This window comes from Undibacterium sp. GW821-FHT11B02 (assembly GCF_058808955.1).
The window spans coordinates 1-57,671 of the sequence record NZ_JBXASD010000001.1; the positions used below are offsets into that span (position 1 = coordinate 1).

Genomic DNA, 57,671 nt, shown 5'->3' on the forward strand with positions numbered 1-57,671 from the left:
ATGACATATTATCGGGTCGCCAAACACACGGCACCGAAGTGAGAGCAATTTTAGTTTCCGCACATTTACTTAAAGGTGACGCAACTTTCGGATGGGTGGCAGATTTACTTGATAACAAACTTAAGGTAGCAAATTTCTTCGCGATAGAACAAGGATTAAATTACAGCACGCAACAGGATTCAATTACTAAAACGATGGCGATGGCCGCAGCGATTACACCTACTTCTACTGCTGGCGCAATTGCAATATTGGGAAAGGTTGATTGGCCATTTATGGAAGTTATTAATCCGACCTTCCCAACAATCACATTCAATACTGCTACACCATCCTACTATTTTGTTTTGACAAACGCTGGTGACGGTACGAGTATCAACCTCACAAGTGCAACGGTCGAGAGTGGCAAGACTGCGAGTTTTACTGTGACACTTGGTACAGGTTATGAAAAGCTCCAGGCGAGCGGTTGCGGTGGAGTACTGGTGGGAAATATATTCACGACGGGCGCGGTGACGGGAAACTGCACAGTACAATCTTCGGCGACAAAACGAGTCGGGGGGGCGAGCTACACTATTGAAACGTTTGCAGGTTCTGGAGCACTCAACCTAGGTGATGGCGGGCCTGCAACAAATGCCATGCTCGTTGCACCTCAGCAAGTCATGGTTTCTTCTTCGGGTGACGTATACATTGCTGATACAAATAATAATCGTATTACAGTAGTCGACTCAGCTGGAATTATTAAAACCTTTGCGGGCCATGCATCAGCGGAAAATCAACCGCTGGGCGATGGGGGCTCGGCAATGGACGCCGTTGTGCGTTTTCCACGCTCACTCTATGAGACGCCCGATGGTTTGTATATTGGCGATCACAGCTACACAATCCGGTTAGTGGACAAGAAAGGCACAATCAGTCACGCCGCAATTGACAATCGGGCCGACTTCATCTTGCCATGGTCCATAGCAGTGGATGCGCAAAAGCGGATCTATATTGCCGACATTTCCCATCATCGAGTGCTTCGCGTCGACACAAATGGCGCGATGACCGTCATTGCAGGTACAGGTACTGCGGGAAATGCTGGTGATGGCGGCTTGGCTACAGAAGCAACGCTAAACTCGCCGAGTCAGATCAAATTCGATGGACAGGGGCACTTGCTTATTGGCTCATCACAGGCGCCGTTGCGACAGATTGATCTCGCTACAGGAGTTATTTCCAAACGCCTGGAGCAACGTATGGGCTATTTCGATATTGATGCAACGGGTGCATTCGTGTATTCGGGTCAGTATAAAATTATGCGCGTTAATCAGTCGTCAGGGGTCGAGGTTGTTGTTGCAGGTACGGGGACTCCAGGGTTCTCCGGTGACGGCGGCAAAGCGACTGCTGCACAGTTCGGCGTACTACAAGGTGTGTCAATTGATGCGTTTGGAAATATTTTTGTCGCTGACACAGGGAATAACCGAATACGCAAAATCTCATCTTCGGGGGCGGTGACAACATTTGCCGGTAGTGGAGCATCACCAGCGAGTTTGGATGGAGTTACGGATACACAGGGCCTCGGTTTTGATAACCAGGGTAACTTGCTGTTCACCGATTTTTCGTACAATTACTTGCGGCGGGTGAGCGGTCGTCGCTCAATAGTTGTTGCGGGAACTGGTGTAGAAGACAGTAGTGGGGATGGTGCACCTGCACTAACTGCATCATTTGCGCACCCCTCAATGATTGGGTTTGACAAATCAGGGCAGCTATTCTTCCTCGATTTGAACTGGGGTACGGGTTCGGTGCGCATGATTAAGCCAGGCCCTGACGGCACAATTAGTGGTAACGCAAACGAGACCATCATGACCGTTGCAGGCAAAAATGTCTCGCGCGATTTTGCGGACAATGGCTCAGCCGATGGCGGTTCCGCACGCAACGCGGTCTTTACGGCTACGCGCGACTTCCTCATCGACTCAAAAGGTAATCTCATCATCGCGGACTGGCTCGGCAACCGGATCCGGAAAGTTATTCCAGGTGCCGATGGTATCTTCAATGGTGGGTCTGATGAAATCGTCACAACCATTGCGGGTGACGGGACTGCTGGACAAAGTGGTGATGGTGGGCCAGCGACACATGCAAGTGTCGAGGGACCAAACCGAATTGCTATCGATGCGAACGACAATATCTACGCCTTTGTCGGAGTAAATACCAACAAGGTGGCGATTCGCAGAATTGATGCAAAAACGGGTATCATTACTACAATCACAACAAACGTCGTTGTCGCTGACATGCTTATCACCCCTACAGGTGATCTCATCTATACGAACAACACACAGGTGATGAAGATCGATCTGACGAGCAACCAGAGCACGGTCATTGCAGGCACGGGTGCACTCGGGTTCTCAGGTGATGGTGGCGATGCTGCTTTTGCAACATTTCGCGGGGCATCCTATCTTGCGGTTGATGCAGCGGGAAACATCTACGTTGCTGATAACGGTAACTTTCGCATTCGTCGGCTTGTAAAAGCGCACTAGTCTGCTTTTATCATGCGCAAAGGTAAGCGTGCAGGGAAGCAAATGCTTGACTTATAAGCAATATTCTAACACGTAAAATTGTTCAGGAGGAAGGCTTGAGAGTAGCTTGGCAGGCAGCCATTGAATTAAGTGGCAGGTATCGCCCCAAAACGGAGCTATACTAGCTTGTGAACTCTCCGCCCCCGAAGCAATCATTGAATGTCCGGAAACTGATGAGTTTTCTGGACGCCTCAGGCTGGACGAAGGCTGCCTTCCGAGCGCACCCCGCAATAAACTACATTTACGTCAGTTTGGACTTGATCCGTTTTCACGGACAGTCGGAATGATGCGCCACCGATTCTGGCTTTCGGGTCATGCACTAGCAGAATGCACAGCCACACTCCATCCTCACGACTCTGGATCCAACCCAAATACGCGAAGCTCCTGATCGCAGCGACAGGCTTTGGCGAGCCGTGCAGCCCAGGCGACGGCATCCCCTCTTGTAGGAAGCTCAAGTACAGTGAATCCACCATTGAGCGGAGGTGCCCACGGGTAGCCGCCTTCAGCGACTGCGCCATTGGCTGATACCAGAACGGGCGGCACTGTTTCATCAATACCACCGGCAAAAACATAGACGCCAGCTTCCTTCGCCTCGCGTATCACGGCATGGGCGTCTCGCCCGACCGTCTCCATCTCACTGTCGGGTACTTTCATTGCAGCGCTGGGGAATGAAATGAGATACTTTGCCATGATCTGCTTTCTCCAAAAATTGGGGGCCTGGTGATCATGGCAATGTAACTGACTACAACAAATAAAGTTGGTCGCGGATGGAATTACTAAGTCTTTGATTTACAAGAGGGCACGAATACAATTAAAGTTGGTCGGCGAGACTGCCAGGAACGAGCCAATTCTCACTCAATGATTAAAGTTGGTCGTGCAGTACTTGCCGACGGCTACGTGCTGCAGATTTAATTAGGGGACGCAACAGCTTAGAAAATCATTGGGCAGGTGTTTTATTGTCGAGTCCTACAGGGAAACCGAATCAGCGGCACAATGCTACGGATTATGTAGAAGTAATACGGGCGAACACCGCTCTCTCGGCTTACCAACGGCAATACCAAAATTCACCCGTAGGCCGACTTGAGGCTTGACTTCTGCGCCGAAGAAATCGGAAGAATGGAAGAATGCTGTACGACCTTCATCCATTAGGATGAACCCTGCCTTAGCCTTTGCACCGTTCGGGTAAGTCATAGGATAGGTATCTATAACTCCGGTCTGTCTTGGTGTCGCTGAATAACAGAGAGCTTCGCATCTTTGTACGACCTCATCTGCCTCTAGCCGAAGTGCTGGATCAATTTGCAAGCAACTCTGCACTAACGCCCATAACTCTTGCTCAAGCAGTGCAGTTTCCTGATGTTTGCCAAACCATTCCGGTGCGCTCAATTCAACTTTGCCAGAGATTTGTGCCTGCGCCATTTTCATGATGGCTCCTCTACCTCCACCGAACGGTGGCTTTCCGAGCAGCAGGTGGCAGGCGATTGCGCCGAGTGCCCAGATGTCTGCAGGCTGACCGGAGCTTGACCAATCAACCCAGCATTCTGGAGCCAAGTAAGGAACAGCTCCGAGAAGTGTGCTCGACGAAGTCAGGGTGTTCTCATCTTGCTCGAATTTTTCAATCTCAACTTCCAGTTCCATCTCGGCGAGCTTTGCAATGCCAAAGTCGGTCAGCTTGATGATGTCCATATGGCCATCGGCAGACGTCATGATGTTACTCGGTTTGAGATCACGGTGGCAAATGCCAACACTGTGCGCAGCATGGAGCCCCTTAGCGATGTTATGGACGACCCAAGCTGAGAGCGACGGATCGAGAAAGATGAAGTCGCTCGCGAGCCGCCTGCCAAGGTCTTTACCTTCGATGAACTCCTCAACTAAGCAACGGTTAGCATCTTCCTCGACGTAGTCAAGAGTCGCTGCCACATTTGGGTGTACAACGCGGGCCCCCATTTGCGCACCTCTACTAAAGCGCTTATCCACAATTCCATCGCGTGGTGTCTTGAGCGCAACAATCCGATCCAGCGCAAGGTCAGAACACCGATAAACTTCTTGCATGCCACCTTCAAGGTGGAAAGCGTCAATTCTGTACCGTCCAGCAATGATCTCACCAGCTTTGAATTTCATAATACAACCTCCGGATGCGCCGAGAAAAATGTTACCCATTGCCTACCTGATCGTAGCACGGCGTCACCAAATCCAAGGACACATGCATCGTGTAGCACATGTCCTGGTTCGGCCGGTATATTATTGATACTAACCGAACCGTCAACGTCAGTGATCGAGAATCGGAGGCCGTCATAGGTCACGTTTAGCCTGCCCAGTGTCCCAATCTTCAACGAAACAAATGTATGTTGCGCGGAAAGCTCATAGACTTTTTCCGTACCTTGCAAAAAGAGACCGCGATGCTTGTTTCGAATAAGGTGCCTAGCCAAGAGCGAGCTGATCTGGTTTGCCAAAGGCCGATTCTTTGGCTCTGGATCAAGACATCCATCGAGAATGTCGATAACTTCTTTGTGAAGGCCGTCAGCATGCTTGTCAGCGGTTGGCAGCACGTTGCCGATGGACGGGACTCGACTAGATGTCTGCGGTGGTCTTTCCAACAATTGCGACGGAAACGTGGGGTGGGCAAGCGCCCATGCACAAACTCCAAAAGCGTAGATATCCATCTCAGGAGTAATCGTTGCACCAGGTACATACAGTTCCGGTGCCGCGTAAGTCAGCGTACCCTTGTTTTGCTTTGTCTTGTACCCACCGTCCGGTGACGATATGCCAAAATCGAACAGCTTGACGATGCCAGCAGAAGACTCTTTGAAGTTATCGAGTTTCAAATCGCGGTGAACGATTCCAACAGCATGCAGGTCGCGAAGAGCGCATGCAAGCTGGTATAGAATTTTGATATAAAGCAGCGGGTTGCTGTTGGCCTCTTTATGAAATTCTGAGAAGTCCCTGCCACGGAGACGCTCTATGACGACGCCGGTGATTTCACTATTATCATCTGTAATGACGTCATATACCTCGACGACATGGCGAGATCGAGCCTTGCAAAGGCCTCTAACTTCGTTTTGAAGTTGTTCGTTGTTTCCTGAGTCCTGCATCACCTTCAACAGGACAACTCTGCGGAGGAACGTATCTTCGAGTGGAATGACAGTTCCAAATCCCCCAGACAGAACACTCTTTGTTACGGCTTTGTATCTCTGCGGTAATTTCAAGCTGACTCCCTTTTATAGGTTACTAGCTCTTCTTGGGCTCTTCATCGATCATCACTTCAATCTTCGGTCTCGCGCGACTAACATCGACTGTCTCAAATTCTAGCTGCGATCCTTCTACAGGGTCCCGATGTTCCTTCCGCTTTGATTTTATCTTTTGCTTATCCGACTTTACAATCGATGGGACTCGCTTGGCTTCGCTGAGAAAATTGCTCGTAAGAATCTTAATCTTATTGGAGGCCAACCATAATTCAATTTCCATTTGCTGCCTGTCAGGTGATGCCCTCACCTGCCGCTCGCTGCATAAACGCCCCACATCGTCGAGAGCTATTATCGAGGAGTTATCCACACCACCTACCCAATTTGCAAGCGTAATGGCCCTTCGAACTGCATCGGTTGATGTGGTCGCATTTGCTACTAAGGTTTCAAAGTCTTTTGCAGCACGCCACAACCCGTCAGAACCCAGCACAGCACCAAAACGAAAGTGTTCCTTTGCGTATACTTGAACTCGCAATTCGTCGGCCATTCTTCCACTCTCACCTATAGCCTGAGAGAGTCTACCCTGTAGCCTACGCGCCTTAATAAGGGCTGCGCCGTTATCCGGCAAATACTTTAGTTCGTTCTCTATCGTATCGTCAATCGTAACCTGGAGCAATTTTTTCGAACTGGGATCCCAACTGTATGCACGGCTATCGCCAACATTGGCGCAAACAAAATATCCGCTCGCCGTGGTAAGGAGCATCACCAGAGTCGTCGAGCCACGCCCTTGAAGCTCCTTTCGCACAAGGTCATCTGCACGCTTAACTAGAGAAACGACCAACTTATCCAATGAAGAACGCCCCTGCTGCTGGGCGAGGTCGGCGATGATACTAGCGATCGCAAGAGCCGCAGCTTGATCTCCGGACTCTGACCCACCGACACCATCACAGATGAGAGCGACCGTGTACGTTTCTGTGTTGGGTGCCGCTATGCGCGCAACTGCCATACGATCTTCATTCCGCTCTCGTTTGAACCCAACGTGTGTGGCCATGGCGAGCCCAAGCTCGTCTACAGTCACCTGCGAGCCTTGCGACCCGACGACCTCATCTAAGATTGTGGCTAGGAGCAAAGGACCTCCTGAAGAATGGTTGTAATAGTTTTGAATCATCATATACATATGTTACCTTGAACGGCTAGTCCATGGGAAATCCCTCAATTAACTCACGCGTCTGCCATTAGCCAGTCAAGTCACCAGTATCACTCAGGTGCAAATATGGCCAATTGTAACTTGGGGAAATCCTCCTCGTAGCTGGACTCAAAATCAGCAACTAGTCGCCAATGATAGTCCTATTGCCTTGTCAAGTTCGTCAGTTGAAAACTCCGCCAATCGTCCACAAGGAAATACCGGTTTCTATGATGCAGCAAATAAAGTTGGCCGAAAGCTACTCAACTCATTTGGACGGATTCGTCTCTCCCGGAACGGTTGACGCGCATCACTAACCAAGCCTCTCAATACGCGCGCATGGCTGAACTCGAGCGCCGCTAGCAGCGGTTTGCGGGCCTTCATCCACTGCCATGGCTCGCGCACCGGTAGCCCGACAGGCCTCCACCATCACTTCCGCAAATCTATTGACGAAAGCCGACGAAATGAGCGATAGTAAGAAGACAATTGGTCTCGTCAACTCAGGGTGCGCCGCGGCATTTGGAGGTTCTCATGGAATCAGGTAACGATGGTTTATACGCAATTGCCAAAATAGCGCCGGAAAGTAAGCGTGCGGATATTGTGTTTGTGCATGGACTCGGGGGCAGTTCCCATGACACATGGAGGTATGGAGAGGAGGGGGAGGATTCTCACTTCTTCTGGCCAGAAGAACTGGCGAAGGATTTGAAAGACTGCGCAGTTTGGTCGCTAGGATATCCGGCTGGTTTTAATAGGCTTGGGAAGCCTGGAATGATCATCGAGAAGCGAGCAGGAAATCTGAGTCAGAAGTTGGCTAACGCCGGACTGGGGTCGCGACCGATTATCTTCATCTGTCACAGCATGGGCGGCCTAGTTGTAAAGTCGCTCGTCGCCGATAGCGGATCCAATGCTGATGAGGACAGAAAGAGTATTGCTTCAATGATCGGCGGAATCGTCTTTTGTGGCACTCCTCATCGCGGCTCTACTTTTGCTGATGCGGCCTCGGTTCTCGGGACCATGTTCCTCGGGTCCCAAGCACATTTGGACGAGATGCGGTCGAATGCCGAGCCGCTGGATTTGATGCACGAGCGATTTGTTGAATGGCAGCGACAGACGTCAATTCCGATTGAAAGTTACGCCGAAAATGTTGGACTCTTCCGTCAAGGACTCATAGGAAGAGCGATCCCCCTCGGGTTGGTTGTTCCGCGCGCCTCGGCAAATACCGGAATCGCTGGACACTCCCTTAAGAATGTTGATGCGGACCATTTGTCGCTCGTAAAGCCTTCCAATAGAAAATCAGACGTCTACGCCGGTACGCTTCGATTTATTCAGAAGATACTCCCGAGCGAACCGCAACAAGCGATCCCGCCCGAGAAACAGAAAACTTCTTTGGAAAATATCCCAGTGAGACTTGTTTACTCGAAAGCGTTGGTGTATCCATCCATCAAATTGTCTATTATCAACGAAGGAAAATCAAATCTTCACATCACGTCTATTCGCTCTATAGTTGCGGCCAAAGTCGCTGATAATCACACGGGCATCGATCATTTAACTGGTACCAGAACTCAACTCGAAGTAGACGTCGACCGGGCGACTGAATGGGCTCACGTTGACTTGCTCGACGAGCGGACATTCTCCCTTCAGCCTGGTGAGATTGAATCAATCTCCTTAAATTTTAAGCTAAGCAATACAACGACGCTCATTGATCTAGACATCGAATATATCGGGCCTGGCAAAGACGAAGCATCCGTATACTCTCCACCCCATCTTATTCTCGCACATTCCCCAACTAATGATGCTCCCGGATGCTTCGAGCTGGTCAGTAGGCGGGAAGGCATTCGCATTTTGCGGGAAGATCTAGAATTCCGTCCATGGCGAGCAATGCCTTATAGCGATTGCGAAAGCTGGCGATACACTTTAATTCGCGGCGCAGGCTGCTTTCTCGTTGATGACGCGCATGGTGCCTGGGAAGCACTTAGACCACTACTTGCACGCAGATCAATTGCGGGACCTTTGTGGGCATCCATAGCGGAGGCGACGCTCAGGAGAAAGATGCCGGATCCGATCTTAGACTCGCTGCGAAACCTTGTGTCAGACGTGACCGAGATAGCCAAGCTCGGAATATCTGATACTGAAGCATATGCCACTACCATTGTTGGTGCACTTCGTCGATCAACGTAATTTTGGTGCTCTCCATGTCTGATATCACCCTTGCTTTGACATCGCTTGACAGACTTCTTCAGTGTTTCAGTGTGCCCGATTTCGACTCTGCATTGTTGCAATTGGAGCCGAGCAAGCGCGAGGCGGTGAAAAGGGAGAAGGAGTTTTCGCATATAATGGAGATGGTTTCGATTGAGCAATTGAGGAAGGACTACTTCTGCGAAATAATTCAAAGTTACGCAGAGGGATGTGCCGAGTATTTCTACGCGCACATTCTGGTTCATTCCGGGTACGAGTTGACATATCACGAACTACTCTCCGCAGTTTGTGAAGGAAGTCATCCTAGCCTTTATGATGAAGTTAAGATCCTCGAATACTGGAATTCTTGGTGGAAAGCTTCAGGTCGACGTGAAAAATGGCGCAATCTGGATTGGAGATCTAGTTCAGAAAATCTACGTTCCGGCTACGAAGCGCTGACGACACTCGACCTTAAGCATTGGGAGAGGTATGTCGATCATCCTCATTCAATAGTTCGGCAATGTATGGCGCGCAGAGACAATATCGAAGAGGAAGCTCAGTTTCAGCTTGCGGACGACGCCGAACCAGCTGTTCGCTTTAGCCTTGCTCGAAATCAGAATACGGCTCGCGAGGTGCTCATAGAGCTGGCGAACGATCTAAATTCAATCGTCCGTCGCTGGGTAGCTTGCAACCCCAACACCCCCACCTCTGCACTAGAGCGACTGAAAGAAGATCCGGTGGAAGGAGTTAGGCGTTTCCTGGAACTTCGGAGAAGGTAAGCTGTAATTGGGCTGAATTCCAACAATACGGCAACCTGGCATTTGCTAAGCGGCACTCCGACTGCTTTTAAATTGTCTACATGTATCTGTTCGGATAAATACTGTAGTGAGAAACTGGCGATTTTGGAAAACTGCTGGACGCTGAGACTACCTGACGTTAGCAAGTAGGTTGCCTTCACGTTACCCGTCAACAGCAGACAAATAAAGTTGGTCGATATGAACTGTTTCGCCACTTTCAAGTTCAGAATCAACTAATTGATTCAATGTATTGCCTGTGTTAAGTCATGCAAAGCATGTCATAGTCTTATGCAAACTTCAGAGGCTTTGGAGGCAACAAAGGTCTATGCCAAGCCATCTGCCACCGTGATGAGCGGCCCAATAAAAAAGAGAGCTAGGAAATCAGCTCTCTTTTTTTCAGAATTTCGAATTTCTGCTCTTTGCCCTATTCAGCGACCAATGACTGTTCTACGAACGAAGCTCGTAACTTTTCTTTATCAGCGATAGGAAGTTGAGAATATGGGATACCTGAGGCCTCCAAACGAGGTTTAACCGTGCTCTTTTTTTTCTGAGTATCGGTTTGAACAGCTTCAATTTTCCCATTAATTTTTCGGAAAATTATCATTTCAACCTCCTACTTTCAACTTAATGAATTCATTTAACATCAAAATTTGTGCGACGGCAAGGGTTTCTGTTGAATCATCGAATTCCTGTTTAAATTTACTATAATCCAAATCGTGGAAGGCAACACGAACGATACCCCAAGGATCCCCAATACGTTCGACACTACGAATTGGCAAAACTATCACGGCGTGCTCACCGTCTAAGAAGTTATCGGGTCCGTCCATTTCTTGATTTGGTGTCCGAATCATTAAGGATGATACCCCCCATAGCGCTCTAGTATAGACACTTTGTAAGTTGTCTGCGCGAATGGTTACCCCTGGCTGCTCAATCGATGCAAGTTCATTGACTTGAGTCAACCCTTTTCGCAGCAATTCTGTGCGCAGCCTTGACCGATGAGGCACGAAAAGGGAGACAGAACATTTTGCTCGTATGGCTTCAGGAAGACCGTGACTAAACGCATTAACTAATTCGTTGCCGTGCAAATCTGCAGTTCTGCAAAATGTCTCTGAAGCACTATCAAACGGCGATTCATCCCGCAACTTCCATTTAATACCATAAACGGTTCCTACAGATGGGAAGGGAACGCTGAGCATAAATTGCCCCATCCCCAAGTCTTCAACGGAAAGTTCACTTTCGTGCAACTCTGGTGTCTGCTCTCCTTGTTTCTCCAATTCATTGGATTTCTTATCGGCAATAACAAATATCTCGCCAGAGGCTGGTAGAAAATCCTTCGGCAATGACAAAAAAATTGTCACTTTCGCCAAAGGTTGAGTGACTGTCACTGCTGTAAACTCATACCCCTGACTTCGGTATTTTCCACGCTGAGTCTTAGCTATCTTCGTTAAATCATTAACAGTGAGCAGTCCCCCTGAATTCCAAATTGTGTTTATTAGAACTCTTGAATACGGTAAATCGGAACTCGTACCTAAGTCTGCCGATAGGATGTAAGTATGATCCTCGTTATTAGATGACGGCTGGTACTGCTCTTTCAATTCTCGTTTACCGGAATCTTGCCGTTCTAGAATGATTCCCCCTGAAATAGGTTGACCTGTACTATTTGAAATAGTGTTTTGAAATTCTTTGCCGCGAATAACCCAATTAGTTCTTATTTCACGTATGAAAATATCACGTGAGGAAGTGAACTCCACATGTTTTGTAATCGTACTTGTTGGTGCTTGTACCGTATTGCGCGCGCGATTAAGAGTCAATCGCCTAAGTTCCGCGTCGCTGTACAATTTGAGTGGCTGTCCAGCACTCCATGCCGTAGCAATATTTTTATACTCAGTTAACCATATCGTACGGTCTGCCTTCAGCTCAAATATATTAAATGAGGCTTTCGACGGTTCGCATGGCAAAAGAGTCTGAGCTCCAGTTCCCGACCCGGCACCGACTATAGTAATTTCGTTTTGGAGCCCTTTTACAGTTCTATAACGCGCCGAAAATTGATAGTGCTCATGTCCGTGAAGTACCAAATTCACGTTGCCTTCAGCTAAATTCTCCAGAACGCTACCGGCGTTTAGCATCACTGTTGGATTGAAAAGCCCTGTTACACTTTGACTTTGTTTTTCAAGCTCCGCGATTGGCAACAGATGATGATGTAGTAAGAGCAAGAGCAAATCCACACCTTCAACCTTTACCCCTTCTCGAAGGTCATCGAAAGCAGCAAGCTCCATATAACCCTGTGCGGAGTATTTGGCATTTTGGCTGGAGTCAAGTCCTAACAGGCCGAGAGTCCATCGATTGTCCCCCGTCCCAAGCGGCAAAATTTTTGCCTCTCGGAGCGAAAGCATTTCTTCTCTAAATACACTGTCAAACCACGACGGTGAACTATAACTGCGTGAAAAAAAATTCCAAACTTTGGAGAGCTTTTTACCCACAGCATTGCCTTTCGGATGCCTGTCATGATTACCAGGGCAAACAAAATACTTGATTTTAATATCGTCAATGCGATTTTTTGCTTCTTCGTAATCACTTTTCTTAGGTGAGTCTACAATATCGCCAGTGATAAATATTACATCAGGACTCAACTCATTGAGTTTTTTGGCCAATGATTCCCATACAGATTTTTGATTTTCATTTCCAAAATGAAGGTCGCTAATGTGTGCGATTCTTATAGTAGACAAGTGCCCCCCTTAATTATTTTTTATTTAAGTACATGTTATGCAACTGATCTTTGTCAACTCTTTCGGCCGGATATTCGTGGCTTTCCCATGAGGTTGCCTGAGCATTCTTTGTAAACTTGAACGATGCAATTTAATCAATTAAATTACAAATGCAGCATTAAATATGGCGCAATGAAATTATCTTTTTTGCATTCAAAATGTTCGTTGACATTTAGCACCAAACCAAGGTAATTGTCAATAATATAAGACGAAATAATATTGTGTTATGAAATTTGAATATTTCATGGAGTCTCTTACTGTTTTCTACGGGTGGTTCAGAGTGAACGCCTACCGCCGCGCCGCGCCTCACCCATTCTGCCTCGTCGCACCGTCAATTCAACGTTAAAATCTCTAATAAAATCATATAAACGCAATAAAAATGAGAATCTGCTATCTAACAGGCAATGAACTGAAAATAAAAGAAAATGACGTTCAACATGACGACACCGAGTCTCTAGAACACGTAATCCCAAACGCATTAGGTGGAAAGCTGAAGTCCCGGGACATTCTTTCGCACAAGGCTAACGGAGACCTAAATGAATTGATTGACAAGAATTTCGTCAAAATATTCGAAAGCTTTACCTTACGACTAGGTTTTGACAAAGACAGAAAAACAACGCCTAGTATGCATGCTTTTCACAATGACTATCATATGGATGTAGTTTTCAAACATGACCGATATTTCCCAAAACGCCCCCATTTTGATCCCAAAGAAAACATTATCTACGCCGCCTCGGTAAAAATTGGTGAAAATTACAAAAATCTTCTATTAAAAAATGGAATCCTCATCGACTCTGATGACGTCAAGATTCTTGATGACATGGCGGGCAATATTCATCTCAATTTTGATCTAAACAATAAAATATTTAAATTGGGAATCGCAAAAATCGCTGCTGGATTCGCATCAGTTAATAAAGTCCCACGCAAATACCTGAAGTCAGTTATCGACATTAACGCTGGTTCCTTTCTTGAAGAAATTATCGTTGCTCCTTCCTATCCCTTATGCCGGAAAGAAATGGAATTCGAATTGAATGCGCACAAAAGCAATCACTACCCAATCCATGGTCTTGTACTATCTGGCTCAAAAAAAGAACGGCTTTTATATTGCCATGTGGAACTATTCAGTGCTTTTCAGTGGTACGTGCTTCTAGATAACGAATACGATGGCGACAACATTCACCATACATATGTACACCGAATAAGTGATGGATCTGAAATTGATTTTCCACAATACTTCAACAGCGTCCTCCCCGAAGAACGTAGTAATGCTCTTGCATCAACATACAAATGTATCTCTTCTGATCAAATGACTACAAGTCAATTAGCATACTTAGATCCAAAATACTTTCAATTTTTTAAAACATATAATCACTTTAAGTTTCAATCGATAGCATCTTTTGCGGAATATATATTCTTGAGGAGGAAAGTCGCATTGAAAACCCCAGATTCAGTAGAGGTTCAATGATGTCAAAAACTGAGAAGGTGCCATCATACTAAGCAGGTTACGATTCAAGAATTACCCCCTTAAATGTAGCTGGATTTGTATAAAAGAGCATCGCACTCTATCGACGACTTCAACAAATTTATGAGAATGGTATTCGATGCTAGATCACCAATGATTAGGCTGTAGCTAAATGTAGTTGGCGAAGCACGATTGCCATATGATTGAAACTAGTCAGGAAACAACGAAATTTATGAAGGCTCCCATAAGTCGGCAGCACTCGTATCCCATCGATTACGCAAAGCTTCAATATCGGGTTGCATACTGGCTACCATCGGAAGTCTCATTGGATGCCCGTGAAGCTCAGCGTAACTAGACTCACGCAAACTTGGCGCTAAAACGACATTGAGGGTTTTGGGACATATTTCCAACAGTCCCAGATCGAACAGAGTGTGGATGTCAGCGCGCAACAAGATGCCGTTCTTCACATGCTGAGTAGATGAGCCCATGTAGCCAATGATGTGCGCCGCTTCCAATGCATCTTCGACGTTACAGCCGGTGATGGCACAACGCCCACCGTACGCGCTCAAGAGGTCACGCCGGAACTTATCCTGGCCGCGCCGTTGAACTATTTCACGTAAAAGTCTGATTCGATCGTCCGATAAATTATTTGGCTCAAAATACCCATTCTCTCTCAAGGTTTTGGTGATTTCTTCGACGTACTTATCTTGCTGCGCAGCTTTGATAAATAAATTGTTCGGACCTAGATAAGAGGCGATGAACGCGAGCGTTTTGCTCACAAAATTAGCGCCTTTTGGGCTATCTGCGTACCAAATCGGGGATATGCCGGGGAATCCTGATGTCATTGACGGTACGATATTGCTCCGTTCATCAACTGGAAGCAATACACAGCAGTGGGCTGGTGCGCTAATCCAGTAGCCGGATATATTGTTGTCTTCATGTTCGGGAGATTGATTACCAAAATTCTGGTAGCGCCGATGGACTGTAGCTTCGCGATACCAACCTATAATTTTTCTGCCTTCTCCATCAGGGGCCGTGGCTGTCCAGACAATCGTCACCCCCTCGATCATCTCCTGCTCTTTCAACGCACCAAGTCGTCGGAAGTTAATCTCGCCTTCCTGATACTTTCCCTTCTTTGCCTTTCCAACCTGAACGTATCCATACAAGCGGTTATCGACAACCACGAAATTGCAGATTTCGTGACCTGTCTTTTGTTCCTGCACGTAACGACCTCCCCCAAGGAGTTGGTCATCTTCAGTTTTCCCTTGATAGTTCTTCATCCAACCAATGTGACAAAACAATGTAGTCATTTTGATGTCTCATATCTGAGAAATAGGGATTATGATATTTAGTTCACGGACGTTGATGTCTATCAGCAATTTCAGTGCACGCTTCTTGGGTAAACAAGTCAGTGCAATGAATCATCGAGTACTCTTCAAGCTGATGTACAAAAATCCTAGCGTTATCACTAGGATTTCGCGCAGCAAGAAACATATCTCCATCGCCATCAGAAATGAAGCCGAGATCAGTCCTCTCGACTACCTCATCCAATAAGCCGGAACTACGATACCGTACCGATTCAAGATATACAACTCCATCGGAGTGAGTAATTTTAATCGAGTGAAAATCAGGTTTAAGGTAGCGCGGGTATTTCTTCTTTAGATCGGAGAGAATTTCAACCCCACAATTTGCACCGATACGTGGAATGAGGAAACCAATGGACTCTTCCATCAGTCCTCGAATTGCTTCACGAATTGGGATTTGAAAAAACTCCCGATTGGGTTGGTAACGGTAATCATCAAACCGTTTATGTAGGCGCTTCTCAACAAACGCACTGTCCGTCACAAGTTCATCATAGACGACTATGAAATCATCCGGTACCGCTGTTCCGCGTAAGTCCCTTGCACGATCTACTGGCGTACGTTCAGTTAATCCGATCTTCACCAACCCACGCATTGCCGGGTTGATCATAATATAGACAAACCCTGCACTCATAGCTGCGACTCCTTGAAGGCAAGGTACGTAGCCAGCGTACTCCGAACGTGCACAAAATTAAATGAAACGAATGATGAAAAAAATTTACACATGGCGCTCCTGCGAAATTAATAACACATTAATAATGCATGCAAAAACTGGAAAACAGAACGGAAAAACTATACGCTAAGAAGCACAAGGCAATGACAAAAAAATTTGAACTCCCACCAAAATTCGTATAACCGGAAATAAACAAGGCCAAACTTATTGTTACAGGAAAACGCCGAGTCGAAACCCCTTGGGCTCCCAGTTTGAACATCACTTCCAAAATCACGAGAATACTCAATGCCTGCCCCACGTATGAAGCTTGACTTCATAAATTTTAAGTTGAACGATTTTCATGAAACTCCAGAGAAAGAACCCTTAGTTCTTTCTCTGGAGTTAAGGTACGCATCTACAGATATGCTCTATCAGAAAGTTCTCTTCGCGAATCTGAAATGATTAGCGTTAAAACTGGCACTATTAATCTAACAGCGCCAATATCGGATAGAAAAAATTTGCAAATTTCGGATTGAAGCGAATTTTGAAACGGTCCGGTTGCTGCCGAGCATCGGCGTGGAACAGGATAGGGCCATTGAATTTGAATTTGCTTACAGTAAGTTCGCTGTTAGTGAGGCGCCAAAGTACCCTTGCAATCGCATCGTATTGAACAGGTATCCCCCAATCCGGCAATGGTAATCCAATTGCCTTGTCGAGATCGCCTCTTGAAAACTCCACCATTGTTCCACAAGGAAGTTTTCCAGCCACAGAAATCAGTGCCATAAGGACAGTATTATCTTCGCCCACACGCAACTCTTCACCTCGAAAATACATTTCCGGACCATCTATAGATTTCACTGAGCCATCAAACTGTCTCCGTGGTCCGTCTGCGCAAGTGAATAAACTTGATCCACAAAAACAGTTTGGCCAAGGGATACTGCCAGCAGATACAGGTAAGGGAAACGTTACATTAAGCGCGCTCCCACCGTCACCGTCAATATTTCCCCAAACCAGGGACTCTTCAAATCTCTTCACCCACTTTTCTTTTTCTAAGACCATACTCTGGTCAAGCTCTTCTTGCTCGATTTCCTTGACACGTCGCATCAGCGATTCGAAGGTAGCATGGCCGTACTGAGAACTCAAAATATTCAGCCACTGGTTATAGTTCAAAGAACCGTTTTCACGTTTCTTCTTCTTGGCTTCTCGCTTGATATTTTTCAACAACTGCTGATTCAGTATGATTTGTTGAGACATAGAATTCTCCTGCACATTGACCTGCATTGGTTGAGTCCCAGAAACCAAGCAAGCCAATTTAATTGGCTTGGAGAAAAACTAAGAGGGTACGGTGCATGAGCTATGCGCATTGGGACTCGCGGGCTTCCGTTCAGCCATAAGTATTATGGCCCAACATTCAATATCTGACAATAACTGCATGCCATCTTAAATATACTGGGGCCTTCTCTGGCCACGAAGATTTTTCGTAATGACAATCCTTTACATTAAAAATGGTTTCAGCGTAAGGCAGAACCAACTATCTGCCGTGCAAGCTTGCCACGCTCTATAGAATCCTGAATTATTACCAATAATGAGCCAATCAGCTGCTTATCAAATTAAATTGTCTTTTATTTAATTATGACGCAAAATACTGTCGAACTGAACTTCTAATTTACTGGCCAATATAGTCGAACGCCGCTAAGTTATTGGAAGCGTATTTTATATACTAAGGACCAGATGAACGAGGAACAATTCGGCCAAGCATTAACAGACTTAGTCAGGGGCACGCCTGCAACACTGGATGCTTACTTTCATGTTGTAGAGACTGACGTTACGGTTGGCTCTACAAATGCTAAATGCCATTTTCACTGCATCAATTTAGATGGAAATGGCCGACCTCGTATCGATGCTCTTGTAAAGCATTTGGTGGGTCATGTAATCGACTATGCTATTCCGCGGAAGAAAATTGCTGAGGCGCTACGTCATCAGGAAGAGACAGGTTCAACATTCAAACACGCAATGCTTTTACTTGAAGCAATCGGGCTTTTTTCCAAGCTGGCAAAAAGTGGCGAAGGGGGAGAACTCATCCTTTTCCTACTGGCGGAGCGTTTTTTAGGATTACCGCAGCTAATCTGTAAAATGAACTTGAAGACCAGCACTCAAATGCACTACCACGGAGCAGACGGATTACATGTAGGGGTAAACGAAAAAACAAACAAACTTTGCCTTTACTGGGGTGAATCAAAACTATATGGCAACGTGACAAGCGCAGTGTATGAATGCATGAAAAGCTTGGCTCCCCTTTTGCTTGGAACCGGCGAGATTGGAGGCTATGAGGAACGGGACTTGCAACTCCTGGGCCAATATTTGAACGTCAATGACCCTGCGCTGGAAGCTGCGCTAAAAAGATACCTGGATCCTGATGATTCGGCATTCAGCAGCGTCGAGTACTGTGGTATCTGCCTAGTCGGCTTCGATTATCAGAAATACCCAAGCGAGCCCAATAAAGTGACTGTAGGTGACGTTAAAAAGGCCATCGCTGGCGAAATCTCTAAGTGGCAGGAAACAGTTGGAAAAAGACTACAGGAAGAGAAAATTGACTCGTTTTCAGTCCACGTTTTCTTGGTTCCGTTTCCCTCCGTCGAGGAATTCCGCGCATCCCTTAAATCCGCACTGAGTCCAAATAATGACAATGCGTGAACTGCCAGAATGGCTGATCTCTAATCCGGGTTTCCGTCGCCATTTCAAGACGCTAGCGAGCATTTCCGTTTCTCGGCAATTCGAAGCCCTTCACTCTACAGTAGACGCTGACGATTTGTTCGCGGTGAACTTGGGCTATATGATGACGTGCGCAAGCGTGCTCGCACATTCTGAGAACGGCAGATGCCAAGATGCCGCGTTGAGAATTGCCCAATTCTGTCTTACTAACGAATCCTCTTCGGAACAGCGCAAAGACGGGGCGGCACTTGTATTAGATGCACTTGTGAACCAAGCCACGATAAGACTAGCTGAGAAGCGCGGATATATTCTTCCAGATTACCAAGACCGCATTCCAATGCGCGCGCAACTTGAGTCTACAAAGCGACGTATTCTACATACCATCAAACTCTCAGACGATGAATCGGTTGTCGCTAATTCTTTTCAACTCGAGTTTTGGGATAGTGCCGAATCGAATCAATGGCTCAGTGTTTCTGCACCGACTTCAGTCGGAAAATCATTCATTCTTGAGACATGGATACGCGAGTATTTGTTAACTCACAGGAATAGCCTGGTGGTTTACCTCGTACCGACTCGCGCACTCATTTCCGAAGTTGAAGGCGAACTCATTGCCAACCTTGAGTCTATGGAAAAGACTGTAAACATAACGTCGCTTCCGCTACAGCATGCCTATGTGGAAAACAAATCTAATGTTCTGGTATTTACTCAAGAGCGGTTTCACATATTCCTAAATTCATTTTCTGAACCACCGAAAGTAGATGTCCTTGTCGTGGACGAAGCACATAAAGTCGGAGATGGTCATCGCGGAATCTTTCTACAACAAGTAATTGAGCAAGCTAGCAGTGCCAACCCCATGATACGGGTGGTGTTTGCCAGCCCATTTACATCAAACCCTGAGATACTTTTGGAAGATGGGCCAAAAGGAAATGTTTCGTCGATCAAAAGTTCTAATGTCACAGTGAACCAGAATCTGATCTGGGTAACACAAAAACCGAGGCAGCCCAAGGCGTGGGAAGCGGCCCTGTGTTTTGACGACGAGATAAGAAAGTTAGGGGAATTTTCACTCGACTATAGTCCAAATCCTGAAAGCAAAAGGTTGCCCTTCGTCGCAATTGCCCTTTCGCGCGGAAAGCCAGGCAACATTATCTATGTCAACGGCGCTGCTGACGCGGAAAAAACAGCACATCAAATCTTCGATTGTCTCGCCGATCGCGATGATCTTGACCCTGAACTGGCAGCATTGATCGAATTATGCGAGAAGACCATCCATAAGCATTTTCTGCTCAATAGGGTGCTCAGAAGAGGCGTAGCATTCCACTATGGAAATATGCCTCTCCTTGTAAAAACAGAGATAGAAAGGCTGTTCAGTGCAAATAAAATATCATATCTGGTATGCACTTCGACCTTGGTAGAAGGGGTTAATATGTCCTGCAAAAACATATTTATGCGTGGACCGAAGAAGGGGAGAAACTCCCTTATGGGGATCGAAGACTTCTGGAACCTCGCAGGAAGGGCCGGAAGATGGGGTAAGGAGTTCCAGGGCAACGTAGTCTGCATCGATGCCGACAACAAAGCACTCTGGGCAGGTGGAGAACCTCCACGAAGAAAGTCTGGCATAGTCATAAAGCGAACAGCCGATGAACTGATAAATGACTCAGCTTCGCTAATAAATTACATCGAGAGCGCGGATCACTTTGGGCAGTCCGCGAAGAGGCCAGATCTAGAACACATGTACAGCTATCTGGCAATAACGTACGCACGCTTTGGCTCCTTATTGCAAAGTCCATTTTTGAATAAACACAGCAAGGAGGACATCGCGACGCTTAACACAGTAGTTGGTGAGTCGCTGGAGCGCATTTCCTTTCCAGCCGATCTGATTGCACGCAATCCGGGCATTAGTCCTCTTCTTATGCAGGCGCTGCTCCAACGTTTTGCAAAGAAACCCGAAAAACCAGTAGAGCGCCTTTTATTAGGAGATCCCAGTAGTGACGACGCTCTGGAAACCTTCGTCAGTGCATTCAGTCGTATTTCCGACGAAATGAGCCCAAAACTCGGCTTTAACTCAAAGCAGGCCTATATCAGAGCACTACTTGTCGTACGCTGGATGCGCGGATTTCCATTGGCCCGACTGATTACAGACCGAATTCAATATTTAAAAAAACGCGATAAGAACACGTCTGAGCCAACTGTAATACGTGAAGTAATGAAAGATGTCGAAGAAATTGCCAGATATCAAGCTCCGCGCTTGCTGAACTGTTACAACGACTTGCTTCATCATTACCTTGGAAGCATCAACAGAAGCGATCTTCAAGAGGAAATCAAGGACATCAGCATTTTTCTAGAATTGGGCCTAAGTCAACAGACACAAATATCGCTTGTCAGCCTAGGATTGTCCAGAACTGCAGCCGTAATGATTTCAGAGCTAATCGCGGCAGATAACTTAACGAAAGTCGAGTGCATTAGATGGCTTCAAAAAAGCGATTGGCGAGACTCAGATTTGCCGGCTTTAGTCAAATTAGAAATTGATGGAAGATTAGTTGATTTCCTCCGCCGTCACGATGAATCATCCATTGTATGAGGAGTGCAACTACTCACTGCAAGAGCGAAATCGCTGGCAAGGCTTACTTACGAGCGTTATACAATTGTGACGAAAAAAATGCGTCAAACTCAACGATCCTACTCTTCGGCAGCGCAGATCGAAGTCGCCTGTACTGCCATGGTTCTAGTGCTTTAACCTGTGCAATTATATTGCCGCGGCGCGTATTGATACGAAAATCGGCAGCGTTAAATGGTATCTTGTGTTCCCTACAAGCTGCTGAGATCATAACTAATTGACGTGCGCTATAACCTATCTTCCACTGTGTTCGCCAACTCTGTTGAGTAAATATATCCGGCTTGCAAGAGGCTAACGCAGCCAAAGTAGCGAAGCCACGGGCTTCGCGAGAACTAGCCTCATGCGCAGCTTGACGACGCCTCAGCAGGCCTGCTTTTTCCTCTTCACCAATAACCTCTACGCCATTCTCATAAAGCGGAATAAATTTAGTAATACAAGTTGATCCGACCCATAAAGTATAACCAGTAAGGTAATTCTCGATTTCATATTGATAACGTAAGCCTTCATGCTCACAAAGCTCACACACCTCAGCAACCGAATGAGTATCTTCATATCCGCCAGTTGTTCCCCATTCACGCATAGCTTCGGCCAAAGAATTTCCTTGCGACAACCGAATCATATTTGTAGAAGCGCGCTCACTCCAATTCGACATAAAAGTCTCCTGGAAAGAAAATCTAGGGAATTGAAACAATTGATAAGCAGCAAATAATTATCTGATACATCACCCCAAAAGAATGTTAGCCGATTTTCGAATGACCGAAGTTTTCTTTGGGAATATATTAACAATCTAGGGAAGAAGGATTAGCCGCTACCTAATCTGCCACTATTTGCTTTTTACAAGCCGACCGTGACCGGTGCATACGCGGATCTCTTCTGGATTTTGAGAGCGGGGAGACTCACTCACACTCTATGAACAAGATGGTACAACAAGTCATTATCGCTGTCATCCCGCAACTATTAAGGGGAGACTTGATAAACAATTTCGATCACCTGAAAAATCTAACTAGCCCTTAATTATTTGAGCAACATGCAGCCACAGATATCGGGGTGCACAATTTATTAACCAGGGTTTCACAGTTCATTGTCAGAACGGCCAGCGGCCAATTCTACTAGGGAACGAATACGACCAATAAAAAACGCAAGCATCCCACGGTAAGAGCCCACTCTGCAGACGGGATACGGGACGAAATGCTTGCGTTACCCTAAAGTGTAATCAAATTTTCCTGACACGTAAATTAATTTGAGCGGTAAGTAGTTCATCTAAAGATAAACGGGATGATGAACTCTCAAAACGATGCTTTTAAGAAATGGATTTGACTTTGATCTTACTGCATATTGTGTCAGAGATGACACAAGTACAATCAGGTGCCATTGGCGCTCATTGCAATAACTAAACAAAATTTTCCTCCAACAGACAATATCGGCCTTACGCAGCAGCGCTTCGCTCACTGTAGTCAGTTGGCAGAGTGGCGACACCCGCAAGAGTAGGTCCAGACGAGGTGCTCAAAGGTAAAAGCCTCCGCGAACGGAGGCTTTTACTTGTTACAGTCCGATCCCTCTTACCTAGACCTAGCTAGACCAAAAGTTTCCTTCTGGCAGGTGGTTCCTCGCATCGGCTGTGGAACCTTCTTATAACGTTATGGACGGAATATAGTACTTATAGACGCGATCGTCAATAAGTAGGCGCAGTTACTGACAGGATGCCAGCAGCACCTATCCGTCCCTATCCAGTTCCATTTCAAACATTAATATTTGCAAATGCACACAAGGCATCTTCTTGCGTTTTACCCGGATATGACAAGCATAAATCTCGTTCAGATTGTGGGCATTTACCAACGCCAAGACTGTTAACTTTTTAGTTTCTGTGTTTACATTCTCTATGAGAATTTCGAAGCATATGATACAGATACTTTTTATCAAACCCAGCTAATTGGACGCACACTAATTGCTGGTCAGAATAGGGAATTGGATTCTATTGGAGCATGAAATGACACGCAGTCATCCGATACCAATGCAAGACGAATTTGCCCTAGGAATATTAGGCAGATTCGCACGCATGAATGCGATCCCTTCGCTTGATTTAGCTGCTAAAACAATTAAGCACCAAACAAATGAACGCGACTCTCAACTTCTGTGGCTGATCGCTGAAATATGCGGTAAAAGCAAATGCGATTTTTCATCGAAACATTCTGTTCTGCCAGTGTTAAATCCAATCTCAAAATTCACAGGAAATTCTTTAGAGAGTTGGAGTGACTTATTTCTTAAAAAAAATCGAGCTATGAATTGTCTGCAAGGGCATATAAGGTGGTGCCAGGAATGCTGCGAAAACGATATCAATAAGCATCACTTTAGCTATTGGAGGCGATCACACCAGATAGTAGGGATCGACTGGTGCCCGCATCACCGTACTCCATTGGCTAAGACGAACCAAAAATTCGCCATCAACAATCCAGGACATCCTTCTACCATTGACACGGTTACGACAAGGCTGGCGACGATCGAGCAAGAAATAGAAAATGCTACCTTAATGCGTCTGCAGGAAATCATGTTCGGGTGGCTACAACGCTCTTACCCAATTGGACTTCAAGCATGGGCGAATGTCATCCGTATCAAATGCCGTGTTGCGGGATTGCGTATTGGCGAAATCGGCAAGCGTCCTGTTGTAAGCGATCTGATACGTGAGCATTTTCCAAGCAGTTGGCTAAGTCGACACATGCCTGAGGTTGCCAGCAAATCTCCAAATGCCTTTGTTCGTAAAATTGATGGTGCTTGTATTGACAAGCATGTCGCATACCCTGCATTGGCTTATGCTTCTATCTTATCTGTCCTGTTTGATTCTTCTGAACAAGCCCTACATGCTCTTGATGCCGCAAATCTTCAACTGGACATCCAGCCATTGAGCAATAAAGTGAATGAAGCACTGTCAGCATTTCTTGAAGGCGCATCCTTGCATGATGCATGTAGAAAATCTGGAGTCAATGTGATGAGTGTAGAAAACGCTGTCAGGCACCATTTTCAACAATTTCCGATTCGACCTTAAATAGAATTCAAATTTGTAGGCGCGTCACATCCAGACCTTAATGGCACGTCGCATAAAACATCTTATTGACGTTACTGACTTTATGTATTATTTTTGATGTGTAGCCCCTTCACTTTCGAACCACACCAGGCAATTGGAGCCAAAATGTCGTGTTAGTGCGGGGACTTCACTTGCTTAATTTGTCTTGCGCCCCAGTTGTTACTTCGTAGCGCATACATATAGGTTTATAACGAACCGGGTAACCTATGGCGAGGCGCTACTGTCAAATCAAGCGAAACTTCTATGCCTTTCGCATCAAGCGTTGAGGTAATCACAAGGGCTCCGCAACTAATACGAATGCCAACGCCTTCACTGTAAGTGGCCATCGCTCTGGATAGCGAATTACTTTTTCGATACGAGGAAATGCTCGCTTAAGTTCATCTAATCTCCATCCTGATGTACTTGGCTCTCGGCTCAAAGTCAGTTTTTTCAGAAATACCGCCATTCGCTCGTCAGCATTTTCTATTCGTCTAGCTGCATGATTAGATATCTTAAGTTTGCAAGTCCCAGCAAGTGATGCCTTCAGCCAAACGCGGTCATTACGATATAACCACGCGTAGGCAGCGGGCTCCAGACATCTTAGTGCCTTGATACCCATATAATTACGCAAAGACAGAAGGTTGCTCCAGGCTCGTCGAGCGATGTCTCCACGTTGCTTATATCTGACGTTATGCCAGTGCTCCTGTAAGCCAGGCACGGTTCGAAGTATTCGTGTTACGGTGACCACAGAGATTTGGCATTGCCTGCCCACATCTGATTTATCTGCACCTGCACGCAACATAGCCACAGCGCGATCCCACAGCGTAGCGCTCAACTTCTTCGGGCGACGTAATACTTCAACCGACTCTTTTGAAGCCCATGCAGCCATTGTTGCGTAAGCAACGCCAGCTCGTAGCGCTGCAGCAGTCAAACTTAATTGGCCCGTGCACAACATCGCAATAATCTCCATTTGCTCGCTTGTTGGTCCGCGCATTGGCTTGTTTGGTGCAGGAAATTCATCTTCACAATGATTGATATAACCAGCCAATTTGCCATACTCAGTTTTGAAATGAGAAAAATCATTAAACCAGGTCGAAATCCAGATCAGGTAACGCAGTGGATGAGTCAAACCACGACCGGACAAGATTCTCAGAAACTGAGTCCGCAGAAGATGGGGGTCTGCCTCGTGATTGAGTGCCGGCAAGCATGCTAAATTCGAAACCAGTTTCTCAAGCGAAACTTGGAGTAGTGGCCACCGGACTCGCCCGCTTGCATTCATCATCCCAAGACAGCATAGGCGAATTCTGAACACTTCCGCAATGCGCACCGGATTTGCAAAACTTCCAGACGGACAGTTCAGTAATTCATTGCTTAATTGACTGAGCTTTAGCAGCCAGACAGTTTCATGTTTCGACAGCCTACGATCTTCCAATCCCGCCAGCGGCGCGCAATTGGCCTGCGTAGGAAGCACCCACGCAAAACGCGCTACCTGTAATAGTTTCAGGCTGGAGGCTCGCAAAGGAATAAAATGCTCTGGGCAGAGCCAAACACTGGGCAATTGGTGGCTACGCCTCCAATACGCCCACCCATGCCTGTCCAGATCACTGCAAATGCATTGTGGGCATGCTTTCAAAGGATGTGCGGCTCCAACCCCACTCGTTAATAATCCTAACCGAAACTTCAAATGCCCGATGCCAGGACCACAAAGAGCCTTCACTGCCTCATTACCCACCTCAATTGATTTGAATGGAAGATAAAAGGGCAAGAGCGTCCTTTCACGAATGATGTCAGGAGCAGTCCCCAAGCAACCCCGGCTCCTGGCAGCCAGCACAGCGATACGTGCTGGAAAGTCATGCGCTGAACCAATACGCGCATCCCCAAAGAGTTGCAGGCAAGTATTCTTGTCCTGACCATTGGCTGCCAAGCGATGAAAACGGCTACACCAACTAAATAACGTTTCGTCAGGCAAAGGGTCAAGGCCGACTGTGAAGTCAGGAAAGTCAGTTTGTATTTTGATCGCTTTCATCGACTTTCTCCAATGATTTCTCAGTAGTCCTTGATGAAGACTTCGTTTTAGATTGCGTGTCACGAAGCAGTTGTGCACCCTCTAGTAATGATTGTGCCGAAGGTGGAGAACGCTTAGGCAAGTGAGACACTTTTGCAGTGATTCGCTTTTCCTTTGAAAGTTGAGATACATCCCGCAGCGTCTGCAAAGTAGCTTTCGCTCCTTTACTGAGAGTGCTTTCTACCAGGGCACTAGCTGGATTAGAACTGGATGGTAATTGAGACAGAACTCCATTAGAAACATTTTTTTTCTCCAAGGTAGTTGTTTCCGGTTTAATTAAGTCGCTGAATGGACATGTCAAATCCGGTCGTGTTTTTTCCAATAAATTTGAGACACTTAGAGATGCCAAGTCCTCAACGTCCTTGCGGTGAGTACTGAAATTACTGCTTCGATAAGCCAATCTAATTTCATCCATCGTTACAAACGATTTTCCAAGCTGCGTGGCCTCCCGGTACGCCTGTGCCAGCAATTTCCGTAGTGCCCTAAAAAGCCCTGCCGTCAGGCGATGTAGTTCCTGTGCATGCGTCGACGCATCCAGCCGAAAGCACTCTGGAGAGACAGCAAGAAATTCCTTAATGGCGTCTACCCAACATGAGTCGATCGGAAGCGGTGGCTTTAGCACAATAGGATTGGTCAGTAAGCGGTCTTTCTCCTCTTGTGGTCGCCGGTTTAGCTTATGCCCCAAGGAATAATTCGCAGCAAAAATGAGTGACGGTCCCAAATTTGCCAGCGTCATAATTAGTTGCGATGTCTTTGTACTAGCTGTGCTACTTTGTGTAAAAAATTGCATCTCGTCTACAAGCAACGTGCAAGTGGCTGTTGCAGAGAGCCAATCACGGACATGTTTCGTTGATGCGTCTGAGTTTGAATTTACCCTACCGCTCACTGCAATTGGATTCGAAAGTGTCCAGAGCACCCCTAGCGTGGACGCTTGAGCTCCTATCGCTATTCGCCTTATAGGTTGCAAGGCCAGCTTGTGTCCTTCGGTAAAAAAGCTGCCATGGTTGTCGAGCTGGCACATTCGTACGAATGCTTTCATTAATCCTGACTTACTCACCCCAGCTAAGCCACTTAAACATTGAATGTGTGGTGTGTTCGATGATGGTTGGGCATTTTCACTTCGAAGGCGGATGTAGTCCTTGGAAGTTGGAAATTTGCGAGATGCGAAATGGATGGCTTGATCAAGCATGTCACGTAGGATACGGATATGTTGTGGCCCTGGAAAAAATATTTCATCCCAGGCCTCATCAAGCTTTCTGCATGCTTCTTCAACTCTCATAGACTGCAATCCGATAACAGGCACAACCGGCATATATGCAGCTCGCTTAATGGATTCATCTGTATCTAGTCTGTTAAACCAATATAGCCAATCATGTCGAGAAAGCTTTTCAGTCATCGACCACCTCCGCCAGCACGAAGGTAAGCCATGATCTCTTGTCTCTCCTGTACTGAAGTCGCCTTAGTACGTCGAGATCGGCCAGGTTTATCGACAGCTTGATCAAACGGTTTACCAGTTTGATTTTCAAATTTATTTTCGTACTCAGATTTTGCAGCGTGACGGTGCGACTTAAGTTCCAACTTTCCGTCGCGTCGTATTTGTTGCAACTGTTCAATCTCAACAACAGAGATATACAACTGCTCTTGCCCGTCGCGAATGCTCAGCATGGCATCCACTTCAATTAGCTGCGTTCCCAGATCAATCCACAAATGACGCACGCAGACATCTAGCATGTATCCCTTCAGTTTGTAGCGCCCAAGGTCGTGGGCCATTTGTAATATCCCAGAATGCTTAAGGGCATCTGAATCAAAACGTGCATCCATAAAATACACAGCATCGTCTCTCACGCTCACCTCAATAGAACTCAAATAGGCTCTGACTGCTTCTTCGAAATGGGGAGTAACAGCATGGTTCCGTCCTTTACGATCAAGGTACCGCCAAAGCGAAGCAGCTGTTGGGAAAACACCCTCCTTGAGTGCATCATTATTAAGGCGGTCACTCACATCAATACTGTGGTTGTCAGCGATAGTGCGCAAAATTTCCTGCGCTGCAATTTGCGGAATCGAGAGATTCGTTTCTTGATAGCACGGTTTACCTTCCCGTTTAACCTGTTTGGGATGTGTGGTCTCCACAGAAGCCTTTGACTGTCCAGAATAGCTTGGCGCAGCCTCCTTGATAGTAGGTCTTAACGCCGGATCAACAGAATCAGCTTTCGCGGTACTGCCCGGTCCCCTGTCATTGATAATATGTGGTGAAATACCGATGCTCGGCCAATCGTCCGATTTAATATCTACACCGAATAAACTGCAAAATTTGACTTTACCAATGGCGGCGCAAAACAAAGCCATACGGTAGGCAGCGGCAGTCTCAGCTCCAACTGAAAATCCGATTCCAACCAGCATCCCAGACCCGATGCAACGAATGCGAACAACCCATAACGGTGGCAGATGACTACCAAGCAAATAACCTCTGGCCACTCGATTGCAGTAATAAGCATCTTGTTCGGTGCGCTCCATCAGGTTTCCGACGCTTTCTGCAAAATGTCCTTGAGAATGCTTCAGACTGTTTCTGACCCGAGCATGCCCATATTTATATATTTGGCGAATTTCAAGCGGGAATTCCTGGGCAATGCGATAAGCAAACTGCCCAAGCGTTGGAAATGGCCTGCCCGCAGGATGTATGAATGATTTGCGTCCCGCTGGATCGGTTTGTACTACACAGCCAAACACCGAGATGAGTGTGCGACGATAAATTCGGCTCAAATGCTGACCGGGACCGGCAAATTTACGATACCCCTCCAGCATTCGTCGAATCATTTCTGGGTCATTCGTGCTGTACCCATGATTTGCGCCATGAATGCGCGAGGGCCGGCCAAACTTCCGGTCGCGTCCCATGCGCTTCCATTGGCCGATGAGCTGTACCGCGTAATGCAATGCCCATCGACTGAATCCGAAGCAGATATAGGCGTAAAAAGCAGTCCGTAATCGAGTTTCGTTCTGCTTCGGACTGCACATTCTGGCATGCGCATTCATTAACGAGTCAGGAAACTCAGCGGCCAGGATTTGATCCAAATTCTGCACGAGCGGCCACAAATTGGCTAGCGTGCGATCGATGCGCTCTTCATGGCTTGTCTTACGATTCTTTCGAGGCTCAGCGTACTTTCGCAACTCGTCAACCGAGATGCCAGAAAACCAAGGGGGCAACTCGCGCTGTTCGTCACAAAGCACGATCAAGCCATCATCCAATCCACGCTCGAAGCAATGGCGTGAAAGAAAGTGCAAGACGGGCCTGAAACCAAATGCGGCTCCTCGCTTGCGGCTAGCATTTTTGATCGAAGCTTTGGTTGAAGTCAGTATTTTCCTGAATTCGACCAGCACGACTCGCTCCCTTGCAGAATCGCTCCGCAACAAGTGATACACGACGTCCTTACTAAGTGTTTCAAATCCTTCAGGGGCGAATAATTGAGCACCAGTTTGCATGACATATCCCCCTTAAGACCGTTGACGTACAAACCAGGCACTAAATACCTGGAGCGGATCACGCCGTTCTGATTTCAGCGTGCGGTCAATAAAGATGGCCTCGTCCATTAGTTCAGCCCTGACATCTCTCTGCCAAAGTGCACGATAAAATGCAGCCTTGGCTATCTCTAATGTGAGGTCATGGCGATGCATGATTGAAAGCAGAATTTCTAAAGGAGGTTGGCCGGTCAGAATGCTTGCCTGCAGTCGCTCGCAGATCTCTCTATAGAGTTCTTGATCCATATCTGCTGCCCGGTGTTTTAACAACAGAAAGCTCTTGATGTTCTGGATAAACAGTTCAGGAATGTCCCGGTCAACGATCTGAACAGTTGGGATGTGTGCGTCTCTGTAGTACAGCTCTTCGATAGCGTGACGAGCGCGTACAGCGTTCACTTCCTTTTCAATTGACTTGGCAGGTTTACTGCCCGCTATGCGCACGTGAAACTCCTTTGCAGTTTCTTTGATTGTCCAGTTCACGCAATATGGGCCATTCTGATCCTGCAAAAACAGCAAGAAGTCGCCAACAAAAGGGGCAGGTACAGGCACTTGACCAGAACCATCGGGGTGATCAATGTAGATCCACAGATGACGGTCCAGCATGTCAAGGCGTTCGCAAACATCAATTGTGCCCCGCAATGGCGGCAAGACTAAGCCAGCGGCAAGAGGATGGCTGGCAAGAGGATGCGGTCTGGGCTCGCAGGCGAGTATTCGCTGTTCCTGCAACTCAAATAGCGACGAATTAAACAGGGCTAGGAGTAAGGCCTTTTGCTCTACATTTGATAAGACATGGCAATAGCGACCTAACCCTTCATGCCAGACTTGAGCAAATCGGCTTCGAGCAGGGGCTTCTTCTCGGGTTGCGCGTATGGCTGGGTCATAGTCACTTCCCCATTTAGGAGGATCCTGGCGGCGTAAAATTTCTTTGAGCCGCGGTAAAGTCAAACGCATGGTGTTGCCCATGAGCATTCCTTTCCTGCCAGATAAGCTGGCATTTTTTTTAATGGAATAGGAAGCCCTTGACTCGTAATCGATGGACGAGTACATTAATAGTGCATACTAAAATTTGAGGGCTTCCCTCAGTACAAAAAGCAGCCACTGGCGGGAACCGGTGGCTTTTTTGTTTGTGTGGCGCTTACATGATCATCTCCTTCGCTTTAGGAATATCAACACCGATCCAGGTACTCAAGGCCGGATAACTCTTATTTATTCTGAAGTAATTGCTTGTGCTCGTTGACGGCTCAGCCACGCGGCAACATCTAGGGAAAGAGCAAAGCTCCCTCGGCGATGTTCGATCTTAAATATCGGCACAGGAACGGTGCCGCGCGCCAGTGCTTGATGAAAGGCTGCTGCAGATGGATACCCCAATTCTTTAATCAATGCTGTCGAACCCAATACTGATCCATACTGCGTCGTGAGCTTGCTATCAAGCCGTTCGGCGATTTTCTGAACATCGCTCGTTTCAAAATCTATAGAGGTCATTGTCCGGCTCCGTCATGTATGGTATGAATATTATTGTGTCTGCAACCCCTTGCCTAGATGAGACGATAAACCGCGCAGCTTTTGATGGAGGCAGCTCTAAGTGCTTGATTCGACAACAAAATCATTAAATGGACTGGGTGCTGCATCCCTTATGCGAAAGTCTTTCATTACTCGGGAACGTCGAATAGTTGACGTGTTCGCGACAATTTGCTGGTTTCAAGAATTGAGGATGCAACTGGGTGAAGCTACAGTTGTTGCTGTACAAAGAGCCATCGAACCAACAGTGAAAAACAGAGCAATTTCGATTCATCGACGCTGGATGGACTATAAAAACGGACGGCGTACCCCCTCTGCACAAGTAATAGCGCTAGTTCAAAGCAAATTTCCAAGTACATCTTTAGTTTTGCAGACTCATGTATGGGATGCACTTCGAATACATCGACCTGCCGAACAGGTTGCTCGCAATCTTATTGGAACTACGTCCAAACTTGGTGATGATTTACTCAGATGGATGCTTGATGCTCAAGCAAATAAGGATTATGACTCTCGCTGGCTTAAAAAGCGCTGCATCGATATGCTTAAGCAGGGTAGCCTAGACGGATTAGCTGTACTGACGATTTGTATGCGGCTTGCCGCCATCCTTGGCATTGACCGTTTGGCCGTCACTTTCTCCAGGTATGCAGGATATTGCCTTCTAGTACTTGGGACGTGGTTTTTTGAGCATGGCATTGCTCAAGGAATCGGAGAATATTTTGAGTTTGCATTGGTACCAGAATACTGCAAAGATTACTGGATGGTTAACTTCAGTGCAGCTCATTATATCCACAGCATTTTATGTATCGACAAAATGATAGGACACGAAATGATCTCCAAAGGTGGCAACTTATCGTCTGATGAAATGATTGCAGTTGTTTTGAACAATTTGGGTCTGGCTCGATGATGGGGCCATCCGTCAGAATAAATTGTGTGCGGAATTGCCGTCAATTCTGCATGTGGCCGTTCTTTTGTAAGCTTGAATCAGTAATCTTGTCTATCAATTAGGACTATATCCGGACTGGTAAAATGGATTTTTTGTGCTGGTTAGTACAGCTTCGACGATGTTCTAGCCAACAAAGATAGTTGCCATGCCGACGCAAGAACAGGTTCAATGTTCACCAAACAACAGGCACCATAGTCTCGGTATCAAGCCAAGTGGTTTAACGACCATTTCTGTGTCCGTTTTGCCGGGCAAGACAGGTATAGAGCTGGACACCAAAGGCGGAATAAGTTGTAAATGAGTGATTTACTGAAATCAGTTGGATTCCAAATTTAATTGGATAGTCTAATACAAGTACTGGCAACATTTTCCAAAAACTCATTTCTCAAGACACCGATTTCTTTATATCTACGGTCCTCGTTAGATAACTTTTCTGTAATCCTCAAAGTTATATTCTTTATTTGTTCATGCGTATACTTATTTGCACCGGAAAAGCAGGTGCTAGTAACAAAAGCCGCATGGTCGTTCAAGGTCCTAGCTAGACCTTTATCATAAGTTTGACCAACATATAAATATTCTAATTTCTGCTGGTATTGTCGTTTAATGTCACAAATTTGTAGAAGATCAAGGTCGCCAAGTCCTTGAAGTCTATTTTTTTTTGATATTTCATTTAAAGCTGCAAGATTGATAGAAATTGGGCCGCACCTAATTGGCGATGAACCCAATACTCCGTCTGACTGATCCGCAATTAACTGCTCTATGCGTGATCGAAAAACCAACGAGATGTAATAAGGAACGAAGTATTTCAACGGCATATCGTCCGGAATTGCCGCGTCGGCCAGGGCCACTGCAAGAGTTTCACCACCTAAAGGATTTCTTAAATCTCGATTCCAATCTGCATTGTCGATCTGCTTAACAAACACTTCGAGAAAATCAGCGTCATGGTGAACGTTTTGCAAACTTTGATGAAGTGACTCAATGTTAGTTGTCCCGGTCAGTGCTATTCGCAATCCTGTAATCGACAATAGATTTCTTATTTCATCTAATGAATTTTCTGCATCTGACTGGGACACCGATGGTTTCCTGCCCCGGTATTCATATATCAAAACTGGCGTGATGGCCAAGTGGGTCGGGCAATCACTCCAGTCAGATACGAATCTGCAAAAAGAGATATATGACATGGCACGATGCCATCTTTTATGGTCATTTTTCTTCTTAAAATCTTGAACAATGCTATTGTCTAGTACTAAGAACATTTCACGGTTCATTTGATACGCAAATTGATACGTATCCAGGAGCCAAGTAACTCTATCAAAAAATTGCAATAATTCCTCTGGTGTAAAACCTTTCAAAGTAGGCTCAAATTCCTTTGTCCATGCGTCTTTTCGGTCTGCATGTTGCGAGTTCATAAACTTGTCACTTCCTTTGTCTAAAAAATTCAAGTACCCAGATTATTTCCATAAAACTGGGATGTATGAATAATCGCATAGATCACCTAAATTCGAGGACAAAGTAAAGTGAGATTCCCAAGTCGGCCCGACCAACTTTATTCGGGCCCGACCAACTTTATTTGCTCTAGTCATAACTCAATGCCCTGCCCTATTCAACCGTCACACTTTTTGCCAGGTTACGTGGCTTGTCAACATCCGTCCCCCGCGCCAATGCCGTGTGGTAGGCCAGCAATTGCAGCGGCACCACGTGCAATATGGGTGACAGTTGGCCGTAATGTTCTGGCAGGCGGATGACGTGTACGCCTTCGCTGGAGGTGATGCGGGAGTCGGCGTCGGCGAAGACGTAGAGTTCGCCGCCACGGGCGCGGACTTCTTGCATGTTGGATTTGAGTTTTTCTATCAGGGTGTCGTTGGGGGCGACGGTGACGACGGGCATTTCTTTGGTGACCAGGGCCAGGGGGCCGTGTTTGAGTTCACCAGCGGGATAGGCTTCGGCGTGGATGTAGGAAATCTCTTTAAGTTTTAATGCACCTTCGAGGGCGATGGGGTAATGCAGGCCGCGACCAAGGAAGAGTGCGTTTTCTTTGCGGGCGAATTCTTCTGCCCAGGCAATGATTTGTGGTTCCAGTGCCAGCACGGCGCTGATGGCGACGGGCAGGTGGCGCAGGGCGCGTATGTGTTCTGCTTCATCGGCATCACTCAAGCGGCCTCTGCTTTGTGCCAGTGACAGTGCCAGCAGGAAGAGTGCTGCCAGTTGTGTGGTGAAGGCCTTGGTGGAGGCGACGCCCACTTCTACACCGGCATGGGTGATGTATGCCAAAGCGCATTCACGCACCATGGCGCTGGTGGCGACGTTGCAGACTGTCAGTGTGTGCAGCATGCCCAGGCTGCGTGCATGTTTTAAGGCGGCCAGGGTATCTGCTGTCTCACCACTTTGCGAGATGGTGACGACGAGTGAATTGGGGTTGGGCACGCTTTCGCGGTAGCGGTATTCGCTGGCGATTTCTACATTAACGGGGATTTTGGCTATCGCTTCTATCCAGTATTTGGCAGTCAGGCCAGCGTAATAGCTGGTGCCGCAGGCCAGTATCAATACTGAGTCGATTTGCTTGAAGACTTTGTAGGCACCGTCGCCAAACAGTTCGGGCATGATGCTGATGACGCCTTCCAGCGTGTCGGCAATGGCGCGGGGTTGCTCGAAGATTTCTTTTTGCATGTAGTGGCGGTAAGGGCCGAGCTCTGCTGCGCCGCTGTGGGCGTGTACGGTTTTTACTTCGCGCTGTACCGATTTGCCTTCGCTATCGACTATCCATACTTTTTGCAATTGCAGGTCTACGACATCGCCCTCTTCCAGATAGATGATCTGGTCTGTGGTGCCAGCGAGCGCCATGGCGTCGGATGCGAGGAAGTTTTCGCCCTGGCCAACGCCGACGATGAGGGGGGAACCCTGGCGTGCGCCGACGACGCGATGAGGTTCGTCGCGGCAAAACACGGCGATGGCAAATGCACCTGTCAGGCGTTTGATGGCGATTTGCACGGTCTCAAACAGGTCGCCGCTGTACAGGTGATCGATGAGGTGGGCGATGACTTCGGTGTCGGTCTGGCTTTCAAAGACATAACCAGCCTGTGTCAGTTCGGCACGCAGTTCTTCATGGTTTTCTATGATGCCGTTGTGCACGAGGGCGATGCGGTCACGCGAGAAATGCGGGTGGGCATTGGATGATGACGGTGCACCATGGGTGGCCCAGCGGGTGTGCGCAATGCCGGTGAAGCCAGCCAGACCGGACTGGTCTATCTGTGCCTGCAAGTCGGCCACGCGGGATGTGCTGCGTGAGCGTTGCAAATGGCCATCTACATGCAGTGCCACGCCGCAAGAGTCATAGCCACGGTATTCAAGCCGTTTTAAACCTTCGAGCAAAACCGGGGTGATATTGCGTTGAGCAACTGCGCCGACGATACCGCACATAATGACCTCTGATAAAGAATGAATATGTGTTCATGCTAAAGCAGATGGCGTGATGTTTTCTTTCAAAATTTAAGTATTATTGAAATTTAATGAATATCAATTTCACATTTGAACTATTATTTCATTTATTAATACTTTAAGAAATAATTAGCCATATGTTTACTCTGGATGAGCTGGACAAGCGTATTTTGCAACAATTGCAAAAGGATGCATCGCTGACCAATCACGAGCTGGCTTTGCGGGTGCATGCGTCGCCCCCCACCTGCTTGCGTCGCGTCAAGCGGCTGACTGACGAAGGTATTATTGCCCGCCAGGTGGCGATACTGGATACGGCCAAGCTGGGGGCAGGTTTGACGGCGATTGTGGAAATTACCCTTGATCATCAGGCGACAGAAAAACTGCTGGAATTTGAACAACTGGTGGCGCAGGAAATGGCGGTGCAGCAATGTTACCGCGTGTCGCCTGGGCCGGACTTTGTGCTGGTGATACAGGTGGCGGATATGGCGGCTTACCATGCACTGGCGCACCGGCTGTTTGCCACCCATGCCAATGTGCGTAATGTACGCAGCTTTTTTTCTGTTTTGCGCAGTAAGTTTGAAACCGGCATTGCGCTATAACAGGGGTCAGCGCGGACGTATGCTTTCCTTCAAGATGCTGGCGGGGTAATAACGCGTGAAGCCCTTCCAGACCATACCGGATTTGGCGACTTGCTCAAGCAAGTCTTTCAACGCTGCCTTATCTTCATTGTTCAATGATTTATTTGAAATATAGGCACCGCTGTCACCCCAGGGCAATTCCGGGATAGGTTCGACGCGCAGCTTGCCGAGCAGGTCTTGCACGCGCACATCGTCCATCATGACACCAGCAAGTATGGAAGGTGCCATGATGGTGATGTCTGCAACGCCTGCCTTTAGCAGACGCGCGACGGAAAGTGGATCAGCATCAAAAACCAATCGCCCCTGTTTGCCCAATTGCCTGATCAGGTCCTGGTAGGCTGGGCCGTAGTCAAAACCACGCACCAATACGACTTTCAAGTCTTTTTTATCCAGCAGTTCTTGCGCCGAGGTAATGGCAGGGCGACTGCTGTCAATAGAAATCAGGGTGGCCCGGTTATAGGTCATAGGAATAAAAATGCCACGTTCGTCACGCTTGGGCGTTCTGCTGGCAGGGATCAGCAGGTCGGCCCGTCCGGTTTCAAACATCAATTCCAGTCTTGCCCTGGGTACGGCGGTCAGGGCAAATTTGCAGGTGTCATTAAGACTACGCAAGATGTCGGGATAGATGCCTTCAAGCTTCTCGCCTTTGATCATGACACTGCGCCCGGTAGCAGCGACAGGCACATTGATAACGCGTGAACAGGTCGCCAGGGTCTGAGCTCCCACAACACTTAAGCCACAGAACAACAGGACACGCAATAGTGTAGTATTTCTTTGAAAGGTCATTAATATGTTGGCCAATTTCTTTATTACATTGCGTCAATTACATTGCGTCAATTACATTGCGTCTCAAAAAAACAGTAACGCCCCTTTGTCGCTTTCTAGCGAGGACGGTTTCCTTCTTTTAACACCTCTGGCTTGTAATAGCGTAAAAATCCTTTCCACACCATGCCAGAACGTGCTGCACGTTCCATCAAATCCTGTAATGCATTGCGGTCTTCCGGGGTCAGCGTTTTTTTGGACAGGTACACACCGCTGTCGCCCCAGGGCAGTTCAGGGATAGCTTCAAAACGCAATTTCTCGGATAAATCCTCCACCCTGGCATCGCCTTGCACGGCACCGACAAAAATATAAGGTGCCATTATAGTCAGATCAGCCACGTTAGCTTTCAGTACCCGTGCGACGGAAACGGCATCCGTTTCCACAATCAATCTGCCCTGCCGGCTTAGTTCAGCCAAAATGGCTTGATAAGCTTCGCCATAGTCATAGCCACGTACCACAGCAACTTTCAAATTTTTTTGCTCCAGCAATTCTTGCTGGTTATGTATGGTGGTACGGGCAGACTGCAGTGAAATCAGCGTGGCGCGGGTATAGATCAGCGGTACGAAAATGCCAAACTCATCTCTTTTTGGTGTGCGTATGGCTGGGAAAAGCACGTCAGCCTGGCCATTTTCAAACATCAGTTCCAAACGCGCACGCGGCACCGCTGAAAATTGAAACTGGCAGGTTTCTTTGGATGAGAGACTACGAAAGATATCAGGATAAATACCGGTGATATTGTCGCCATTGACGATTACACTAAATCCCAGAGGGGCAACAGGTGCATTAATGATACGTGAGCAGGCAGCCTGAGCATGTAGATAAAATTGGCTCAGGAACAAAATCAGCACGACACGCAAAGCATGGGACTTTGTTAGCATACTCACCAAGTTTCACTTTGACAGAACTTACACAAAACCACCTCAGTTGTGTTGCGTAAGTCCTTTTTATATATACACGATAGACCAAAAAACCACTTCACTACAAGCAACATTTCAATTTGAAAAGTGATTATTTGTCACATAAAGCAGATAATTTGTTTTCCATCAGAATTTCTATCTTGCCATAAGCCAGTCTGATCAAACCGTTCAACCTGAAAAATCTGAGTTCTTTAGAGAGGGTTTGGCGGGTTATACCAAGCATCATCGCCAGCGATTCCTGCGTTACTTTCACCAGGGCGTGTTCATCGGCCTGGCAGTTGGCAACATCTGCCAGCAATATCAGGCGTCGGGCCACCCTGGCCCTGACCGAACGCAGGCCACCGTCTTCCACGATACCGTATAACAGGCGTATGCGTCTTGCCAGCATGCGTGCAATGGCTGCTGCAAAGGCTGTCCTTTGCATGAGAGCTGTGAAGGTGGCTGGTGGCAAGACCAGTAGTTCTACATCGCCCATCGCGGTTGCATCATGCGTACGCGGATGATTATCTATCAGGGAAATTTCTCCAAACCAGGTGGCAGCGTCCAAAATAATGAGTATGGCTTCGCGCCCGCCTTCACTGAGGGTAGACATTTTGACGCTACCGCTGACAACGGCATAAAACCCTGTAGGTATATCGCCCTTACGGAACAGCATTTCACCTGGACGCAAGCGCAAATGCTCACTTGCGACTACCATGGTCTTACGGTCTCTTGCAGGCAAAGCGGCAAACCAGGCATCACCCAGCAATATGTGCATTAATTTGTCGTCAGATGTCATCGCTGTGCAGGGTATCAAAGTAAAGACTGCTGAAACTTCAAATTGTAAAATATTTGACAGTTTAAGATGAAAACAACGTTGTAAGGTATCAGGACTTACACAAAATTGTCACAGCAAGGCTAACGCTGGAGGAAACTGCCCTTGTAAGGGCGGTCCGTTTCGTCGGTGGACAATGTATTGTCTGAAACCCCGGCGGCACCGTAGCAACGAAGACAGTACGCATAGTACGCGGCCCCTGGAAGAGGAGCTGCAACGCAGCTGGAGCGATTTTGCGCAAGTCCTATGTATGCAAGCATTTACTGAGGAGTAAGTAACATGCAACATCATGCTCAATTTGTCCGCATGGAGGACAGTACCAAAGAAGACTGGCAAGTCATCGGTGGTGAATTCATGCAATTTGCCCAGAACCTGCCAGATCGTGTCATCAAGCATTTGCGTTTATTGGAAGGAGACTACGGCGGTTTCCCTATAGACAGGTTCACCCATTCATTGCAAACAGCGACCCGCGCCATGCGTGATGGTCGTGATGATGAATATATCTGCTGCGCCCTGCTGCATGATATTGGCGATACCCTGGGTTCTTTTAACCACCCGGATATTGCCGCTGCCATACTGAAACCCTTTGTCACCGAAGACAATCTGTGGATGGTGCAGCACCATGGCATCTTTCAGGGGCATTACTTCTTTCATCACATAGGTATGGACCGGGATATGCGCGAGCAATTCCGTCAGCATCCGCACTTTGAACGTACGGCAGAATTCTGCGCCTTGTACGATAACCCTTCATTTGACGCGCATGCCGAGACATTTCCGCTGGTGGAATTTGAACCCATGCTGAAGCAATTGTTCAGCAAACCACGCAATACAATTTACAAAACCGCAGTCAGCGAATAAATCAGAAAAAATAACATAGGAGATAGCATGGACATACCCTCAATCAAGGATCAGGTCAGCGCAGAAGAATGGCAGTTGCGCGTTGACCTGGCTGCCTGTTACCGCCTGGTCGCTGTCTATGGCTGGAGTGATCTGGTGTTTACGCATATCAGTGCCCGCATCCCCGGCCCTGAGCACCATTTCCTGATTAACCCGTATGGCCTGATGTTTGATGAAATTACTGCTTCATCACTGGTCAAAGTGGATCAGCAGTGCAATAAGGTGATTGATTCGCCCTTCCCTGTCAATCCGGCGGGCTTTGTCATCCACAGTGCGGTGCATGCAGCACGTGAAGATGTGCAGTGCGTTTTGCATACACACACCCGTGCGGGGGTTGCCGTCAGCGCGCAAAAATGTGGTGTGCTGCCACTGTCACAGCAATCCACTTTTGTACTTGCATCGCTGGCTTATCATGATTATGAAGGTGTCGCTTTCAGGGAAGATGAAAAACCACGCTTGCAAGCTGACATGGGGCACGCCAACTTTTTGATGTTGCGCAACCATGGCTTGCTGACAGTTGGTAAATCGATCGCCGATGCCTTCCTGTCGATGTACACCTTCGAGGCCACTTGCCAGATACAACTGGCGGCACAGGCTGGCGGTGAGCTGATTCATGTCAATCCTTTGATCGTCAAAGGCGTGTCGGAAGCCATGCGGGTACAAACAGGTGGTTTGGGTGGTGCGTTTGTCTGGCCATCCCTGATACGCAAACTGGATCGTCTTGATGAAAGCTACAAAACATGAGCACACAACAAAAAGTCGTCATCATCACCGGCAGTTCAGATGGCATAGGTGCAGAGATGGCACGCCAGCTGGCTCGCACGTATGGCTCCAAGGTGGCGCTGGTGCTGGCCGCACGCAGTGAAGAAGGCTTGCAAAAAGTAGCTGCCCAATGCCAGGCGTTTGGTGCTGTCACACTGGTGGTGAAAACGGATGTCGGCATAGAATCCAGTTGCCGCCAATTGATTGACACTGCTGCCAAACAGTTTGGCAGTATCGATGTACTGATCAACAATGCAGGCAAGTCTGCACAGGCATTGTTTGGGGAGGTGGATAATCTTGGCTGGTATCAGGAACTGATGCAAATCAATCTTTGGGGCAGTATCTGGTGCACGCATGCTGCCCTGCCCCATCTGAAAAAATCCCGTGGTGCCATCGTTGCTGTTTCTTCGCTGGCGGGCCTGATCGGTGTACCTGGCCGTACCGCATACTGTACCACCAAGTTTGCCATGGCCGGTTTTTTTGAAAGCCTGCGTACAGAACTCCACGGTTCTGGGGTCACGGTAACGCTGGCTTATCCAGGCGTGGTTGCCACCCAGATCCGCTATCACGGTTATAACACGGCGGGCGATGCGGCTGGCAGCAGCGGCCTGAAAGAAGATAATGCCATGTCAGTAGAGGAATGTGCTGGTCTCATCATACGCGGCTATGAACGCGGCGATCGCAACGTGGTGATGACTTTCAAGGGTAAGCTGGCACGCTGGTTGAAATTAATCGCGCCAAGCCTGGTCGAAAAATTGGCGATGGCGGCATTAAAGAAAGAAGTCAGACCGCAATAGGTCAATGATATTTGCTACCAGCAAAAATGCCCTGAACTGCAATGACAGTTCAGGGCATTTATTTTTACAGATTAAAAACGGTGCTGGATACCTACCGTAGCAGATGTCTGGTTCGTTGCAAAACCAGCGTCATCACGTGATACACCAGTCAGCTTGTTATTGCTGGCCTTGGCATAGCCGGTGGCAACGTAGATGTCCGTGCGTTTTGACATCGCGTATTTGGCACGCAATGCCAGCAAGCCCGGGTCTGCATCTGCGCCTGGAGCCATATTCTTGATGTCCTGATAGTAGTACACACCTGTCAACGTCCACGCAGGGGCTACTGCATAATTGGCACCCAGCCACAGCATGTCACTGCGTTGATCCGCTGCACCACTTGCCATGGTTTTCTTGAAATTGCGGTAACCGGCAAACAGCTTGGCGTCACCCAGATCATACGTAGCACCCAGATGCAGGACCTTGGCCTGGTCGTAAGAACCGTTGGCAATCGGCGCGCTATTGTTTTGTTCGTAGGTGATGACCGCAGCCCATGGGCCATCAAATGCGCTGGCGGCCAGGATGTATTTGGCGTTGCCGGAAGTATTGCCAGCCACTTCACCAAACCCGTAAGTTGCCCCCAGTTTGAAACCTTTGCCGTCGAACTGATACTTCAGCAAATTGGATACGCCGGTCAACATGCCATCTTTGCGGTTGCCAGTGGCACCGGCAGAAGTTGCCCACGAATACTGCGGCGCATACCCCATAGGGTCAAATGGCAAAATAAAATCATAGGTAGTGCTATAAGAACGACCAGCAATGATGCGACCGAAATCACCTTGCAAACCCACATTCGCCTGGCGACCAAAGAGGTCACCGTCGGACGCGCCGGTATCAAGCAAGACACCACCTTCCAATTGCATGATGGCTTTCAGGCCATTGCCCAGGTCTTCGCTGCCACGCAAACCAAAGCGCGATGTATTCATGCCGCCGCTATTGAGTTTGAACTGACTGTTTTTGTTCGCGTCCGCATTATTGTTATAAGTGATATTGGCATCAATCAGGCCATAAACAGTCACATTTGTTTGCGCGTGCGCTGCACTTGCCATGCATACCAGCGTTGTGATGCCGAGTAGTTTTTTCATTGGTGGTCTCCTTTAGAAATTTTATTTTCAGACTACATGTCGTCATGTAGTCGAGATGGTGCTGATCTGTAATGTGCAATAAAAACAGTTCAATACGCCAGACCACATGCTAAGGAGTGGAAGCTTTCAGTTCCCTTTCTATGCGTGGATTTACCTGCCGCAGGACGATGGCTTGTTGTAAAAAAACCTTTCTCCGGAAGAAATGATTTTCCAGGTCAGGTCTGTTTTCTCTTTCCACTTGCGCCATTTTTTACAGGCTTCACACCATTTTCCTGCGCCTGGTCTCATACCGATGGTGGCTTGCCGCAGCACGGCTTAATCTGTCCCTGCAGTCACCCACAACGCGAAACAAACTTACGAAATTACTTAATTACTTAATTACTAAACGGAGCTAATCATGAAAAATATCACTTCTATCCTCAATAACACTGTTGCTAAAAAACTGGTGTTTGCAGCTGGCCTGGCGATCTTCTCCGCCAGCAATGCCATGGCTTTTTCGGAAACCGAATTCCGTACTGCAGTAAAACAACTGGTAGCCAGCCCCAACGTCAGTCAGGAGCAATATGTTGCCAATGCCGTCAGTACCTGGCTGAATCAGGATTACGTCAACTCAGTAGGACAGGCAGAAATTGACGCCGCACGGCAAGCCAACCAGCATGCTGCCATCAGCTTTAACGACATGCTGAAACAAGAACCAGGCAATCCCTTGCTGATGTCGTATGCAGGTGCCGCGACTGCCAAGTCTTCGCTGGAAAAGATTGCCATCAGTGATAAAACAAAGGCGCTGGAAAATGGTACCACCATGGTAGAGCAGGCGTTGCAACTGGCTGGCAACAGTCAGGCTATGCACGGTACAGTACCGGTCGCAATGGAAGTCCGTTTTGTGGCTGCCAGTACATTCCTGGCCGTGCCACCGGTAATGAACCGCAAGCAACAAGGTGAACAGTTATTGAATGAAGTGCTGGACGCCCAGCAGTTTGCCCAGACTGATCTGAACTTCCGTGGTGCCGTATGGTTACGTGCAGCGACACTGGCAATGGAACAGCAGCGTGCAGACGATGCTAAAAAGTATTTGAATGAAATCCTGAAAAACAATGCGCCGCAATCACGCAAAGCGACTGAACTGTTGCAAAAACTGTCCTGATCACTATCCTGATCACATCGGCACAGGAATGACAGTGCAATGAAGACATACCCAAGGCTTGCGGCCAACATGAGGGCCGCAAGCACACAGGTCAGCAAGATATTATTTCTTGATTTTCACCGGCCTTTGCCAGGAATCAATGGTCAATTGCTTGGGGCGGGATACCGTCAGTTTGCCAGCTGGTGCGTCCTTGGTCAGCGTAGTACCGGCACCCAATGTCGCGCCCTTGCCCACTCTCACCGGTGCCACCAGTTGGGAATCGCTGCCGATGAAGGCATCATCTTCGATGATGGTACGGCTTTTGTTGACGCCATCATAGTTACAGGTAATCGTACCAGCCCCGATATTCACGCGGCTGCCTATCGTGGCGTCGCCTATATAGGCCAGGTGATTAGCCTTGCTGTGTGCCGCAATCTGGCTATTTTTGACCTCGACGAAATTACCAATGTGTACATCCTCGGCCAACTCGGTACCAGGGCGCAGACGTGCATAAGGTCCTATCTGTGATTTAGCACCAACGACTGCATCATCAATATGGCAAAAGGCTTTCACCGCTGTACCCGCCGCAATGCGCGCATTCTGGATAACGCAGTTTGGCCCGATGCTGACACCGTCTTCCAGCACCACTTCACCAATAAATACACAACCAACGTCGATGCTGACATCGCGCCCACATTGCAGATGGCCGCGCACATCAATGCGGGCAGGGTCCAACAGGGTCACGCCCTGTTCCAGTAACTGGTGGGCGATATTGAGTTGATGGATTCTTTCCAGCTCTGCCAGTTGCACCTTGCTGTTGACACCCAGGGTTTCCCAGATTGCGTCCGGCTGCGCCGACACCACGTCGACACCGTTGGCAACTGCCATTGCAACGATATCGGTCAGATAATATTCACCCTGCGCATTATTGTTCGACAATTGGCCCAGCCAGGATTTCAAATGTGCAGTCGGTGCCAGCATGATGCCGGTATTGATTTCGGTAATCTGGCGTTCTGCCTCATTCGCATCTTTTTGTTCGACTATGCGTATGATGTTTCCATTGCCATTTTCCCTGACGATGCGTCCCAAGCCAGCAGGGTTGTCCATGTGTGCCGTCAAAATACCCAGCTTGTCATTACCTGCAACTGCCACCAGTCGCGCCAGACTGGCAGGCGTCGTCAATGGCACATCACCGTACAGAACCAGGGTGGGGACGCTGTCATCCAGTACCGGAATCGCCTGTGCTACAGCATGGCCGGTACCCAGTTGCGGTTCCTGGCGGGCAAAACGCAAGTCATCGGCGGCCACGGCTGTGGGCACTTGCTCACCACCATGTCCATAGATGACACAGATATTGCTGGCAAGCAGTTGACGGGCGGTATCGATGACATGGGACAGCAAGGGCTTACCGGCCAGCCCGTGCAAGACCTTGGGCAAGGAAGACTGCATGCGTTTGCCCATACCGGCAGCGAGAATGACGACGTTCATAATGGAGAGAAGAAGTGAATATCCTGAAAATTTTATCACGCGGCACCGACCAGCCCTTCCCTAAGCGCTTATCTGGATGAGTATTTGATTTTTCTTTAATTCCCCCGAGATACAAAAAAGTACAATTCAACGTAGTCCCCGATAGCTGACTCATGTACAATTGAGAATAATTATCATTTAGAATAACAAGTAATCCGCATCTTTTTTGACTTGCCACATGCCACCATCCAGTACTGATCCATTGCCGCTACAACAAAAAAGGGCCTTTTGGCTACGTCATCTGCATCAATGGCACTGGATCAGTTCGGCCATGTGTCTGATTGCCATGCTGTTGTTTGCGGCAACCGGTATTACCCTTAACCATTCATCCCAGATCGAAGCACAACCCGTAGTCAGCAAAAAGAACGGGCATTTGCCATCTGCCTTGCTGGATCAGTTGCTGGCGCTGAAAAACACTGATGATGCCTTGCTACCAAGTCCCGTGACAGACTGGCTGGGCCATGAACTGGACATCCACGTCAACGGGCAAATACCCGAATGGTCGCCAGAAGAAGTATATGTAGGCCTGCCCCGCCCCGGTGGCGACGCCTGGTTGCGTATCGCGCTGGATACTGGCGACATCGAATATGAACTGACCAGCCGTGGCTGGATCGCTTACTTCAACGATTTGCACAAAGGGCGCAATACCGGCACCGCATGGAACTGGTTTATTGATGCCTTTGCTGCTGCCTGCCTGATTTTTTGCATAACCGGATTGTTCCTGCTGAAAATGCATGCGACCAACCGGCCCAGTACCTGGCCGCTGGTGGTGGTTGGCATGGTCATCCCGTTTCTGCTTGCCCTGATGTTTATCCATTAGTTTATCCATAGATTGTTCATCATAAGGTTGTACTCCCATGCGTAATTTGCTCCCGTTTGCCATCACCAGCCTGCTCGGTGCCCAAACCATGAATGCCGTTGCGGCTGACTTGACACTGAAAGTGGAAGTACCGCGCCTGAACGTGGCGGAATACCACAAGCCCTACGTCGCCATCTGGCTGGAAAAACCGGACCAGACTTTTGCTGGCAACCTGTCGCTCTGGTATGACATGAAGAAGCGCGACAATGAAGGTACAAAATGGCTGAAAGATTTGCGTCAATGGTGGCGTCGCAGTGGTCGCGAATTACAGTTGCCAGTTGATGGTCTTAGCGGTGCCACCCGTACCACAGGCGAACACACCCTGAATTTTGCAGGTGACAAAGGTGCGCTGGCTAAACTGCCAACTGGCGATTACCAGCTCATCATCGAAGCGGCGCGCGAAGACGGTGGTCGTGAAGTCGTCAAAGTACCGTTCCAGTGGCAAGCCAAAGGCGAGCAAAACCTCAAGGCCCAAGGCAGTCATGAATTGGGTGCCATTACTGTGACCATCAAATAGACCAGGCGCAAGGATCATCATGAAAACTTTGAAAAAAATCGCCGTCTTCTCGGTACTGGCATGTGCAGTTTTCTCAGCACAGGCACACCGCGCCTTCCTGCTGCCGTCTTCCACGGTAGTCTCAGGTAATTCACCCTGGGTCACCATCGATGCTGCAGCTGCCAGTGATGTATTCTTTTTTGATCACATGCCTTTGAAGCTGGATAATCTATTCATCACTGCCCCTGACGGCACTGCGCTGAAACCAGAGAATGCCGGTACTGGCAAGTTCCGCAGCAGCTTTGATGTCCGCCTGACTCAAGCCGGCAGCTATAAAATGGGTATCGTCAATGAAGGGCTGATGGCCAGCTATAAAGAAGACGGTAAACTCAAGCGCTGGCGAGGCACGGCAGAAACTTTTGCCAAGGAAGTACCTGCCAATGCTGAAGAACTGCAAGTCACCCAACGCAGTGGCCGTATTGAAACCTTCGTCACCAATGGCAAACCCGGCGGCAAGGCATTGGAAATCATTGGCAGCGGACTGGAATTGAGTGGAGCTACCCATCCGAATGATTTGGTAGCGGGTGAAACGGCACAATTCCGTCTGCTGCTGGATGGTAAGCCAGCCGCCAAGGCCAGTGTGACCATCATCGCCGGAGGTATACGCTACCGTCAGAAGCTGGATGAAACAACTCTGGTTACCGATGGCGACGGCAAATTCAGTTTCACCTGGCCAACTGCTGGAATGTATTGGCTGGCAGCCGAAATCAAAGATGACAAACAGGTCAAACCACCTGCCAGGACCAGGGTTGCCAGCTACGTGGCGACGCTGGAAGTCTTGCCACAATAATCTGCAAAGCCAGGCATCCGTACATGCGTCGTGTTTTTATCCCGCTGGAAGCATCAGCACCATCAGTACCTGCAGCCGGGGTACACAGCCTGACGTTGACTGGCGCATCTATGGGAACCAGCTGGCATGTCCAGTTGCTGTCGGATGGCCAACACGAACCGGCAACACTGGAAACTGGTATACAGCAGGTGCTGGACCAGGTCGTCATGCAAATGAGTACCTGGGACCAGACATCTGATCTGTGTGCCTACAATCGCGCAAGTGCGGGCAGTTGGCAGCAATTGCCTGATGAATTTTTTAAGGTCGTCGATTACAGTCTGTATCTGTCGCAGCAAACTGCCGGGGCCTTCGACATCACTGCGGGAAAACTGGTTGACCTGTGGGGCTTTGGCCCGGCAGGCAAACGCGCTAGCACACCAGAACCACAAGAGATTCAGTTGGCTATGCAAGCAGGCAACTGGAAAGCCCTGACACTGGACCATATCGGTCGCCGCTTGCTGCAGCCAGGTGGCATTGCGCTTGATCTGTCATCGATTGCCAAGGGCTTTGCGGTTGACCAGGTGGCCCGCTTTCTTGAAACCCTGTCCATCAGCAGCTATCTGGTTGAACTCGGCGGCGAATTGCGCGGCCTGGGCATGAAGGCTGATCAGTCACCATGGTGGGTCGCTATCGAAAACCCAGCCAGTATGCAGACCATGGAGAATAAAAAAGAATACCTGGTGGCGCTGCATGCATTATCCGTTGCCACTTCTGGCGATTATCGTCAGTTCTTTGAACAGGACGGGCGGCATTATGCACATACGCTGGACCCACGCACTGGTTACCCGGTTGACAATGAACTTGCCTCAGTCACGGTATTGCATACCCAATGCATGGTGGCAGATGCCCTGGCCACTGCCCTGACCGTACTCGGTTGTGAAGCTGGCCTGGCGTATGCCAATCAACACCATATTGCGGCCCTGTTCTTGCAGCGTAATGGGCCACATCTGGAAGAAAAAATGAGTGCAGCCCTGACTGCCATGCTGGACTGATTAAATTATTGATGATGCGATTTCCTTCCCTGCGCCCGACTGGCATTCTGTGCCTGGTATTCACCCTGTTGTTTATCCTGAGTTTTTTCTGGCACGATGCCTTGCAACGTGATTTATCTGCCGTCTTGCTGTTGCTTGCTTATCTGAGTTTTTGTGTATGGATAGCGGTCAGACACAAAGATAAGCAGTCCAGCTCCATGCAGGGTTTCCCTGCTGAACTGCAGCGGCATGATAAGAACAGCATCCTGATCACCTATGCCAGTCAGACAGGCTACGCTGAACAGATCGCCCTTAAAACTGCTGCACATCTGCAAAAAGCCGGAATGGGAATTGCCGTCTGCGCGCTGGGTGCCATCCAGCCTGCCCAGCTGCAAAATGCACAACGTATGCTGTTTGTTGTCAGTACCACTGGTGAGGGTGATGCCCCTGATAATGCAGCAGTTTTTACCCGTCGCCTCATGAGCCAGGCACTGGATTTGTCGCATCTGAGTTTTTCTGTGCTGGCGCTGGGAGACCGCCATTATCAGCAATTCTGCGCTTTTGGACACCAGCTGGCCCATTGGCTGCGCCAGCAGAAGGCGCAATGCCTGTTCGACCTGATAGAGGTGGACAACGGCGATGAAGGTGCTTTGCGTCACTGGCAGCATTATCTGGGTGTCATCAGCGGCCATACCGACATATCAGACTGGAGCAGGCCCGGCTATCAGGACTGGATATTGACCGAAAGAGAATTGCTGAACCCCGGTAGTCTGGGTGGCCCGGTGTTTCGCATTGCCTGTCGTCCGGCTAATGGTGAACTGAATTGGGCGGCTGGTGACATCGCAGAAATTGAACCTCAACTTCCGACTGCTTCAGACGATGTGCATCACCCGGATAAAACTATCCCTTTGCCACACCGCGAATATTCGATTTCATCCATACCCACTGATGGCAAGCTGGAATTGCTGGTGCGCCAAATGCGTCGCCCGGATGGCAGTTTGGGCATAGGTTCAGGCTGGCTGACGGATTATGCGCAACTGGGGCAAACCCTGGGCCTGCGTTTGCGCGAGAACCGCAACTTCCATACACCATCACAGGATATTCCCCTGATCCTGATCGGCAACGGCACTGGCCTGGCTGGCCTGCGCGCGCATATCAAGACACGCGCAAGCAAACAACAACTGCGTAACTGGTTGTTTTTTGGTGAAAGACAGCAGGCATGTGACTATTTTCACCGCGATGAAATCCAGGCATGGCAGCAAACAGGTGTGCTATCCAGGCTGGACCTGTGTTTTTCCCGTGATCAGGCTGAACGCCGTTATGTGCAGCATGCCATGCTGGAACAGGCCACCGATATCCAGTCCTGGGTAGAGCAAGATGCCGCCATCCTGGTCTGCGGCAGCCTGCAAGGCATGGCAGAAGAAGTGCACGCCACCCTCATCCTCATCCTCGGTGCGGACCGACTGGAGCAAATAACAGAACAGCATCGCTATCGTCGCGATGTTTATTAACGACACAGCATCTTTTGTAGTCAAACTTGTATCATAATGCCATTTCCCGCTGACAAATGAATGCTTGAACGTGCAGGTAATGTGTCAAATCAAATTGAAGTGTTACGAATTATTGCTCTGTATTGTATTCAGCCGGAACTAGAGTTATACCAATAGGACTTACGCAAAAGAGTTGAGATTTCACCCCCTGCTGTTTTTATTTTATCTACTAGGCACACACCATGGCAGATGTCACCACACTATTGAATACCGGCCCCAGCAAAAGTCGCGTCGATATCGTGTTTGTCGCCGAAGGTTACACCACAGCTGAAAGAGACAAGTTTCTGACAGATGCCAAGAACTTTCTCAACAATATGTTGGGGGATGCCAATACCCGTTTGAATGCGCCGTTTTCTGTCTACAAAAACCTGTTCAATGCCAGTGCTATTTTTGTAGCTTCGGCACAATCCGGTACTGACCAGCCCAACAATAATATCAGCGTCAATACTTATTTTGATTCCACCCAGCACGGCAGTGATGGTCGCCTGCTGTACGGCGATTTTAGCAAGGTCACCAACTTTGTTTCCGGGGCGGTCGCCAGTGATGCGCATGAACTGACCGTGGTGCTGGTGAACACCAACCTGTATGGTGGTGCCGGTGGTTCTATCGCCTGGGCATCAGCTGGCAATATCGCGTCGGCAGAAGTGGTCTTGCACGAGATCGGTCACAGCTATGCCGGTCTGCAGGATGAATATGTAGATACTTCCATCGCCAGCAATTACCCGCTGACAGACCCTGGTTTCCTGGCCAGCCCGCATGTAACCGACTCATTGAGCCGCATCCCGTGGTCTGCCTGGTTAGGCTATAACGATGGCGAACTGGGTGTCGTCGGCACCTATGAGGGCGGCTATTACCGCGCCACAGGAATCTGGCGCGCCACGCAGGATTCCAAGATGAATCATTTGAACGTGCCTTTCAGCGCGCCGGAAAAAGAAGCGTTCGCCCTGAAATATTATCAGTCGATTGGGGATTACCTGTCGCTGAGCACGACCATCCCCGGTATTTACCAGCCCATCGTCCCTGATAGCAGTCTGCTGGCGTATACATGGAAAATCAACGGTACGACCGTCGACACCACTGACAAAAACTATTTTGATGCCTATGCCACCGGCGCCTACAAAACCGGTGCCAGCATGAGCCTGACGACCATAGACAATACCGGTTATATCCGCAAGAACCTGACCAGTACCCAGCAAGTGGAAAACGCGACACTGGACAAGTCTGTCATCAATGTCAGTGGCGTCAGCACGACACTGACTGGCAGTAACAGCATAGTCCAACTGGATGGCAGCAATAACACCATCTCGCTCAGCACACCTGATACCACACGCTTCGATTATATTGATGGTGGTGCGGGTACCGATGTCCTGCAAGTTAATGGGTCACTTAGCAAAGGCAGCACCTATTTCATCAACCAGATCACCGGTAGCACGGTCTTGCTGGGTTACCAGAGCAATGCTTACTGGGCCACGCATAATGTAGAGAAAATCCAGTTTTCTGACTTCATCGTCAACACTACCGTGTACGACGATGCACATACAATCAAGGCGGCAGAATTGAAATCGCTGGAAGAACTGTATGTTGCCTATTTCAATCGTGTGCCGGATGCCGATGGATTGGATTACTGGATCACCCAGTACAAATCCGGCATGTCATTCAAACAGATTGGTGATGCTTTTTTCATTGCAGCAGCCCAGTACCCGGCACAAACAGGTTATAGCGCCAATCTCAGCAATACCGATTTCATCAATACCATTTATAAAAATGCGATGGGCAGGACCGCTGGTGCAGATAGCGCTGGCCTGCAATACTGGCTGAATGAACTCGATACCGGTCTGCAAACCCGTGGTTCCATGGTGAGCGCGGTATTGGCAGGTGCACGCACTTACAAAGGTGATGCGACCTGGGGTTGGGTGGTAGATTTATTGGACAACAAGATCCTGGTTGCCAATCAGTTTGCCGTTGAATGGGGCCTGAACTACCTGACACCGGAAGCATCGATCACCAATGGCATCGCGATTGCATCTGCCGTCACCGCAACAGATACCAATGCCGCCATTGCCTTGATAGGTATCAGTAACGGGCAAATTCAATTCATTTGAAGCGGGCAGCCGACGGACCGCTAGCGGACAATACCACGATGTATCGCAGTCGAGCCATCACTCCAGAATACTTTTTGAACGATGGCATCGATGTACCACAAACCAACAATTTTTTGCAGGCCGAATTCGTACAGGCAATGGGTATGCAGGGTTGTACCTTCTGCATCCTGACGGTAAATCATGGTTGACACTTTGGCCCTGGCTGTATCACCCTCGACATCCATTTCGATATTGCCGCCAATATGGTGGGTCTTTAAATCCTGCAAGGCGATACGACGTAAATCCGCATAGCGCCGATTGCTCATCTGCTCTGGAGGTGTACCGCGCAAATCAGAATAATCCGTATACACCGATGGTGCCAGACAGGCGCACAGCGCATCCCAGTCTTTCAGATCAAAGCTGTTGGCAAATCTTGCCAGCACATTCTGTATCACCAACCAGTCTGGTTTCATATCCATAAAGACTTATTTCAACAGTGAAGAAACAACACCGACCAATTCCCAGCCCAGTATCAGATGCTGATCTGCATCCAGGTGCACGCCATCAAATTCACTGGCACTGACAACGCTGCCCGCATCGAAGAAATGGCAGCTGTTTGCAGCTGCGACTTCTTTATATGCTTCCGCCAGCCCCTGGCTTTTTTGCCCGCACCCAATAAATTTGGGAGCGATCGCCCCCTTGGGTGTACCTGGTGGGGGTGGTACAACGATCAGGATGGGCGGTATTTGCATGCCCGGCTCTATCGGTGCCTGGCGTATGGTATTGATGATGACAGCCAAGCCCTGTGCCGACATCCATGCATCAGTCTGATGCATGGACTGAAAATCATTGATACCCAGCATGATGACGACCAGTGACAGGGGTGTCAGCGTTTCAATGCGCTGCGCCAGTCCTTGTGATCCATTACGACCTGGTTTGAACGGATCATCCCAGACTGTGCGTCGCCCATTGAGGCAATCTTCAACCACACGCACATGATGATCGGCACTGTTCAGACCTATTTCCAGCACACCAGGCCAGCGCTCTTCAAAGGAAAGTCGCTTGCGTGTAGTGGGAATCAAGCCCCATGACAGAGAATCACCGTAGACCAGAATATGCCGCATGCAAAACTCCAGGTTAAACTTTTTTCAGGTAGCAGGCTTTCAACATGAAGTTACCCGCATCCATTTTGCAATCTACTTCATGGTCACCACCCACCAGTCGTATGCTCTTGACCTTGGTACCCATTTTCAAGGTAGTGGAAGAACCCTTGACCTTCAGGTCCTTGATCAACACTACTGCGTCACCATCGGCCAGCACGTTGCCGTTGGAATCCTTGACGATGCGTTCATCGTTATCATCTGCTGCGGCAGAGGCTTGCATGGGCCATTCATGACCACAATCGGCACAGACATAATTCTCCCCATCAGGATAAGTATTTTCCATGGTACAAACGGGACAGGCAGGAAAACTGGACATAAGCACTTTCATATTGCGTAGATTGGAAGTGACTAGTATATCCGATCACGACCGACGGTCCGGCAAAACCCATTTCCAGTAACTCTTTTGAGGGTGTCTTATGGATGTCTTGATTGCTGCCCCTTCATCATCGTGGCTGTACTCGTCAAAAACCAGGTTCTTTACATTCGAGCAAGACAAACAAGCCATCCGCACCATCGCCTTGCTGCAATTCCTGCCAGCCAAGACGACGGTAAAAAGCCATGCCTACCGTATTATTGAGCACGCATTTCAAACGCCAGGGGAAAGCCATATGTGCCTTCAAAAAGACCAGAAGTGCACATCCCAATCCCTGGTTTTGCGCGCGCGGATGAACATACAGATGATGAATATAGGAATTTTCAGGCTGTACTGCCAGCAATGCCAGCACCTGTTCTTGCGCATCCACCGCCACCCAGATCAGCTCATCTCGTGAGATGGCTGCAAATTCAGGAATTACCTCTGGCTGGCGTACCTGCCACGCTGCTTCGACGATGCAGTGGCGATAAATCTCCTGCAGTTGCGCTGCATCTGCCACTGTCGCCAGACGTATGTGAGTCAAGTTGCAGCAGGAGCTAGTTGGTGCATATAAACCGTCAAGGTATCCCTGGGTGGCTGCACACCAATCTGGAACAGGATGCGACCGGCGGCACCCCTGTGGTAATTACCATGTGTTGCTACATGCAGCAGCATTTCACCACGCGACATTTTGCCTGGTTTGCCATCGACAAAAGTGAAGCGGATATCTTCCCCAAAGCTGTTTTCTGATTGATCACCAATATAATGCAGGAACCATTGATCGGTCTTGCTGACACGTTGATACAGATCATCCAGCGCAGGCGTATCCGGTGTATTCAATGCCGTAAAGCCATGTGCTTTCCCTTGCAGATTGCCAGCAAAAATCTGATCGACAACATGGATATGATTCATTATGCGTATGGCATCATGCATCTCACGCGCATGCGCATCAGTGGACACCGTCGCCATCAGACGGTACAGATCCTGGTTGGCCCACGCCTTGTACTCAAACAAAGTCAGTAAAAGTTTTTTTGTCTGCATCAAGATTTCCTCAAATAAAGTAACAATGCCGCCCGACCTGATATGAGGTAAGCACGTCGCCCAACATTTTACCCTTACTTGCAGATTACACTGGCAATGAACAAAATGTACGGCGTCAGTTTCCCTGATAAGCCCTGTCCAGAGTAGCAATATCTATTTTCTTCATCTGCATCATCGCCATCATAACGCGCTGGGCTTTGACTGGATCTGGATCATTCAGGTAGGTGATCAATACCTGCGGTACGATTTGCCAGGAAACACCAAAGCGGTCATCAAGCCAGGCGCATTGATTTTCTACGCCGCCATCGAGCAGTTTTTCCCAGTAATAATCGACTTCTTGCTGCAATTCACAATTCACGACAAAGGAAATGGCAGGACTGAACTTGAAATGCGGGCCGCCGTTCAATGCGACGAATTCCTGTCCTTCCAGGACAAACTTGGCCGTCATGACCGTACCTTTTGGCATCGGTGCACCATCGCCATAACGGGAAATACTCAACATTTTCGAATCTTTGAAGATGCTGGTATAAAACTGCGCTGCCTCTTCAGCCTGCTGGTCAAACCAAAGAAATGGGGTAATTTTTTGCATGATGCCTGCTCCTGTTGAAGATAGTCACAATATGGTTTATGAACGCTTGCTCCAGATGATGAAACGAATGCTACTTCCCTACACCATTAATTTCATTTTCCTCAAATCCTTGCTGATGGCCTCGATGGCGTAGTCAATCATTTCCTGCCTCTTAAGTCTGAGAAATAATTTTGCACCGTAGCGTATCAAGGCATGATTGGTATCAAAATACTGGTCGACCAGATGATCAAGCAAGACATCCAGGCGGCTCTTCAGTTGCGCTGACAATTGGGTAAGATCGGTCTGGGAATAGACAGGCCATGGTGCTTCATAGCATTCCGTATCAGCGACGGCCACCAGTGGAATAATCGGCAGATATCGTTGTCCATCTTTTGATGTCTGTACATTGCCCTGAGCATCCCTGACACAATAGGTCTGGCGCTGTTCTTCTGTCCAATTGACAAACAGGGCATTTTTTTCTGGCAAAACAAAATGACAGCGTAAAAATTGCTGCATATTGCGCCGCCCCAGAAAATAATCATGCTTGCGGAAATCACGTTTCAAGAAGCCACCAAAGCCACCTAGCGAACCACAGGCAATGGGAAAAGCAGAGTCACCGCGCTTGGGTGCAATCAAGAACCGTGAAAATACTTCTTCATGCAAGGCCAGCATCAATTCATCCGGCTTGAACCGGGCCTGGTTTTTCAAAGCACCAAATAGCTTGAACATGGTTTTCACCAAATCAGGGGCTGGTTCTTCCGCTGGATCAAATGAAGAAATGCTGGGAAAAGGGTCGATCAGCAATACGGCCTTCTTGGCATCACCGCCATCGCGTTTGTTGCGACCGCCATTGCCACACAAAACATTACGCGCCAGTTCCAGCGGTTCATTATTCATCACGCCGCCATCCACACACTGGAACGGGTAATTGAATTCCTTGATCTGCGGTTTCCAATTGGCAGGTATCGGCTCTCCAGTAAAGCACTGGTGTGGGTGTTCAGTTTCCGGCGTCGGTACATCCCACAGGCGTGCACTGTAGACGTCTGGTGGTGCGTCCATCCGGATCACATGTTGCAGCGTACGTGGTGCCAAGCCAACCGGGAAGGCAGCAGATGCCAGGGCGGCCAATTTCAACCTCTCTGTTCGTTCATCATTCTTGCCAGCAGCAAATACTTGCCATGGCATGAGATAACGATCAGGCAAAGCTGTCTGAGGCTGGTCACTGAAGCGAAACTGCACGTAATCCGCATGCAGGGACATATCGTAACTCGCCCCAGCGCTACCCTGCAGGCCAAATGCATAGGGCACGCCGCGCAAATTGGTGACCGTGAGTATCAATTCAAAATTGTCGGCAACATAGGCGCGCTTCTGTTGTCTGGGCACCACATCCAGCCCGCTATCAGCAATGTCCCGCAATATGCTGGAATCCAGTACCGAAATAACCTTGCTGCCCTTGCCAGCCAGGTCACGGCTTTCCAGCAAGCTGGAAATATCGATCCTGTCTACCCAGGAATCAAACAATTTGTTCTTGCCCTGGTTATTTACCGCATCCTGTTCTGTGGCAATAGAAGGCTGATCCGACCCCAGATAGGCAGCGCCCAGGACGGCACTAATACTGCCCGCCGAAGCACCGGAAAATACCGACAACTTGACATCATGCGGCGGCACATTGCCTGCGGCCTTCGCCGCATACCATGCATCCAGCGCCACAACCATGAAATCGACAACACCTGCCGTATACGCACCTGCCGAAATTGCCCCTGCACCTACCAGACCGATTTCAAAAGTCTGATCATCCATTGCCTGTCCTTTTTAATAATATGCTGTGAGGATAAAATTATTATCAATGCAATAATCTTATCCATTTATTAAAAAAGCAAGACCAGAGATTCAAGTTTTTGAAAAAACTTTTCATGCAGGGTACGCACATACCTGATCGGCAAGAGCGCGCCTGATTTGGAAATTTGGGATATTGGGTGCTTACTGATCGATAATGACCAGCGTGCCCTGACTGCCAGCGGCGACAGCATGCGGTGTGTGTGCCGGCACCATATACAGTTCACCAGCACGTACTACTACCACGTCGCCATGAATTTGCAGATTCATCTGCCCATCCAGAACCAGCAAGGCTTCATCAAAATCATGACTTTCATCCGGGTAGGCATCGGCATTCATGCGCAACACCTTGATCTGCGCTGCCCCCACTTTACCCAGGATGGAAGAACGCCATGCCTGCCGTAAGCCAGCTGCTTCAGTAATCAATCTGATATGTGACATTATTCAAATTCACTTATCTGTCTTTTTTGCTGGTTGA

At 48.3% G+C, this 57,671-nt stretch carries 49 protein-coding genes (1 of these 49 running past the window's edge); 19 read left to right on the forward strand and 30 right to left on the reverse strand.

From position 1 onward, the window contains the following. A partial coding sequence (locus tag AC1RVX_RS00005; protein ID WP_493214533.1) for an NHL domain-containing protein occupies nucleotides 1-2,501 on the forward strand: 2,501 nt, incomplete at its 5' end. Between the two features lie 387 nt (nucleotides 2,502-2,888). Here AC1RVX_RS00005 and AC1RVX_RS00010 read toward each other — a convergent pair. The 4 genes from AC1RVX_RS00010 to AC1RVX_RS00025 all read right to left on the reverse strand — a co-directional run bounded on the left by AC1RVX_RS00010 (nucleotide 2,889) and on the right by AC1RVX_RS00025 (nucleotide 6,890). Further along, a complete protein-coding gene (locus AC1RVX_RS00010; protein WP_493214534.1) occupies nucleotides 2,889-3,230 on the reverse strand; it encodes a YciI family protein in 342 nt (113 codons plus the stop codon). A gap of 306 nt (nucleotides 3,231-3,536) precedes the next feature. Next, complete coding sequence (locus tag AC1RVX_RS00015) at nucleotides 3,537-4,658, reverse strand: serine/threonine-protein kinase (protein WP_493214535.1); 1,122 nt, start codon at nucleotides 4,656-4,658, stop codon at nucleotides 3,537-3,539. Further along, nucleotides 4,655-5,743 carry a protein kinase domain-containing protein gene (locus AC1RVX_RS00020; protein ID WP_493214536.1) on the reverse strand — a complete coding sequence of 363 codons (1,089 nt, stop codon included), beginning with the start codon at nucleotides 5,741-5,743 and terminating at the stop codon, nucleotides 4,655-4,657. Before AC1RVX_RS00020 ends, AC1RVX_RS00015 begins: the two co-directional genes overlap by 4 nt. Nucleotides 5,744-5,765: 22 nt before the next feature. Continuing rightward, a complete protein-coding gene (locus AC1RVX_RS00025; protein WP_493214537.1) occupies nucleotides 5,766-6,890 on the reverse strand; it encodes a PP2C family protein-serine/threonine phosphatase in 1,125 nt (374 codons plus the stop codon). 543 nt (nucleotides 6,891-7,433) lie between these two features. On the opposite strand from AC1RVX_RS00025, the gene AC1RVX_RS00030 reads away from it, so the two are divergent. Then, a complete protein-coding gene (locus AC1RVX_RS00030) occupies nucleotides 7,434-9,080 on the forward strand; it encodes an esterase/lipase family protein (RefSeq protein WP_493214538.1) in 1,647 nt (548 codons plus the stop codon). Between the two features lie 14 nt (nucleotides 9,081-9,094). Further along, complete coding sequence (locus tag AC1RVX_RS00035; RefSeq protein WP_493214539.1) at nucleotides 9,095-9,856, forward strand: hypothetical protein; 762 nt, start codon at nucleotides 9,095-9,097, stop codon at nucleotides 9,854-9,856. 623 nt (nucleotides 9,857-10,479) lie between these two features. Here AC1RVX_RS00035 and AC1RVX_RS00040 read toward each other — a convergent pair. Beyond that, nucleotides 10,480-12,600, reverse strand: coding sequence for a metallophosphoesterase family protein (locus AC1RVX_RS00040; RefSeq protein WP_493214540.1), 2,121 nt, complete (start codon nucleotides 12,598-12,600; stop codon nucleotides 10,480-10,482). A gap of 418 nt (nucleotides 12,601-13,018) precedes the next feature. On the opposite strand from AC1RVX_RS00040, the gene AC1RVX_RS00045 reads away from it, so the two are divergent. Further along, complete coding sequence (locus AC1RVX_RS00045; protein ID WP_493214541.1) at nucleotides 13,019-14,104, forward strand: hypothetical protein; 1,086 nt, start codon at nucleotides 13,019-13,021, stop codon at nucleotides 14,102-14,104. A 227-nt stretch (nucleotides 14,105-14,331) separates the two neighbouring features. Here the strand turns inward: AC1RVX_RS00045 and AC1RVX_RS00050 are convergent, their stop codons facing one another. The 3 genes from AC1RVX_RS00050 to AC1RVX_RS00060 all read right to left on the reverse strand — a co-directional run bounded on the left by AC1RVX_RS00050 (nucleotide 14,332) and on the right by AC1RVX_RS00060 (nucleotide 17,368). Continuing rightward, entirely contained in the window at nucleotides 14,332-15,411 is a 1,080-nt protein-coding gene (locus AC1RVX_RS00050; RefSeq protein ID WP_493214542.1) for an HNH endonuclease, read from the reverse strand. A 43-nt stretch (nucleotides 15,412-15,454) separates the two neighbouring features. Beyond that, entirely contained in the window at nucleotides 15,455-16,096 is a 642-nt protein-coding gene (locus AC1RVX_RS00055; RefSeq protein WP_493214543.1) for a GIY-YIG nuclease family protein, read from the reverse strand. A gap of 501 nt (nucleotides 16,097-16,597) precedes the next feature. Then, nucleotides 16,598-17,368, reverse strand: a complete 771-nt coding sequence (locus AC1RVX_RS00060) for a hypothetical protein (RefSeq protein ID WP_493214544.1) — start codon at nucleotides 17,366-17,368, stop codon at nucleotides 16,598-16,600. 477 nt (nucleotides 17,369-17,845) lie between these two features. Here AC1RVX_RS00060 and AC1RVX_RS00065 point away from each other — a divergent pair, with 477 nt between their 5' ends. Both AC1RVX_RS00065 and AC1RVX_RS00070 read left to right on the forward strand, forming a co-directional pair. Beyond that, nucleotides 17,846-18,808 (forward strand): HamA C-terminal domain-containing protein, encoded by a 963-nt coding sequence (locus AC1RVX_RS00065; protein WP_493214545.1) that lies wholly within the window; start codon nucleotides 17,846-17,848, stop codon nucleotides 18,806-18,808. Further along, nucleotides 18,795-21,404, forward strand: a complete 2,610-nt coding sequence (locus AC1RVX_RS00070) for a DEAD/DEAH box helicase (protein ID WP_493214546.1) — start codon at nucleotides 18,795-18,797, stop codon at nucleotides 21,402-21,404. The genes AC1RVX_RS00065 and AC1RVX_RS00070 overlap by 14 nt, the downstream gene beginning before the upstream one ends. A 43-nt stretch (nucleotides 21,405-21,447) precedes the next feature. On the opposite strand, the gene AC1RVX_RS00075 is transcribed toward AC1RVX_RS00070, so the two are convergent. Next, nucleotides 21,448-22,092 (reverse strand): hypothetical protein, encoded by a 645-nt coding sequence (locus AC1RVX_RS00075; protein WP_493214547.1) that lies wholly within the window; start codon nucleotides 22,090-22,092, stop codon nucleotides 21,448-21,450. Nucleotides 22,093-23,427: 1,335 nt separating this feature from the next. On the opposite strand from AC1RVX_RS00075, the gene AC1RVX_RS00080 reads away from it, so the two are divergent. Further along, a complete protein-coding gene (locus AC1RVX_RS00080; protein ID WP_493214548.1) occupies nucleotides 23,428-24,480 on the forward strand; it encodes a TniQ family protein in 1,053 nt (350 codons plus the stop codon). 310 nt (nucleotides 24,481-24,790) lie between these two features. On the opposite strand, the gene AC1RVX_RS00085 is transcribed toward AC1RVX_RS00080, so the two are convergent. From AC1RVX_RS00085 to AC1RVX_RS00105, 5 genes are all read right to left on the reverse strand, one after another. Beyond that, the gene (locus AC1RVX_RS00085) at nucleotides 24,791-26,524 is read right to left on the reverse strand and encodes a TnsD family Tn7-like transposition protein (protein WP_493214549.1); all 1,734 of its coding nucleotides are present in this window, start codon (nucleotides 26,522-26,524) and stop codon (nucleotides 24,791-24,793) included. Continuing rightward, nucleotides 26,499-27,959: a hypothetical protein gene (locus tag AC1RVX_RS00090; protein ID WP_493214550.1), complete on the reverse strand. Its 1,461-nt coding sequence runs from the start codon at nucleotides 27,957-27,959 to the stop codon at nucleotides 26,499-26,501. Before AC1RVX_RS00090 ends, AC1RVX_RS00085 begins: the two co-directional genes overlap by 26 nt. Continuing rightward, nucleotides 27,956-30,040 carry a TnsB C-terminal domain-containing protein gene (locus AC1RVX_RS00095; protein ID WP_493214551.1) on the reverse strand — a complete coding sequence of 695 codons (2,085 nt, stop codon included), beginning with the start codon at nucleotides 30,038-30,040 and terminating at the stop codon, nucleotides 27,956-27,958. The genes AC1RVX_RS00090 and AC1RVX_RS00095 overlap by 4 nt, the downstream gene beginning before the upstream one ends. 12 nt (nucleotides 30,041-30,052) lie before the next feature. Further along, complete coding sequence (locus AC1RVX_RS00100; protein ID WP_493214552.1) at nucleotides 30,053-31,039, reverse strand: PDDEXK family nuclease; 987 nt, start codon at nucleotides 31,037-31,039, stop codon at nucleotides 30,053-30,055. Nucleotides 31,040-31,282: 243 nt separating this feature from the next. Then, complete coding sequence (locus AC1RVX_RS00105; RefSeq protein ID WP_493214553.1) at nucleotides 31,283-31,558, reverse strand: hypothetical protein; 276 nt, start codon at nucleotides 31,556-31,558, stop codon at nucleotides 31,283-31,285. A 229-nt stretch (nucleotides 31,559-31,787) separates the two neighbouring features. Between AC1RVX_RS00105 and AC1RVX_RS00110 the strand changes: the two genes are divergently transcribed. Continuing rightward, nucleotides 31,788-32,498: a hypothetical protein gene (locus AC1RVX_RS00110; RefSeq protein ID WP_493214554.1), complete on the forward strand. Its 711-nt coding sequence runs from the start codon at nucleotides 31,788-31,790 to the stop codon at nucleotides 32,496-32,498. A 368-nt stretch (nucleotides 32,499-32,866) separates the two neighbouring features. Here the strand turns inward: AC1RVX_RS00110 and AC1RVX_RS00115 are convergent, their stop codons facing one another. Next, entirely contained in the window at nucleotides 32,867-33,943 is a 1,077-nt protein-coding gene (locus AC1RVX_RS00115) for a hypothetical protein (RefSeq protein ID WP_493214555.1), read from the reverse strand. Nucleotides 33,944-34,133: 190 nt separating this feature from the next. After that, complete coding sequence (gene glmS / locus AC1RVX_RS00120) at nucleotides 34,134-35,951, reverse strand: glutamine--fructose-6-phosphate transaminase (isomerizing) (protein WP_493214556.1); 1,818 nt, start codon at nucleotides 35,949-35,951, stop codon at nucleotides 34,134-34,136. Nucleotides 35,952-36,106: 155 nt separating this feature from the next. Between glmS and AC1RVX_RS00125 the strand changes: the two genes are divergently transcribed. After that, complete coding sequence (locus tag AC1RVX_RS00125; RefSeq protein WP_493214557.1) at nucleotides 36,107-36,568, forward strand: Lrp/AsnC family transcriptional regulator; 462 nt, start codon at nucleotides 36,107-36,109, stop codon at nucleotides 36,566-36,568. Between the two features lie 6 nt (nucleotides 36,569-36,574). Here AC1RVX_RS00125 and AC1RVX_RS00130 read toward each other — a convergent pair whose 3' ends face one another. The 3 genes from AC1RVX_RS00130 to AC1RVX_RS00140 form a co-directional block, all read right to left on the reverse strand. Further along, complete coding sequence (locus AC1RVX_RS00130) at nucleotides 36,575-37,393, reverse strand: substrate-binding periplasmic protein (protein WP_493214558.1); 819 nt, start codon at nucleotides 37,391-37,393, stop codon at nucleotides 36,575-36,577. Nucleotides 37,394-37,488: 95 nt separating this feature from the next. Next, nucleotides 37,489-38,307: a substrate-binding periplasmic protein gene (locus AC1RVX_RS00135; protein WP_493214559.1), complete on the reverse strand. Its 819-nt coding sequence runs from the start codon at nucleotides 38,305-38,307 to the stop codon at nucleotides 37,489-37,491. A 130-nt stretch (nucleotides 38,308-38,437) separates the two neighbouring features. Further along, nucleotides 38,438-39,124 (reverse strand): Crp/Fnr family transcriptional regulator, encoded by a 687-nt coding sequence (locus AC1RVX_RS00140; protein ID WP_493214560.1) that lies wholly within the window; start codon nucleotides 39,122-39,124, stop codon nucleotides 38,438-38,440. A 315-nt stretch (nucleotides 39,125-39,439) separates the two neighbouring features. Between AC1RVX_RS00140 and AC1RVX_RS00145 the strand changes: the two genes are divergently transcribed. Genes AC1RVX_RS00145 through AC1RVX_RS00155 form a run of 3 tightly spaced genes read left to right on the forward strand, consistent with a single transcriptional unit; the run spans nucleotide 39,440 to nucleotide 41,616 of the window. Next, a complete protein-coding gene (locus AC1RVX_RS00145) occupies nucleotides 39,440-40,018 on the forward strand; it encodes an HD domain-containing protein (protein ID WP_493214561.1) in 579 nt (192 codons plus the stop codon). A gap of 27 nt (nucleotides 40,019-40,045) precedes the next feature. Next, complete coding sequence (locus AC1RVX_RS00150) at nucleotides 40,046-40,801, forward strand: class II aldolase/adducin family protein (RefSeq protein WP_493214562.1); 756 nt, start codon at nucleotides 40,046-40,048, stop codon at nucleotides 40,799-40,801. Beyond that, nucleotides 40,798-41,616, forward strand: a complete 819-nt coding sequence (locus tag AC1RVX_RS00155; RefSeq protein ID WP_493214563.1) for an SDR family oxidoreductase — start codon at nucleotides 40,798-40,800, stop codon at nucleotides 41,614-41,616. The genes AC1RVX_RS00150 and AC1RVX_RS00155 overlap by 4 nt, the downstream gene beginning before the upstream one ends. A 71-nt stretch (nucleotides 41,617-41,687) precedes the next feature. Here AC1RVX_RS00155 and AC1RVX_RS00160 read toward each other — a convergent pair whose 3' ends face one another. Further along, nucleotides 41,688-42,737 (reverse strand): porin, encoded by a 1,050-nt coding sequence (locus tag AC1RVX_RS00160; protein WP_493214564.1) that lies wholly within the window; start codon nucleotides 42,735-42,737, stop codon nucleotides 41,688-41,690. Nucleotides 42,738-43,134: 397 nt separating this feature from the next. Between AC1RVX_RS00160 and AC1RVX_RS00165 the strand changes: the two genes are divergently transcribed. Continuing rightward, the gene (locus AC1RVX_RS00165; RefSeq protein WP_493214565.1) at nucleotides 43,135-43,881 is read left to right on the forward strand and encodes a hypothetical protein; all 747 of its coding nucleotides are present in this window, start codon (nucleotides 43,135-43,137) and stop codon (nucleotides 43,879-43,881) included. Between the two features lie 102 nt (nucleotides 43,882-43,983). Here AC1RVX_RS00165 and glmU read toward each other — a convergent pair whose 3' ends face one another. Then, entirely contained in the window at nucleotides 43,984-45,348 is a 1,365-nt protein-coding gene (gene glmU, locus AC1RVX_RS00170; protein ID WP_493214566.1) for a bifunctional UDP-N-acetylglucosamine diphosphorylase/glucosamine-1-phosphate N-acetyltransferase GlmU, read from the reverse strand. 217 nt (nucleotides 45,349-45,565) lie between these two features. Between glmU and AC1RVX_RS00175 the strand changes: the two genes are divergently transcribed. From AC1RVX_RS00175 to AC1RVX_RS00200, 6 genes are all read left to right on the forward strand, one after another. After that, the gene (locus tag AC1RVX_RS00175) at nucleotides 45,566-46,207 is read left to right on the forward strand and encodes a PepSY-associated TM helix domain-containing protein (RefSeq protein WP_493214567.1); all 642 of its coding nucleotides are present in this window, start codon (nucleotides 45,566-45,568) and stop codon (nucleotides 46,205-46,207) included. Between the two features lie 37 nt (nucleotides 46,208-46,244). Beyond that, the gene (locus AC1RVX_RS00180) at nucleotides 46,245-46,763 is read left to right on the forward strand and encodes a DUF2271 domain-containing protein (protein ID WP_493214568.1); all 519 of its coding nucleotides are present in this window, start codon (nucleotides 46,245-46,247) and stop codon (nucleotides 46,761-46,763) included. Nucleotides 46,764-46,782: 19 nt separating this feature from the next. Continuing rightward, nucleotides 46,783-47,592, forward strand: a complete 810-nt coding sequence (locus tag AC1RVX_RS00185) for a DUF4198 domain-containing protein (RefSeq protein ID WP_493214569.1) — start codon at nucleotides 46,783-46,785, stop codon at nucleotides 47,590-47,592. A gap of 23 nt (nucleotides 47,593-47,615) precedes the next feature. Next, nucleotides 47,616-48,623, forward strand: a complete 1,008-nt coding sequence (locus tag AC1RVX_RS00190) for an FAD:protein FMN transferase (protein WP_493214570.1) — start codon at nucleotides 47,616-47,618, stop codon at nucleotides 48,621-48,623. An 11-nt stretch (nucleotides 48,624-48,634) separates the two neighbouring features. Then, complete coding sequence (locus AC1RVX_RS00195; protein WP_493214571.1) at nucleotides 48,635-50,113, forward strand: sulfite reductase subunit alpha; 1,479 nt, start codon at nucleotides 48,635-48,637, stop codon at nucleotides 50,111-50,113. A 221-nt stretch (nucleotides 50,114-50,334) separates the two neighbouring features. After that, nucleotides 50,335-52,254, forward strand: coding sequence for a M64 family metallopeptidase (locus tag AC1RVX_RS00200; RefSeq protein WP_493214572.1), 1,920 nt, complete (start codon nucleotides 50,335-50,337; stop codon nucleotides 52,252-52,254). A 20-nt stretch (nucleotides 52,255-52,274) separates the two neighbouring features. Here AC1RVX_RS00200 and AC1RVX_RS00205 read toward each other — a convergent pair whose 3' ends face one another. From AC1RVX_RS00205 to AC1RVX_RS00245, 9 genes are all read right to left on the reverse strand, one after another. Beyond that, nucleotides 52,275-52,712 (reverse strand): nuclear transport factor 2 family protein, encoded by a 438-nt coding sequence (locus AC1RVX_RS00205; RefSeq protein WP_493214573.1) that lies wholly within the window; start codon nucleotides 52,710-52,712, stop codon nucleotides 52,275-52,277. A 6-nt stretch (nucleotides 52,713-52,718) separates the two neighbouring features. Further along, complete coding sequence (locus AC1RVX_RS00210) at nucleotides 52,719-53,357, reverse strand: SGNH/GDSL hydrolase family protein (RefSeq protein ID WP_493214574.1); 639 nt, start codon at nucleotides 53,355-53,357, stop codon at nucleotides 52,719-52,721. Nucleotides 53,358-53,370: 13 nt separating this feature from the next. Next, nucleotides 53,371-53,712 (reverse strand): zinc ribbon domain-containing protein YjdM, encoded by a 342-nt coding sequence (locus tag AC1RVX_RS00215; RefSeq protein ID WP_493214575.1) that lies wholly within the window; start codon nucleotides 53,710-53,712, stop codon nucleotides 53,371-53,373. Nucleotides 53,713-53,857: 145 nt separating this feature from the next. Then, nucleotides 53,858-54,292, reverse strand: a complete 435-nt coding sequence (locus AC1RVX_RS00220) for a GNAT family N-acetyltransferase (protein WP_493214576.1) — start codon at nucleotides 54,290-54,292, stop codon at nucleotides 53,858-53,860. Continuing rightward, entirely contained in the window at nucleotides 54,289-54,789 is a 501-nt protein-coding gene (locus AC1RVX_RS00225) for a DinB family protein (protein WP_493214577.1), read from the reverse strand. Before AC1RVX_RS00225 ends, AC1RVX_RS00220 begins: the two co-directional genes overlap by 4 nt. A 115-nt stretch (nucleotides 54,790-54,904) precedes the next feature. After that, a complete protein-coding gene (locus AC1RVX_RS00230; protein WP_493214578.1) occupies nucleotides 54,905-55,378 on the reverse strand; it encodes a VOC family protein in 474 nt (157 codons plus the stop codon). Between the two features lie 78 nt (nucleotides 55,379-55,456). Next, a complete protein-coding gene (locus AC1RVX_RS00235; protein WP_493214579.1) occupies nucleotides 55,457-57,157 on the reverse strand; it encodes a patatin-like phospholipase family protein in 1,701 nt (566 codons plus the stop codon). 180 nt (nucleotides 57,158-57,337) lie between these two features. Beyond that, on the reverse strand, nucleotides 57,338-57,634 hold the full coding sequence (locus AC1RVX_RS00240; protein ID WP_493214580.1) for a cupin domain-containing protein: 297 nt from the start codon (nucleotides 57,632-57,634) through the stop codon (nucleotides 57,338-57,340). Between the two features lie 9 nt (nucleotides 57,635-57,643). Further along, nucleotides 57,644-57,671: the end of a hypothetical protein gene (locus AC1RVX_RS00245; RefSeq protein ID WP_493214581.1), read on the reverse strand. The gene runs 206 nt beyond the window's last position; 28 of the gene's 234 nt are visible here — the last part of the coding sequence; the start codon falls outside the window, past its right edge — the gene reads right to left on this strand; the stop codon is at nucleotides 57,644-57,646.

Excerpts from the sequence above, each read along its gene's own strand:
- AC1RVX_RS00095 (WP_493214551.1), bottom strand. The coding sequence starts at position 30,040 with ATGCAAACTGGTGCTCAATTATTCGCCCCTGAAGGATTTGAAACACTT.
- AC1RVX_RS00195 (WP_493214571.1), top strand. The coding sequence starts at position 48,635 with ATGATGCGATTTCCTTCCCTGCGCCCGACTGGCATTCTGTGCCTGGTA.
- AC1RVX_RS00200 (WP_493214572.1), top strand. The coding sequence starts at position 50,335 with ATGGCAGATGTCACCACACTATTGAATACCGGCCCCAGCAAAAGTCGC.
- AC1RVX_RS00045 (WP_493214541.1), top strand. The coding sequence starts at position 13,019 with ATGAGAATCTGCTATCTAACAGGCAATGAACTGAAAATAAAAGAAAAT.
- AC1RVX_RS00155 (WP_493214563.1), top strand. The coding sequence starts at position 40,798 with ATGAGCACACAACAAAAAGTCGTCATCATCACCGGCAGTTCAGATGGC.
- AC1RVX_RS00110 (WP_493214554.1), top strand. The coding sequence starts at position 31,788 with ATGCAACTGGGTGAAGCTACAGTTGTTGCTGTACAAAGAGCCATCGAA.
- AC1RVX_RS00090 (WP_493214550.1), bottom strand. The coding sequence starts at position 27,959 with ATGACTGAAAAGCTTTCTCGACATGATTGGCTATATTGGTTTAACAGA.
- AC1RVX_RS00225 (WP_493214577.1), bottom strand. The coding sequence starts at position 54,789 with ATGCAGACAAAAAAACTTTTACTGACTTTGTTTGAGTACAAGGCGTGG.
- AC1RVX_RS00125 (WP_493214557.1), top strand. The coding sequence starts at position 36,107 with ATGTTTACTCTGGATGAGCTGGACAAGCGTATTTTGCAACAATTGCAA.
- AC1RVX_RS00030 (WP_493214538.1), top strand. The coding sequence starts at position 7,434 with ATGGAATCAGGTAACGATGGTTTATACGCAATTGCCAAAATAGCGCCG.
- AC1RVX_RS00070 (WP_493214546.1), top strand. The coding sequence starts at position 18,795 with ATGACAATGCGTGAACTGCCAGAATGGCTGATCTCTAATCCGGGTTTC.
- AC1RVX_RS00115 (WP_493214555.1), bottom strand. The coding sequence starts at position 33,943 with ATGAACTCGCAACATGCAGACCGAAAAGACGCATGGACAAAGGAATTT.
- AC1RVX_RS00160 (WP_493214564.1), bottom strand. The coding sequence starts at position 42,737 with ATGAAAAAACTACTCGGCATCACAACGCTGGTATGCATGGCAAGTGCA.
- AC1RVX_RS00165 (WP_493214565.1), top strand. The coding sequence starts at position 43,135 with ATGAAAAATATCACTTCTATCCTCAATAACACTGTTGCTAAAAAACTG.
- AC1RVX_RS00025 (WP_493214537.1), bottom strand. The coding sequence starts at position 6,890 with ATGATGATTCAAAACTATTACAACCATTCTTCAGGAGGTCCTTTGCTC.
- glmS (WP_493214556.1), bottom strand. The coding sequence starts at position 35,951 with ATGTGCGGTATCGTCGGCGCAGTTGCTCAACGCAATATCACCCCGGTT.
- AC1RVX_RS00105 (WP_493214553.1), bottom strand. The coding sequence starts at position 31,558 with ATGACCTCTATAGATTTTGAAACGAGCGATGTTCAGAAAATCGCCGAA.
- AC1RVX_RS00055 (WP_493214543.1), bottom strand. The coding sequence starts at position 16,096 with ATGAGTGCAGGGTTTGTCTATATTATGATCAACCCGGCAATGCGTGGG.
- AC1RVX_RS00135 (WP_493214559.1), bottom strand. The coding sequence starts at position 38,307 with ATGCTAACAAAGTCCCATGCTTTGCGTGTCGTGCTGATTTTGTTCCTG.
- AC1RVX_RS00050 (WP_493214542.1), bottom strand. The coding sequence starts at position 15,411 with ATGACTACATTGTTTTGTCACATTGGTTGGATGAAGAACTATCAAGGG.
- AC1RVX_RS00145 (WP_493214561.1), top strand. The coding sequence starts at position 39,440 with ATGCAACATCATGCTCAATTTGTCCGCATGGAGGACAGTACCAAAGAA.
- AC1RVX_RS00130 (WP_493214558.1), bottom strand. The coding sequence starts at position 37,393 with ATGACCTTTCAAAGAAATACTACACTATTGCGTGTCCTGTTGTTCTGT.
- AC1RVX_RS00235 (WP_493214579.1), bottom strand. The coding sequence starts at position 57,157 with ATGGATGATCAGACTTTTGAAATCGGTCTGGTAGGTGCAGGGGCAATT.
- AC1RVX_RS00190 (WP_493214570.1), top strand. The coding sequence starts at position 47,616 with ATGCGTCGTGTTTTTATCCCGCTGGAAGCATCAGCACCATCAGTACCT.
- AC1RVX_RS00085 (WP_493214549.1), bottom strand. The coding sequence starts at position 26,524 with ATGAAAGCGATCAAAATACAAACTGACTTTCCTGACTTCACAGTCGGC.
- AC1RVX_RS00180 (WP_493214568.1), top strand. The coding sequence starts at position 46,245 with ATGCGTAATTTGCTCCCGTTTGCCATCACCAGCCTGCTCGGTGCCCAA.
- AC1RVX_RS00215 (WP_493214575.1), bottom strand. The coding sequence starts at position 53,712 with ATGTCCAGTTTTCCTGCCTGTCCCGTTTGTACCATGGAAAATACTTAT.
- AC1RVX_RS00210 (WP_493214574.1), bottom strand. The coding sequence starts at position 53,357 with ATGCGGCATATTCTGGTCTACGGTGATTCTCTGTCATGGGGCTTGATT.
- AC1RVX_RS00150 (WP_493214562.1), top strand. The coding sequence starts at position 40,046 with ATGGACATACCCTCAATCAAGGATCAGGTCAGCGCAGAAGAATGGCAG.
- AC1RVX_RS00035 (WP_493214539.1), top strand. The coding sequence starts at position 9,095 with ATGTCTGATATCACCCTTGCTTTGACATCGCTTGACAGACTTCTTCAG.
- AC1RVX_RS00230 (WP_493214578.1), bottom strand. The coding sequence starts at position 55,378 with ATGCAAAAAATTACCCCATTTCTTTGGTTTGACCAGCAGGCTGAAGAG.
- AC1RVX_RS00185 (WP_493214569.1), top strand. The coding sequence starts at position 46,783 with ATGAAAACTTTGAAAAAAATCGCCGTCTTCTCGGTACTGGCATGTGCA.
- AC1RVX_RS00100 (WP_493214552.1), bottom strand. The coding sequence starts at position 31,039 with ATGGGCAACACCATGCGTTTGACTTTACCGCGGCTCAAAGAAATTTTA.
- AC1RVX_RS00080 (WP_493214548.1), top strand. The coding sequence starts at position 23,428 with ATGACACGCAGTCATCCGATACCAATGCAAGACGAATTTGCCCTAGGA.
- AC1RVX_RS00140 (WP_493214560.1), bottom strand. The coding sequence starts at position 39,124 with ATGACATCTGACGACAAATTAATGCACATATTGCTGGGTGATGCCTGG.
- AC1RVX_RS00060 (WP_493214544.1), bottom strand. The coding sequence starts at position 17,368 with ATGTCTCAACAAATCATACTGAATCAGCAGTTGTTGAAAAATATCAAG.
- AC1RVX_RS00015 (WP_493214535.1), bottom strand. The coding sequence starts at position 4,658 with ATGAAATTCAAAGCTGGTGAGATCATTGCTGGACGGTACAGAATTGAC.
- AC1RVX_RS00065 (WP_493214545.1), top strand. The coding sequence starts at position 17,846 with ATGAACGAGGAACAATTCGGCCAAGCATTAACAGACTTAGTCAGGGGC.
- AC1RVX_RS00075 (WP_493214547.1), bottom strand. The coding sequence starts at position 22,092 with ATGTCGAATTGGAGTGAGCGCGCTTCTACAAATATGATTCGGTTGTCG.
- AC1RVX_RS00240 (WP_493214580.1), bottom strand. The coding sequence starts at position 57,634 with ATGTCACATATCAGATTGATTACTGAAGCAGCTGGCTTACGGCAGGCA.
- glmU (WP_493214566.1), bottom strand. The coding sequence starts at position 45,348 with ATGAACGTCGTCATTCTCGCTGCCGGTATGGGCAAACGCATGCAGTCT.
- AC1RVX_RS00010 (WP_493214534.1), bottom strand. The coding sequence starts at position 3,230 with ATGGCAAAGTATCTCATTTCATTCCCCAGCGCTGCAATGAAAGTACCC.
- AC1RVX_RS00175 (WP_493214567.1), top strand. The coding sequence starts at position 45,566 with ATGCCACCATCCAGTACTGATCCATTGCCGCTACAACAAAAAAGGGCC.
- AC1RVX_RS00205 (WP_493214573.1), bottom strand. The coding sequence starts at position 52,712 with ATGGATATGAAACCAGACTGGTTGGTGATACAGAATGTGCTGGCAAGA.